General features: G+C 70.5%; 47 protein-coding genes and 2 pseudogenes (1 of these 49 cut by a window edge). 31 read left to right on the forward strand and 18 right to left on the reverse strand.

Annotation, left to right across the window (positions count from 1 at the left end; genetic code table 11):
- A protein-coding gene (locus ACZ68L_RS03825; protein ID WP_469573917.1) for an ATP-binding protein crosses the window boundary here: on the forward strand, positions 1–280 show its final stretch. Its footprint begins 986 nt before the window's first position; only the last 280 of its 1,266 coding nucleotides appear in the window; its start codon lies off the left edge, out of view; it ends in the stop codon at positions 278–280.
- Positions 281–285: 5 nt separating this feature from the next.
- On the opposite strand, the gene ACZ68L_RS03830 is transcribed toward ACZ68L_RS03825, so the two are convergent.
- Positions 286–810, reverse strand: a complete 525-nt coding sequence (locus ACZ68L_RS03830) for a GtrA family protein (RefSeq protein WP_469573918.1) — start codon at positions 808–810, stop codon at positions 286–288.
- An 86-nt stretch (positions 811–896) separates the two neighbouring features.
- On the opposite strand from ACZ68L_RS03830, the gene ACZ68L_RS03835 reads away from it, so the two are divergent.
- From ACZ68L_RS03835 to ACZ68L_RS03845, 3 genes are read left to right on the forward strand one after another with little or no spacing between them, the layout of a single operon-like run.
- Entirely contained in the window at positions 897–2,135 is a 1,239-nt protein-coding gene (locus ACZ68L_RS03835) for a 5-(carboxyamino)imidazole ribonucleotide synthase (protein ID WP_469574022.1), read from the forward strand.
- Complete coding sequence (gene purE, locus ACZ68L_RS03840) at positions 2,132–2,671, forward strand: 5-(carboxyamino)imidazole ribonucleotide mutase (protein WP_469573919.1); 540 nt, start codon at positions 2,132–2,134, stop codon at positions 2,669–2,671. The genes ACZ68L_RS03835 and purE overlap by 4 nt, the downstream gene beginning before the upstream one ends.
- 6 nt (positions 2,672–2,677) lie before the next feature.
- Entirely contained in the window at positions 2,678–3,898 is a 1,221-nt protein-coding gene (locus tag ACZ68L_RS03845; protein ID WP_469573921.1) for a dipeptidase, read from the forward strand.
- 60 nt (positions 3,899–3,958) lie between these two features.
- Here ACZ68L_RS03845 and ACZ68L_RS03850 read toward each other — a convergent pair whose 3' ends face one another.
- Positions 3,959–4,321, reverse strand: coding sequence for a VOC family protein (locus ACZ68L_RS03850; RefSeq protein ID WP_469573922.1), 363 nt, complete (start codon positions 4,319–4,321; stop codon positions 3,959–3,961).
- A 109-nt stretch (positions 4,322–4,430) separates the two neighbouring features.
- Between ACZ68L_RS03850 and ACZ68L_RS03855 the strand changes: the two genes are divergently transcribed.
- A complete protein-coding gene (locus ACZ68L_RS03855) occupies positions 4,431–4,943 on the forward strand; it encodes a CGNR zinc finger domain-containing protein (RefSeq protein ID WP_469573924.1) in 513 nt (170 codons plus the stop codon).
- A gap of 73 nt (positions 4,944–5,016) precedes the next feature.
- Here the strand turns inward: ACZ68L_RS03855 and ACZ68L_RS03860 are convergent, their stop codons facing one another.
- Positions 5,017–6,360 (reverse strand): UDP-glucose dehydrogenase family protein, encoded by a 1,344-nt coding sequence (locus ACZ68L_RS03860; RefSeq protein WP_469573925.1) that lies wholly within the window; start codon positions 6,358–6,360, stop codon positions 5,017–5,019.
- A gap of 198 nt (positions 6,361–6,558) precedes the next feature.
- On the opposite strand from ACZ68L_RS03860, the gene ACZ68L_RS03865 reads away from it, so the two are divergent.
- Complete coding sequence (locus tag ACZ68L_RS03865) at positions 6,559–7,716, forward strand: acyl-CoA dehydrogenase family protein (protein WP_469574023.1); 1,158 nt, start codon at positions 6,559–6,561, stop codon at positions 7,714–7,716.
- 371 nt (positions 7,717–8,087) lie between these two features.
- Here ACZ68L_RS03865 and ACZ68L_RS03870 read toward each other — a convergent pair whose 3' ends face one another.
- Positions 8,088–8,420, reverse strand: a complete 333-nt coding sequence (locus tag ACZ68L_RS03870; RefSeq protein ID WP_469573927.1) for a DUF6204 family protein — start codon at positions 8,418–8,420, stop codon at positions 8,088–8,090.
- Positions 8,413–9,153, reverse strand: coding sequence for a TetR/AcrR family transcriptional regulator (locus tag ACZ68L_RS03875; RefSeq protein WP_469573928.1), 741 nt, complete (start codon positions 9,151–9,153; stop codon positions 8,413–8,415). The genes ACZ68L_RS03870 and ACZ68L_RS03875 overlap by 8 nt, the downstream gene beginning before the upstream one ends.
- Before the next feature lie 95 nt (positions 9,154–9,248).
- Between ACZ68L_RS03875 and ACZ68L_RS03880 the strand changes: the two genes are divergently transcribed.
- Positions 9,249–10,799: an MFS transporter gene (locus ACZ68L_RS03880; protein WP_469573930.1), complete on the forward strand. Its 1,551-nt coding sequence runs from the start codon at positions 9,249–9,251 to the stop codon at positions 10,797–10,799.
- A gap of 113 nt (positions 10,800–10,912) precedes the next feature.
- Entirely contained in the window at positions 10,913–11,095 is a 183-nt protein-coding gene (locus ACZ68L_RS03885) for a hypothetical protein (protein WP_469573932.1), read from the forward strand.
- Between the two features lie 170 nt (positions 11,096–11,265).
- Here the strand turns inward: ACZ68L_RS03885 and ACZ68L_RS03890 are convergent, their stop codons facing one another.
- On the reverse strand, positions 11,266–12,162 hold the full coding sequence (locus ACZ68L_RS03890; RefSeq protein WP_469573934.1) for a hypothetical protein: 897 nt from the start codon (positions 12,160–12,162) through the stop codon (positions 11,266–11,268).
- 30 nt (positions 12,163–12,192) lie between these two features.
- Entirely contained in the window at positions 12,193–13,149 is a 957-nt protein-coding gene (locus tag ACZ68L_RS03895; protein ID WP_469573936.1) for a helix-turn-helix domain-containing protein, read from the reverse strand.
- Positions 13,150–13,675: 526 nt separating this feature from the next.
- On the opposite strand from ACZ68L_RS03895, the pseudogene ACZ68L_RS03900 reads away from it, so the two are divergent.
- The 5 genes and pseudogenes from ACZ68L_RS03900 to ACZ68L_RS03920 all read left to right on the forward strand — a co-directional run.
- A pseudogene (locus ACZ68L_RS03900) lies at positions 13,676–14,041 on the forward strand (helix-turn-helix domain-containing protein); the annotation flags it as partial.
- A 439-nt stretch (positions 14,042–14,480) separates the two neighbouring features.
- Positions 14,481–18,581 carry a carboxypeptidase regulatory-like domain-containing protein gene (locus tag ACZ68L_RS03905; RefSeq protein ID WP_469573937.1) on the forward strand — a complete coding sequence of 1,367 codons (4,101 nt, stop codon included), beginning with the start codon at positions 14,481–14,483 and terminating at the stop codon, positions 18,579–18,581.
- Between the two features lie 62 nt (positions 18,582–18,643).
- Positions 18,644–18,892 carry a DUF5954 family protein gene (locus ACZ68L_RS03910; protein WP_469573938.1) on the forward strand — a complete coding sequence of 83 codons (249 nt, stop codon included), beginning with the start codon at positions 18,644–18,646 and terminating at the stop codon, positions 18,890–18,892.
- Positions 18,893–18,919: 27 nt separating this feature from the next.
- On the forward strand, positions 18,920–19,396 hold the full coding sequence (locus ACZ68L_RS03915) for a hypothetical protein (protein WP_469573940.1): 477 nt from the start codon (positions 18,920–18,922) through the stop codon (positions 19,394–19,396).
- Positions 19,393–20,205 carry a class I SAM-dependent methyltransferase gene (locus ACZ68L_RS03920; protein ID WP_469573941.1) on the forward strand — a complete coding sequence of 271 codons (813 nt, stop codon included), beginning with the start codon at positions 19,393–19,395 and terminating at the stop codon, positions 20,203–20,205. Before ACZ68L_RS03915 ends, ACZ68L_RS03920 begins: the two co-directional genes overlap by 4 nt.
- Before the next feature lie 98 nt (positions 20,206–20,303).
- Here ACZ68L_RS03920 and ACZ68L_RS03925 read toward each other — a convergent pair whose 3' ends face one another.
- The gene (locus ACZ68L_RS03925) at positions 20,304–21,593 is read right to left on the reverse strand and encodes an LCP family protein (protein ID WP_469573943.1); all 1,290 of its coding nucleotides are present in this window, start codon (positions 21,591–21,593) and stop codon (positions 20,304–20,306) included.
- 119 nt (positions 21,594–21,712) lie between these two features.
- On the opposite strand from ACZ68L_RS03925, the gene ACZ68L_RS03930 reads away from it, so the two are divergent.
- The gene (locus tag ACZ68L_RS03930; protein ID WP_469573944.1) at positions 21,713–22,261 is read left to right on the forward strand and encodes an acyl-CoA thioesterase; all 549 of its coding nucleotides are present in this window, start codon (positions 21,713–21,715) and stop codon (positions 22,259–22,261) included.
- Positions 22,262–22,327: 66 nt separating this feature from the next.
- On the opposite strand, the gene ACZ68L_RS03935 is transcribed toward ACZ68L_RS03930, so the two are convergent.
- Entirely contained in the window at positions 22,328–23,788 is a 1,461-nt protein-coding gene (locus ACZ68L_RS03935; RefSeq protein WP_469573946.1) for an LCP family protein, read from the reverse strand.
- A gap of 182 nt (positions 23,789–23,970) precedes the next feature.
- Here ACZ68L_RS03935 and ACZ68L_RS03940 point away from each other — a divergent pair, with 182 nt between their 5' ends.
- Entirely contained in the window at positions 23,971–24,984 is a 1,014-nt protein-coding gene (locus ACZ68L_RS03940; RefSeq protein ID WP_469573947.1) for a glycosyltransferase family 2 protein, read from the forward strand.
- A 107-nt stretch (positions 24,985–25,091) separates the two neighbouring features.
- Here ACZ68L_RS03940 and ACZ68L_RS03945 read toward each other — a convergent pair whose 3' ends face one another.
- The 4 genes from ACZ68L_RS03945 to ACZ68L_RS03960 all read right to left on the reverse strand — a co-directional run bounded on the left by ACZ68L_RS03945 (position 25,092) and on the right by ACZ68L_RS03960 (position 31,019).
- Positions 25,092–26,762: an LCP family protein gene (locus tag ACZ68L_RS03945; RefSeq protein ID WP_469573948.1), complete on the reverse strand. Its 1,671-nt coding sequence runs from the start codon at positions 26,760–26,762 to the stop codon at positions 25,092–25,094.
- A 49-nt stretch (positions 26,763–26,811) separates the two neighbouring features.
- Positions 26,812–28,620: an LCP family protein gene (locus ACZ68L_RS03950; RefSeq protein WP_469573949.1), complete on the reverse strand. Its 1,809-nt coding sequence runs from the start codon at positions 28,618–28,620 to the stop codon at positions 26,812–26,814.
- Between the two features lie 223 nt (positions 28,621–28,843).
- On the reverse strand, positions 28,844–30,097 hold the full coding sequence (locus ACZ68L_RS03955; protein ID WP_469573950.1) for an LCP family protein: 1,254 nt from the start codon (positions 30,095–30,097) through the stop codon (positions 28,844–28,846).
- 169 nt (positions 30,098–30,266) lie between these two features.
- On the reverse strand, positions 30,267–31,019 hold the full coding sequence (locus tag ACZ68L_RS03960) for a TIGR03089 family protein (RefSeq protein WP_469573951.1): 753 nt from the start codon (positions 31,017–31,019) through the stop codon (positions 30,267–30,269).
- A 137-nt stretch (positions 31,020–31,156) separates the two neighbouring features.
- Between ACZ68L_RS03960 and ACZ68L_RS03965 the strand changes: the two genes are divergently transcribed.
- From ACZ68L_RS03965 to ACZ68L_RS03975, 3 genes are all read left to right on the forward strand, one after another.
- Positions 31,157–32,500, forward strand: a complete 1,344-nt coding sequence (locus tag ACZ68L_RS03965) for a peptidoglycan recognition protein family protein (protein ID WP_469573953.1) — start codon at positions 31,157–31,159, stop codon at positions 32,498–32,500.
- Positions 32,501–32,623: 123 nt separating this feature from the next.
- Positions 32,624–33,715 (forward strand): mannose-1-phosphate guanylyltransferase, encoded by a 1,092-nt coding sequence (gene manB, locus ACZ68L_RS03970; RefSeq protein ID WP_469573954.1) that lies wholly within the window; start codon positions 32,624–32,626, stop codon positions 33,713–33,715.
- 109 nt (positions 33,716–33,824) lie between these two features.
- The gene (locus tag ACZ68L_RS03975) at positions 33,825–34,823 is read left to right on the forward strand and encodes a DNA-3-methyladenine glycosylase family protein (protein ID WP_469573955.1); all 999 of its coding nucleotides are present in this window, start codon (positions 33,825–33,827) and stop codon (positions 34,821–34,823) included.
- Positions 34,824–34,847: 24 nt separating this feature from the next.
- On the opposite strand, the gene ACZ68L_RS03980 is transcribed toward ACZ68L_RS03975, so the two are convergent.
- The 3 genes from ACZ68L_RS03980 to ACZ68L_RS03990 all read right to left on the reverse strand — a co-directional run bounded on the left by ACZ68L_RS03980 (position 34,848) and on the right by ACZ68L_RS03990 (position 37,776).
- Positions 34,848–36,113, reverse strand: a complete 1,266-nt coding sequence (locus tag ACZ68L_RS03980; protein WP_469574024.1) for a coenzyme F420-0:L-glutamate ligase — start codon at positions 36,111–36,113, stop codon at positions 34,848–34,850.
- Between the two features lie 59 nt (positions 36,114–36,172).
- Positions 36,173–37,129 (reverse strand): 2-phospho-L-lactate transferase, encoded by a 957-nt coding sequence (gene cofD / locus ACZ68L_RS03985; RefSeq protein WP_469573957.1) that lies wholly within the window; start codon positions 37,127–37,129, stop codon positions 36,173–36,175.
- Between the two features lie 146 nt (positions 37,130–37,275).
- Complete coding sequence (locus ACZ68L_RS03990) at positions 37,276–37,776, reverse strand: cysteine dioxygenase (RefSeq protein ID WP_469573958.1); 501 nt, start codon at positions 37,774–37,776, stop codon at positions 37,276–37,278.
- Positions 37,777–38,474: 698 nt separating this feature from the next.
- On the opposite strand from ACZ68L_RS03990, the gene ACZ68L_RS03995 reads away from it, so the two are divergent.
- The 3 genes from ACZ68L_RS03995 (at position 38,475) to ACZ68L_RS04005 (ending at position 44,562) form a co-directional block, all read left to right on the forward strand.
- The gene (locus tag ACZ68L_RS03995) at positions 38,475–38,738 is read left to right on the forward strand and encodes a WhiB family transcriptional regulator (protein ID WP_003968728.1); all 264 of its coding nucleotides are present in this window, start codon (positions 38,475–38,477) and stop codon (positions 38,736–38,738) included.
- Positions 38,739–39,181: 443 nt separating this feature from the next.
- Positions 39,182–43,039, forward strand: coding sequence for a glycosyltransferase (locus ACZ68L_RS04000; protein WP_469573960.1), 3,858 nt, complete (start codon positions 39,182–39,184; stop codon positions 43,037–43,039).
- Entirely contained in the window at positions 43,036–44,562 is a 1,527-nt protein-coding gene (locus ACZ68L_RS04005) for a DUF5719 family protein (RefSeq protein ID WP_469573962.1), read from the forward strand. Before ACZ68L_RS04000 ends, ACZ68L_RS04005 begins: the two co-directional genes overlap by 4 nt.
- A gap of 46 nt (positions 44,563–44,608) precedes the next feature.
- Here the strand turns inward: ACZ68L_RS04005 and ACZ68L_RS04010 are convergent, their stop codons facing one another.
- Positions 44,609–45,037: a metallopeptidase family protein gene (locus tag ACZ68L_RS04010; protein ID WP_469573963.1), complete on the reverse strand. Its 429-nt coding sequence runs from the start codon at positions 45,035–45,037 to the stop codon at positions 44,609–44,611.
- 323 nt (positions 45,038–45,360) lie between these two features.
- Here ACZ68L_RS04010 and ACZ68L_RS04015 point away from each other — a divergent pair, with 323 nt between their 5' ends.
- The 9 genes and pseudogenes from ACZ68L_RS04015 (at position 45,361) to ACZ68L_RS04055 (ending at position 54,963) form a co-directional block, all read left to right on the forward strand.
- On the forward strand, positions 45,361–45,738 hold the full coding sequence (locus tag ACZ68L_RS04015; RefSeq protein ID WP_469573965.1) for a DUF3499 domain-containing protein: 378 nt from the start codon (positions 45,361–45,363) through the stop codon (positions 45,736–45,738).
- Between the two features lie 359 nt (positions 45,739–46,097).
- A pseudogene (locus tag ACZ68L_RS04020) lies at positions 46,098–46,412 on the forward strand (L-lactate permease); the annotation flags it as partial.
- Positions 46,413–46,632: 220 nt separating this feature from the next.
- Positions 46,633–48,006 carry a phosphomannomutase/phosphoglucomutase gene (locus ACZ68L_RS04025; RefSeq protein ID WP_469573967.1) on the forward strand — a complete coding sequence of 458 codons (1,374 nt, stop codon included), beginning with the start codon at positions 46,633–46,635 and terminating at the stop codon, positions 48,004–48,006.
- Positions 48,007–48,660: 654 nt separating this feature from the next.
- On the forward strand, positions 48,661–48,843 hold the full coding sequence (locus ACZ68L_RS04030) for a Trm112 family protein (RefSeq protein WP_328894320.1): 183 nt from the start codon (positions 48,661–48,663) through the stop codon (positions 48,841–48,843).
- Between the two features lie 56 nt (positions 48,844–48,899).
- Positions 48,900–50,036: an SIS domain-containing protein gene (locus tag ACZ68L_RS04035; RefSeq protein WP_469573968.1), complete on the forward strand. Its 1,137-nt coding sequence runs from the start codon at positions 48,900–48,902 to the stop codon at positions 50,034–50,036.
- Positions 50,037–50,130: 94 nt separating this feature from the next.
- Complete coding sequence (gene manA / locus ACZ68L_RS04040) at positions 50,131–51,312, forward strand: mannose-6-phosphate isomerase, class I (RefSeq protein ID WP_469573970.1); 1,182 nt, start codon at positions 50,131–50,133, stop codon at positions 51,310–51,312.
- Positions 51,313–51,399: 87 nt separating this feature from the next.
- Positions 51,400–52,410 carry a cation diffusion facilitator family transporter gene (locus ACZ68L_RS04045; protein WP_469573972.1) on the forward strand — a complete coding sequence of 337 codons (1,011 nt, stop codon included), beginning with the start codon at positions 51,400–51,402 and terminating at the stop codon, positions 52,408–52,410.
- Positions 52,411–52,729: 319 nt separating this feature from the next.
- Positions 52,730–54,187: an adenosylhomocysteinase gene (ahcY, locus tag ACZ68L_RS04050; protein WP_469573974.1), complete on the forward strand. Its 1,458-nt coding sequence runs from the start codon at positions 52,730–52,732 to the stop codon at positions 54,185–54,187.
- Between the two features lie 164 nt (positions 54,188–54,351).
- Positions 54,352–54,963 (forward strand): hypothetical protein, encoded by a 612-nt coding sequence (locus ACZ68L_RS04055; protein WP_469573975.1) that lies wholly within the window; start codon positions 54,352–54,354, stop codon positions 54,961–54,963.
- Between the two features lie 197 nt (positions 54,964–55,160).
- Here the strand turns inward: ACZ68L_RS04055 and ACZ68L_RS04060 are convergent, their stop codons facing one another.
- Entirely contained in the window at positions 55,161–56,147 is a 987-nt protein-coding gene (locus ACZ68L_RS04060; RefSeq protein WP_469573977.1) for an RDD family protein, read from the reverse strand.
- Between the two features lie 120 nt (positions 56,148–56,267).
- Here ACZ68L_RS04060 and ACZ68L_RS04065 point away from each other — a divergent pair, with 120 nt between their 5' ends.
- The gene (locus tag ACZ68L_RS04065; RefSeq protein WP_469573978.1) at positions 56,268–57,275 is read left to right on the forward strand and encodes a stage II sporulation protein M; all 1,008 of its coding nucleotides are present in this window, start codon (positions 56,268–56,270) and stop codon (positions 57,273–57,275) included.
- The last annotated feature ends 396 nt before the right edge of the window (positions 57,276–57,671 follow it).

Below are 57,671 nucleotides of genomic sequence, written 5' to 3' on the forward strand. Positions count from 1 at the left end.
CGGCGGTACGGTCGCGCTGCGCACCCGGGTCACCGGCAACCAGGCGGTCATCGAGGTCACGGACGAGGGTCCGGGCGTGTCCCCCGACCTCGGCGCCAGGATCTTCGAGCGGACGATCAGCGGCCGCAACTCCACCGGCATCGGCCTCGCGGTGGCCAGGGACCTCGCGGAGGCGGACGGCGGACGGCTCGAACTGCTCCAGCAGCAGCCGGCGGTCTTCGCGCTCTTTCTCAGCCGGGTCGCCCTGAACAGACAGGAACCGGAACGCCCGGTGCGGTGAATCGGCTAACGCCGGGCCGAATCCGCCTCGACCCGCCGCGCCCGCTCCGTACGCGCCTGCTTGAGGAACCCCTCCGCATTCAGCACGGTCTCCTTGGCGGGCAGCGCCTTGAACACCCACGTCCGGTAGGACCAGAAGCGGAACAGCGTCGCGATGCCGATCCCGAGGATCTTGAAGGCATTGCTCTGGACCGGGCTGTCCCACCCGAACCCGTACGTCGCCGTGTACAGCACACCGTTCTCGATGACCGCACCCACCGCGCTGAACAGCAGGAACAGCGTCAGCTCCCGGGTCCGCCCGCTCTTGTCGCGGTCCCGGTACGTCCAGTAGCGGAAGCCGATGTAATTGAAGAGGATGGCGACGAACGTCCCCAGCAGACCTGCCCGTACCACCTGAAGGTCAGTGGTGCGCCAGAGCAGGTTGGACACCGCGATGTTGACGACCAGGCCGAGGGCGCCGACCGCGCCGAACTTGGCGATCTCGCGGGCCAGCAGATCCAGCCGGGCCCGCAGTGCGCCCCGTTCGCTCATGGTGATCGCTCAGCCTGTCTGTCGGTTACGTCGGCCCAGCCATGCTAGCGGCCTCCCCCACGGGGTGCCCGGGGATGTTCGGACAGGTGCGGGCCGGGCTCGGCGTACCCGCCCGGCGGGGGTGGCGCAGGGCGTCGTCGGACGCCCCCCGGGGCGGCGGATACCCTGGAGGAGTGACGTTCCCGGTAGTCGGCATGGTCGGCGGCGGTCAGCTCGCCCGTATGACCCACGAGGCGGGCATCCCCCTCGGCATCAAGTTCAAGCTCCTCAGTGACACCCTCCAGGACTCGGCGGCCCAGGTGGTGAACGAAGTCGTCGTCGGCGACTATCGCGACCTGGACACGCTGCGTGCCTTCGCGCGCGGCTGTGACGTGATCACCTTCGATCACGAGCACGTACCGACCGAACACCTGCGGGCCCTGGAGGCGGACGGCATCCCCGTGCGCCCCGGCCCGGACGCGCTGGTGCACGCCCAGGACAAGGGGGTGATGCGCGCAAAGCTCACCGAGATCGGCGCGCCCTGCCCCCGCCACCGCATCGTGACGGACCCGGCGGACGTCGCGGCCTTCGCGCAGGAGGTCGGGGGCTTCCCCGTCGTCCTCAAGACGGTCCGCGGCGGCTACGACGGCAAGGGCGTGTGGGTGGTCCGCTCCGAGGCGGACGCGGCCGATCCCTTCCGCGCCGGTGTCCCGGTCCTCGCCGAGGAGAAGGTCGACTTCATACGGGAGCTGGCGGCCGACATCGTCCGCTCGCCGCACGGCCAGGCCGTCGCCTACCCGGTCGTCGAGTCGATCCAGGTCGACGGGGTCTGCGACACGGTGATCGCCCCGGCCCCGGAGCTGGACGAGCGGCTCGCCGGCGAGGCCCAGCGGCTCGCTCTCCGGATCGCCTCCGAGCTCGGTGTCGTCGGCCACCTCGCCGTCGAACTCTTCGAGACCCGGGGACCCGACGGGAAGCCCGGCATCCTGGTCAACGAGCTCGCCATGCGTCCGCACAACTCCGGGCACTGGACCCAGGACGGCGCGATCACCTCGCAGTTCGCCAACCATGTCCGGGCCGTCCTCGACCTGCCGCTCGGCGACCCGCGTCCGCGCGCCACCTGGACGGTCATGTCCAACGTCCTCGGCGGCGACTACCCGGACATGTACCAGGCGTACCTGCACTGCATGGCCCGCGACCCGCAGCTCAAGATCCACATGTACGGCAAGGACGTGAAGCCCGGCCGCAAGGTCGGACACGTCAACACCTACGGCGACGACCTGGCGGACGTGCGTGAGCGCGCCCGGCACGCGGCCGACTACCTGCGAGGAACGATCACCGAATGACTTCCCCCGCCTCCGCCGCGCCGGTCGTCGGCATCGTCATGGGCTCGGACTCCGACTGGCCCGTCATGGAAGCAGCGGCCAAGGCCCTCGACGAGTTCGAGATTCCCTACGAGGTCGACGTCGTCTCCGCCCACCGCATGCCGCGCGAGATGATCGCGTACGGCGAGCAGGCGGCGGAGCGCGGTCTCAAGGTGATCGTCGCGGGCGCGGGCGGTGCCGCCCACCTGCCCGGCATGCTCGCCTCCGTCACCCCGCTGCCGGTCATCGGCGTGCCGGTCCCGCTGAAGTACCTGGACGGCATGGACAGCCTGCTCTCCATCGTGCAGATGCCCGCCGGTGTCCCCGTGGCGACCGTCTCGGTCGGCGGCGCGCGCAACGCGGGCCTGCTGGCCGCCCGAATCCTCGCCGCCCACGACAGCGAGCTGCTGGCCCGCATGGCCGAGTTCCAGCAGGAGCTGAACGACCAGGCGACGGAGAAGGGCAAGCGGCTGCGCGCCAAGGTCGAGGGCGCCGACTCCTTCGGCTTCGGGAAGTAGGCCCCGGTGGAGAAGGCCGAACAGGTGGAGAAGGCCGGACAACTGGAGCGGGCGGCGGAACTCCTCGCCGAGTACCCCGTCGTCGACGGGCACAACGATCTGCCGTGGGCGCTGCGCGAACAGGTCGGCTACGACCTGGACGCCCGCGACATCGCCACGGACCAGTCCGCCCATCTGCACACCGACATCCCGCGGCTGCGCGCCGGCGGCGTCGGCGCCCAGTTCTGGTCCGTCTACGTGCAGTCCGACATGGCGGGCGACGAAGCCGTCAGCGCCACGCTCGAACAGATCGACGTGGTCGCCGAGCTGCTGGAGCGCCACCCGGCGGACCTGCGGCGCGCCCTGACCGCCGACGACATGGAGGCGGCCCGCGCCGAGGGCCGCATCGCCTCCCTGATGGGTGCCGAGGGCGGCCACTCCATCAACAACTCACTGGGCACCCTGCGCGCCCTGCACGCCCTGGGCGTCCGCTACATGACGCTCACCCACAACGACAACATCGCGTGGGCGGACTCGGCGACCGACGAGCCGGGCGTCGGCGGTCTCTCGCCCTTCGGCCACGAGGTCGTACGGGAGATGAACCGCACGGGCATGCTGGTCGACCTCTCCCATGTGGCGGCCACCACCATGCGCGACGCGCTCGACACCTCCTCGGCGCCGGTGATCTTCTCGCACTCCTCGTCGCGCGCGGTCTGCGACCACCCGCGCAACATCCCCGACGACATCCTCGGCCGCCTTCCGGCCAACGGCGGCATCGCCATGGCGACCTTCGTACCGAAGTTCGTCCTTCCGGCGGCCGTCGACTGGACCCGTGCCGCGGACGAGAACCTGCGGGCCCACGGCCTGCACCACCTCGACACCACCGCGCGGGCCATGGAGATCCACGCCGCCTTCGAGGCGGCCAACCCGCGCCCGATGGCGACCGTGGCGACGATCGCCGACCACCTCGACCACATGCGCGAGGTCGCCGGGATCGACCACATCGGCATCGGCGGCGACTACGACGGCACCGCCTTCCTCCCGGAGGGTCTCCAGGACGTCGCGGGCTACCCGAACCTGATCGCGGAGCTGTTCGGCCGCGGCTGGTCGAGCGCCGATCTCGCCAAGCTCACCTGGCGGAACGCGGTACGGGTGCTGCGCGACGCCGAGGACGTCGCGCGCGAGCTGCGCACGCGCCGGGCCCCGTCGCACGCCACGATCGAGCAGTTGGACGCGCAGGCCGGCTGAGCCGGAGTTCCTGAGTGCGGGGCGCCCCCAGGGGCGCCCCGCACGTTTTTCTGCCCGCTTCTAACACGCACACAGACAGAACGGGTGCCCCGCGGGATCCGCGTACACCCGGAAGGTCCGCTCCCGGTCCGCCGCGTCCAGCACGGTCGCGCCCAGGGCGAGCACCTCCTTCTCCGCCGCGTCCAGATCGGGCACGGACAGATCCAGATGGAACTGCTGCGAACCGTCCGGGCGCGGCCACTGCGGCGGTACGTGACCGGGCGCGCCCTGGAACGCGAGCCGCGTGCCCCCGGCCCCGGTCAGCTCCACCCAGCCCTCACCGTCCGGCACGACCTCGCCGCCGAGCAGCCCGGCGTAGAAGCCGGCGAGCGCGGCGGGGTCGGGGCAGTCCAGAACGACAGCACCCAGTGTCGCGACAGCCATGGCACTTCCTCCTCAGAACGGGGACAGTCTTCGCGCAGGGGTTACCTCTAAATCGCCTCAACAGGTAACCGTTACTACATGCTGCCGCACTGGAGGTAACGTCGCAACCATGAATGAGAAGGATTCCGCGCCCGGTGGACTCGCCCTGATCGAGGCCCTGGTCAACACACTGGACGTCGAGACCGGTGCGGACACCCTCGACACCGCGGACGGGCGCGCCGCCTTCTCTCTCACCGAGTCCGAGGTCCCGGACGCGCGCGTACTGCGCGAGGCGCTCCGTGCCGCCTGCCTCGCCCACGCCGGCCACCGCCCGCCGGACGGCGCCGCCGCGCCCCCGCTCGACCGGCTGCTCGCCGAAGCGCCGCTGCGCGTCACCGTGGACGCGGCGGGCGCCGCCTCACTGCGCCCCGTCGCGGAACCGGCCGGCCTGACCGCCCGGGTCGCGGCGGCCATCGCCACCGCGGCGGCCGACGGCACCTGGGCCCGGCTCAAGGCGTGCGAGGCCGAGGACTGTCAGTGGGCGTACTACGACCGCAGCCCGGCGGGGCGCCGCCGCTGGTGCTCCATGTCGGTGTGCGGCGCCCGCGCCAAGATGCGCACCTACCGCGCGAAACACAACTGAGGGACTCCGGGCATGGGACCAGGCCGAGCCCCGGGCCGGTACCGGGCCGAAGGGTCCGATCCCGGCCGAGGCGTCAGGCCTTCGGCCGCCCCATCGCCCGGTACGTCCAGCCGGCCCCGCGCCACAGCTCGCTGTCGAGCGCGTTGCGGCCGTCCAGGATGATCCGGCGGGACGCGACCTCGCCGAGTGCCGCCGGGTCCAGCTCGCGGAACTCCCGCCACTCCGTCAGATGCAGCACCACATCCGCGCCGCGCACCGCGTCCAGCGCCGAGTCCGCGTAACCGAGCGTGGGGAAGAGCCTGCGGGCGTTGTCCATGCCCTTCGGGTCGAAGACCGTGACCTGGCCGCCCTGCAGATGGATCTGCCCGGCCACGTTCAGCGCGGGCGAGTCCCGTACGTCGTCCGAGTCCGGCTTGAACGCCGCGCCCAGGACCGCCACCCGCTTGCCGAGGAACGAATCGCCGCCCACGGCCTCGCGGGCCAGCTCCACCATGTGACCGCGGCGCCGCATGTTGATCGAGTCGACCTCGCGCAGGAAGGTCAGCGCCTGGTCCGCGCCCAGCTCGCCGGCGCGCGCCATGAAGGCCCGGATGTCCTTCGGCAGACAGCCGCCGCCGAAGCCGATGCCGGCCCGCAGGAACTTGGAGCCGATCCGCTCGTCGTGCCCGATCGCCTCGGCCAGCTTCTTCACGTCGCCGTCGGCGGCCTCGCAGACCTCCGCCATGGCGTTGATGAACGAGATCTTCGTGGCCAGGAAGGAGTTGGCCGCGGTCTTCACCAGCTCGGCGGTCGGGAAGTCCGTCACCACGAACGGCGAACCCTCGGCGACCGGCACCGCGTACACCTCGCGCAGCAGCTTCTCGGCCCGCTCGCTCGCCACACCGACGACGATCCGGTCCGGGTGCAGGGTGTCCTTCACGGCGAAGCCCTCGCGCAGGAACTCCGGGTTCCAGGCCAGCTCCGCGTCCGCGCCCACCGGCGCCAGCTCCGCCAGCCGCGCCGCGAGCCGGGCCGCCGAGCCCACCGGGACGGTCGACTTCCCGACGACCAGGGCGGGCCGGCTCAGATGCGGCGCCAGCGACTCGAAGGCGCTGTCGACGTAGCTCATGTCGCAGGCGTACTCGCCGTGCTTCTGCGGAGTGTTCACGCAGACGAAGTGGACGTCGCCGAAGTCCGCCACCTCTTCCCACGAGGTGGTGAACCGCAGTCGCCCGGTCGATCCCTCGATGCCCTCGACGTGCTTGCCGAGCAGCTCCTCCAGGCCCGGCTCGTACATCGGGACCCGGCCGGTGCTCAGCATCTCGATCTTCTCGGGCACGACGTCGAGGCCGAGCACCTCGAAGCCCAGTTCCGCCATGGCCGCGGCGTGGGTGGCGCCGAGGTAGCCGGTGCCGATCACAGTGATCCTGAGGGCCATGAAGTGCTCCTGTGAGATGCGGACAGACGTGCGGTGAACGAGCATAGTCGTGCCCCCGAAGACCCGGTTTCCGGCTGCCCGTGTGGGTTCTGCCACCCCTGTCGTGAAGCTCACGCGCGCATTCCATAGGCCATGACGGGAGCCGGGCCCTAAAATTGGGTTACTTAACGGTAGTTAGCTTCATGGGGAGTGAGCGTCTTGGCGGGTTCGACCGATTTCGACCTGTACCGTCCGGCCGAGGAGCACGAGATGCTCCGCGAGACGGTGCGTGCGCTCGCCGAGGCGAAGATCGCCCCGTACGCGGCGGCGGTCGACGAGGAGGCGCGCTTCCCGCAGGAGGCGCTGGACGCCCTGACGGCCGCGGACCTGCACGCGGTGCACGTACCCGAGGAGTACGGCGGCGCGGGCGCCGACGCCCTCGCCACCGTCATCGTGATCGAGGAGGTGGCCCGCGCCTGCGCCTCCTCCTCCCTCATCCCAGCCGTGAACAAGCTCGGCTCGCTCCCGGTGATCCTCTCCGGTTCCGAGGACCTGAAGAAGAAGTACCTGGGCCCGCTGGCCAAGGGCGACGGCATGTTCTCGTACTGCCTCTCCGAGCCCGACGCGGGTTCCGACGCGGCGGGCATGAAGACCAAGGCCGTGCGCGACGGCGACTTCTGGGTGCTCAACGGCGTGAAGCGCTGGATCACCAACGCGGGCGTCTCCGAGTACTACACGGTGATGGCCGTCACCGACCCGACCAAGCGCTCCAAGGGCATCTCGGCCTTCGTCGTCGAGAAGTCGGACGCGGGCGTCTCCTTCGGCGCCCCGGAGAAGAAGCTCGGCATCAAGGGCTCCCCGACCCGCGAGGTCTACTTCGACAACGTCCGCATCCCCGCCGACCGCATGATCGGCGAGGAGGGCACCGGCTTCGCCACCGCGATGAAGACCCTGGACCACACCCGCATCACCATCGCGGCCCAGGCCCTCGGCATCGCCCAAGGCGCCCTCGACTACGCCAAGGGCTACGTCCAGGAGCGCAAGCAGTTCGGCAAGCCGATCGCCGACTTCCAGGGCATCCAGTTCATGCTCGCCGACATGGCCATGAAGCTGGAGGCGGCCCGCCAGCTCACCTACTCGGCCGCCGCCAAGTCCGAGCGCCTCGACGGCGACCTCACCTTCTTCGGCGCGGCGGCCAAGTGCTTCGCCTCCGACGTCGCGATGGAGATCACCACGGACGCGGTCCAGCTGCTGGGCGGCTACGGCTACACGCGGGACTACCCGGTGGAGCGGATGATGCGCGACGCGAAGATCACGCAGATCTACGAAGGCACGAACCAGGTCCAGCGGATCGTGATGGCGCGGAACCTGCCGTAAAGCGGTTTTCACAGGTCGGCGGCTGTTCCTGATGGCCGGTGAGCTGTGATCGACTTCCGGTCCGTTCGGGCCGGTTCGAGCTGATCACGGGCGTCGTGCTGGCGGAAATCCTGGACTGACGCCGGCCACCGCACCGCTCCTGACCTGCCTGAACACCACGGCCCCCGGCTTGATGCCGGGGGCCGTTCGTGTGGCTCCGTCAGGCCACTTCTGTCCGTTCTTCGGTGGGTTCGTCCGCGCCGGGCGCCGGCATCGTGGTGATGGCCGCGCGCCCGCGCTGTTCGGCTCCTTCAAAGGCTCAGGAGATGGTGTGGCAGGGGTGGAAGCCGGACCCCAGGACTCAGGCGGAGTGTGGGGGAACCAGCTGTCGGTCAGCGTCGGGGGCGCCGGATTTTCATGTCGTCGAGGCTGGTGGCGGTGGCGCGCAGCGCGCTGTGGCGGATTCCGCGGTCGGCCAGGTCGGCAGCTGCCCTGTCGCAGGCCCGTTGGGCCGCGGCGTCGTCATCGGCGTCGGCGGGTTGCCGGACGACGCAGCGGAAGGTGAAAGTACGTGGCGGCAGCTCGTAGATGAGGGTTCCCTCGTCGGTCAACGTGGCGTTGAGGAGGTCGTGTTCGGCGGCGTTCTCGATCAGCGCGGCACGCTGGGCCTCGTCGAGGTCGGCAAACGTGCCGCGGACAATGACGCGGTAGGTACGGTCACTCATGGATCGAGGACTTCCCTTCGAGGGGGACGGGTTCGGCCGTCGGATGTGCGTGGTTCTCGGTGCGCAGGGCCGCCAGTCCGTCGAGGAGACGTTCGAGGCCGAAGGCGAAGCGGTCCTCCATGGACGGGGCGGTGAGGTCGTCGGCCAGCGCGACGAGGTTCGGGAAGGTCGTTTCCGGCAGTCCGCGCAGTCGGTCGGCCGCCGCCTGCGCGACTTCGGAACGGCTGGCGCCCTCGGTCTCGGATGCGGAGAGGGGCGACTGTTCCTGGAGCACGAAGCCCTGGACGAAGGCGCCGAGAAGGTAGTTGGCCAGGGCGGCGTCGGCGTCGGAGAATCCGGCTTCACGTAGCCGGTCCAATTGCTCCTCCATGAGACGCAGCAGGTTCGGGCCGAGTGTGAGCCGCCCTGCGACGACCTTGGCGGAGTCGCGTTTGGCCAGCAGGTGCCGTCGGTAGCGCAGCGAGTACTCGCGAAGCTGCTCCCGCCAGTCGCCCTGCCTGGGTGGTGGCTCGGCATCGGCCATGAGCGCGTCGGTGAGCAGGTCCAGTAGCTGTTCCTTGTTGCGGACGTGCCAGTACAGGGAGGCTGCCTTCACTCCCAGTTCGGCGGCGACCTTGCGCATCGACAGCCCGCTGATGCCTTCACGTTCCAGCACGCGCAGGGCCGCCGCCACGAGCGCCTGGCGGGTCAGTCCTGGCTGTGCAGCGCCCTCGGCCGCGCTGTCTCGTGCCACCGGCCACCTCCGTCGAAAGAAAACCGGTTTGCAATCTAACACCGTTAGGGGCAGTCTCTGGTCCGAATGACCGACTAACACTGTTAGGGAATGTGATGGAGGAGTTCACCTCCCAGCGCAAGAGACTCGTGCTTGCCGCCTTGTGCGCCACGATGTTCATGGCGATGCTCGACAACGTCATCGTCAACAACGCCCTGCCCCGCATCGGGCAGCAGCTGCACGCCGGTGTCAGCGGACTGCAGTGGGTGGTCGAGGGCTACAGCCTCGTCTACGCCGCCCTCCTGCTCACCGGCGGCACACTCGGCGACCGATACGGCCGCAAACGGATCTTCCTCACCGGACTGGCTCTGTTCACGGCAGGATCAGCGGCGGCAGCGCTGTCCGGGTCGATCGGCCTGCTGATCGCCGCACGCATGCTGCAAGGACTCGGCGCGGCACTGCTCACGCCGGGCAGCCTGTCGATTCTGCGGCACGTCTTCACCGACGAGAAGGAGCGGGCGCGGGCTGTCGGGCTCTGGTCCGGTGTCTCCGCCCTGGGCCTGGCGATCGGCCCGGTCCTGGGCGGGCCGATGGTGGACGCGTTCGGATGGGCCAGCGTGTTCTGGATCAACGTCCCGATCGGAGTGGCAGGGCTGCTGCTCGCCGCCCGAGCGCTCCCGGAGTTCGCAGGCCGGGCCAGGCGGGTGGATCTTCCGGGCCAGTTGCTCTCGGTGCTCGGGTTCGGCGCCCTGGTCTACGCACTCATCGAAGGACCGGCCCGCGGCTGGACCGACACCCGTGTCGTGACCCTCGCAGCGGTGGCGGCAGTAGCCCTGCCGGCCTTCGTCGCGGTCGAACTCCGCACCACCGACCCCATGCTCGACCTGCACTTCTTCCGGGACCCGGTGCTCAGCGGAGCCGCGGTGACCGGATTCATGATCAGCTTCGGCATGTTCGGTGCGTCGTTCTTCCTGCCGTTGCTCATGCAGGATGTGATGGGCTGGGCGCCGTCGAGCGCGGGCCTGGCGGGGCTGCCCATGACCGCGATGATCGTCGTCGCCGCGCCGCTGTCCGGCACACTCACCGCGCGCTGCGGCCCCCGGATTCCTCTGGTGACCGGTCTGACCCTGTGCGCGACGGCTCTCGGCGGCCTCTCGCTCTACGGTCAGCACGCCCGCTACCTGGAGTATCTGTGGGTGTTGCTCGCCATGGGAATCGGCATGGGGATGACCTTCACACCGGTGTCCCTCACGGTCATGAAGCGTGTCCCTCTCGCCCAGGCCGGTATGGCCTCTGCGACCCTCAACATGCTGCGCGAGATCGGCGGCGTCGTCGGCGTCGCCGCCCTGGGAGCCGTCCTCACCAGCCGCCTGGCCGCCACGTTGACCGGATCGCTCGATCGGCTCGGCGTTCCCCCCGAAACCCGCCACGGTATCGCGGACTCGATCGCCGGCTCGGGAGCAGACAGAACCCAGGTCCTGCCCGCACCCGTCCAAGACGCCGTGAACACCGCCTTCATCGAAGGGCTCCATCTGGCACTGCGCTGCGGCGGCGCGGCCATGGCCGTGGCGGCCGTGCTCGTGGCCGTCCTCCTCCGCTCGGCATCGCGCCAGGCCACCGCGCCCGCCGACGAACCGACACAGCAGGACGAACCGGCTTACCAGTAGGAGGAGGACGAACGGCGGACGGGGCGGGCGACGGCGGCGGTCGTGGTGCTGGACGGGCCACCCGCAGGCGGTTGGAGCGGACCGTCGCGTCCGCATCCGGGCAGGTCCGGCAGATGCTACGGCCCAGGATCGTGTGGGGCGCGAAGGAGCTGACCCGGCTCACCCGTCCCGGCGGCCGGGTCGCCGTCACCATCTGGCGGGCGCCGGGCGCCGGGCGCCCCGGTCAGGAGCTGATCGGGCGGGCCGCCGAGGAGGCGGGGCTGACCCGACCCGACCCGAGTGGCTGGCCACCGTAGACCCCGAGCACAACATTCCGCGCACGGGCGGCCGTTCCCGCAGGCGCGTTGATCAGGGGAGTTCAGCCGCGGTCGGAAGGACCTCCCAGTCGCCCTCCGTCACGACCGACCGGTTTGCGCAGCACCTTGAGGTCCGCCACCGCGCGCACGCCCGTGGCGCCGGGGCGGGGCTACTCCTCGGCGAAGACTTCCTCGGCGGAGGCGGCGGTGGCGGCGCGGTTGAGCCACTGATGCAGGAGCTGAGGGTCGTCGCAGCCGCTGATTTTCTCGCGGATCTCGTCGGTGATGGCGATGCCCCGCACGTCGAGGATGAGTAGGAGTCCTTCTGTGCGGCCTTCTGCACGGCCTTCTGCACGGCCTTCGTCTCGGCCTTCGTCCCGGAGTTCTTCCGAGAGGGGTGACTTGTAGAAAGAGAGGTCCACGGCCACCAGATTCCTCCACTGTTGTGCGGCCGGGCGGTTGCCCAGGCCCTGTGCGGTGAGTTCGACGATGGGGTCGGCGATTGCTTCCGGTGTGTCCCGCAGTGCGGCGGACAGGGTTTTCAGTATGGCACCGACGTCCGGATTGTCGGCGTGTGTGATGGCGGCCAGGGTGGCGAGTGCGAGGTCTTTGCGGGCTTCGGCCACATCGGTGATGACGGGCATGTTGTGCGGGCCCGCGACAAGGGGGTTCAGGGCGAGTGTCTGCCATTGGCGGACGCCGATGGAGATGGGGCGTGCGGCCCATTCGGCGGTGACGTGGTCCTGGCAGACGACCAGCAGCAGGACGGGCAGCCCGTATCTGTTGTTGAGGTAGGAGACGTAGTACGGCCAACTGGCGGTCTTGCGCGGGTCCTTCTTGCCCTGGGCTTCGATGGCGAGGAGGAAGGGCCCGTCGTGCTCTGTGTCGATGCGCAGGAGGGTGTCCACCCGGCGCTCGACGGGACGGGCCTCGGTGAGGTCGGTGGGCAGAGCGGTGGCCGAGGTGGGCGGTGGGATGTCGACTCCGAGTACTTCGGAGACGCGGGAGAAGAGGCCCGGGTACTCCTGGAAGATGCGGTGCATTGCCTCGTGGGGCGAGCTGACCATGCAGGTCCGTTCGGGTAGGGGACGTTTCCGTCAGGCGGCTGTGTGGAGGTCTGACCGGCAGTCGTGGCAGTGGCCGGGGTGGTGGGAGCGGAAGGCGCGTTCGCAGCGGTCGCAGTTCTGGAATGGGGTGACGATGACGCCGGGGCGTGCGAGTGCGACGTCCTGGGCTCCCGGTAGCGGCGGTGGCAGGAGCGCTGTGATCCGGTGGCGCAGAAGCTTGGCCGGGTGCTTCAGGGGACTCGGGAGGTCGGTGGTGAGGGCGTGACGGATGGTGTCGGGGTGGGCGTCGCGTTCGAGCCAGGTGGCGACACCGGGGGCGAGGGCGCGGATGTCGTGCTCGGAGAGGACGAGTTGAGGCGCGTGGCGGCGCAGGTCGGCGAGGAGCGCGGTGGCCACACGCTGCATCTCCGGCGTGAGCTCCTGCGGCTGGGGCAGCGGCGGAGGTGGCGTCGTGCGCGGGGTGGGGGCCGGTACGAGGACGGGCTGCGGCGCGGGCGGTTGCGGTGTGGGTGCCGGGGGTGGCTCGGGAGCGGCTACGCGTGGCCGCGGTGGTGTGGGCAGCCGGGCCGGCTTGCCGGGACTCGTCCGGGGTCGATGGGCCGGGGCGGGGTGTGCGACCGCGCCGGGCCGGTTGTACGAGACGGTGCGGGTGACGATGCGGCCGTCGGTGAGGCGTACGTGGCTGCGGTGGAGGTAGCCGTGGGCTTCGAGTTCGCGCAGGGCGGCGGCGATGCGGGTTTCGCTGTCGGGGAAGCGTTCGGCGAGGTGCTTGATGCCGATTCTGGCTCCGGCGGGGAGCGACTGGATGTGGGCGGCGAGCCCGATCGCCGCGAGGGAGAGCCCGCGGTGCTGGGCGAGGTGATTGCCGATGACGGTGAAGCCTGCGGCATGCCGGACGTTGACGTGGATGACACCGGATGACGGTGTGGTGTCTCCGGGTACGGGGGACGGGGCGCGCGGGGGCGCGGTAACCTGCGGGGTATCCATCAGGAAGCTCCGAACTTCCTCGGTGGTCAGGCCCTCGGTCGAGATTGGCGTCTCGCCGGGGGCCGTCGCATGTCTGGAGTTGTCGCGGCGAGCATATGCCTGCCAACCTGTATGAAATCCAGCCCAGTTGCCCTATGTCACCCGTGCGAGTGACGCGGCCGGACGGGGTCGGGTTTGGGTGGGGAGGGTGATTTCCCCAGGTTCTTCAAAGCTTTATGCGTCGTGGAACACGGGGACGTGGCTCGCCGGGTCGTGGGTTTCCGCGACCCGGTGGAGCGGTCGCGGTACGAGGCCGAATGCGGCCCGGACGGTCTTGCGCGGGCCGTTGCTCGCGCCGGGTGTCGACCCCCCCCCCCGGTGAACTGCCGGGCGGGAGCGGAATGTTCGGTTCGGGCGATGTGTTGGTTCACGTCGCTCAGCGTGGTCGTACCTGCGTACCGTGAAGAGCAACGAGCCCCGTACGTACGGTGATTGTCCCGTGCTTGTCCGGTGCTGTCCCGGCTGTCCCACCGGAAGTGGGGCACGGATGAGCCTGGATGAGACCGGTACGGAACGCGGCGACCCCGGGGCGGACGAGCCGGGCTGGGACGTCGATCCCGATGACGAGTCGGGGGTGGCCGTGGTCGCAGCGGTGGGCCGCCAGATCAAGGCATGGCGGGAGGCGGCGGGGCTGCGGGCCGGCGAGTTCGGGGCCGCGATCGAGTACGGGGAAGACCTGATCTACAAGGTGGAGGGCGGCCGTCGCATCCCCCGGCCGGAGCTCCTGGACAGGGCGGACGAGGTGCTCGGGGCGGGCGGGAAGCTCGCGATGCTGAAGGGGGATGTGGCGGAGGTCCGGTACCCGAAGAAGATCCGGGAGCTTGCGAAGCTGGAGGCCCGAGCGGTGGAGCTGTTGGTGGCCTTCCCCTCGTAGCGTAGAGGCCGCGGCTGAAGGGGAAGTTGAGGGACCGCGCAACTCCCCAGCCGGGCCAGGTCGACCCTGCCGTTCGATGGCCGGCCGAGCCACGCTCGACCCGTCGCGGAGCGCCTCGGGATCACCCGCCGGCGACATCGCCCGGGTGCGCGACCAACGGCTGAGGGTGGGTCATGGATTGCCGAGGTCGTGTCGTGTCGCGTATCCGCCGCGAAGGCCTTCTTGTCGAGAACATGGCAACAATGTTTAGTTGTCGCGGCGGATGAATCCATCCGCTGTCGACCGAGAACCAGCGCACGGGTCGACCCCAGCTCAGCAGCATGGGAGTCACACATTGCGCACTTCGAGGTATTCCAGACCGGCCGCGCGGAGGACCTCCGCGCGGCTGGCCGCTTTCACCGCGGCGGCCGTTGCCGTCATGGCAGCGGGACTACCCGCAGCCCAGGCTGCCACCGGCACCGCGGCCGCTTCGGGCACCGCCGCCACCGCGGCGCATCCCGGGGTGGAACAGGTCTGCAGCACGCCCAAGAAGGGCGAGTTCAGCTGCTTGGCGCTGCGTCGCACCGACATCAAGGGTGTCAAGGGCGTCCAGCCGACGGCCGGTACACCGAACGGCTTCGGCCCCACTGACCTGCAGGGCGCGTACAACCTGCCGGCGAACGGCGGAGCGGGCCAGACGATAGCCATCGTCGACGCCTACGACGACCCGAGCGCCGAGGCCGACCTGGCCGTCTACCGCCAGCAGTACGGCCTGCCCGCCTGCACCACCGACAACGGCTGCTTCAAGAAGATCGACCAGCGCGGTGGCACGAACTACCCGGCTCCGAACGCCGGTTGGGCGGGCGAGATATCGCTCGACCTCGACATGGTTTCCGCGGCCGCGCCCAACGCCGACATCCTGCTGGTCGAGTCCGACAGCGCCAACTTCGAGGACATGGGCGCGGCCGTCGACCAGGCCGTCGCGCAGGGCGCCAAGTACGTGTCCAACTCCTACGGAACCGGCTACGACTCCACGCCGGGCAGTGGTGAGGACCCGTCCGAGACCACGGAGTTGGACGCCCACTACAACCACCCGGGCGTGGCCATGGTCGCCTCCTCCGGCGACAGCGACTACGGAGTCTCCTACCCGGCCGCCTCGCAGTACGTGACCTCGGTCGGTGGTACCGCCCTGGCGCGGGACACCACCACCAGCCGCGGCTGGTCCGAGTCGGTATGGCACAACAGCTACGGCGGTCCGGGCTCGGGCTGTTCGCTGTACGAGCCCAAGCCGGCCTTCCAGACCGACACGGGTTGTGACAAGCGGGCCGTCGCCGACGTCGCCGCGGTCGCCGACCCGGTCACCGGCGTCTCGGTGTACCAGACCTACGGCGGATCCGGCTGGTCCGTGTACGGCGGCACCAGTGCCTCGTCGCCGATCATCGCGGGTGCGTACGCCGCGGCCGGCACTCCGGCCGAGGGCAGCTACCCGAACTCGTACCCGTACAAGAACCCGTCCGCGCTCAATGACGTGAAGCAGGGTTCCAACGGCAGCTGCAACCCGTCGTACCTCTGCACCGCGGGTGAGGGCTATGACGGCCCGACCGGTCTGGGCACCCCCAACGGTCTCGCCGCCTTCCGCGTCGGCCCGCACGGCGAGGTCTCCGGCACCGTCACCGACAGTTCCGGCAAGGCGCTTTCCGGCGCCTCCGTCGTAACCGGTGTCTACCGGGCGACCACCGACGCCCAGGGGCACTACAACCTGACGGTGCCGCCCGGCACCTACAACATGGCCGCGTACGCCTACGGGTACGCGCCCAAGAAGGCCCACGGCGTCGTCGTCGACGGCGGTACCGTCACGGCCGACTTCGCGCTGGACGCGGTGGCCCGGCAGACCGTGACCGGTAAGGTGACCGACGGCTCCGGCCACGGCTGGCCGCTCTACACGAAGATCACCATCGATGACGTACCCGGCGCCCCGGTCTTCACCGACCCGTACACCGGCGCGTACAGCGTCGACCTGCCGCAGGGCGTTGACTACACCCTGCACTTCACCTCCGCGTACCCCGGCTACAAGGCGGTCACCAAGCAGGTGACCGTGGATGACGCGGCGCAGACCGTGAACGTCGCGGTCCCGGTGGACGCCCAGGCGGCCACGGCGCCCGGGTACGAGGTCAAGCGGTCCGGCCCGACCGAGCCCTTCGACTCCACCGCCGGCGCCCCCGAGGGCTGGAGCGTGGTCAACGCCGACGGCACCACCGGCGGCTGGGCCTTCGACGACTTCGGTAACCGGGGTAACAAGACCGGTGGTTCCGGCGCCTTCGCCGTGGTCGACAGTGACAAGATCGGCAGCGGCAAAAAGCAGGACAGCTCGCTGATCACGCCGGTCTTCGACCTGACCGGCAACGACAGCCCGCAACTGGAGTTCGACACCGACTACAAGAGCTACACCAACCAGACCGGCGACATCGACGTCAGCACTGACGGCGGTGCGACCTGGACCAACATCTGGAACCGCACCACCACCCTGACCGGCCCTGCCCATGTCGAGCTTCCGCTGACCGACTACGCCGGGAAGCCCGGCGTGCAGCTGCGGTTCCACTTCACTGGCAGCTACGGCTACTGGTGGGAGCTCGACAACGTGTTCGTGGGCAAGCGGACCTACGAGCCTGTCAACGGTGGTCTGGTGGCCGGTACCGTGAAGGACGCCAACACCGACGACGGCGTCGTCGGCGCCACGGTCGTCAACACCGACGCCTCGCAGGACAAGGCCATCACCGCGGCCACCCCTGACGACCCGGCGCTCGGCGGCGGCTTCTACTGGATGTTCACCTCCAAGACCGGCAGCCACACGTACACCGCCTCCAAGTCGCACTACGCCGACCTGGCCAAGACGGTGGACGTGGCGGCGGACAGCGCCAACAAGGCGAATTTCAGCCTGAAGGCCGGCAAGCTGACGTTCGCCCCCGGCTCGATCGCCAAGACGGTCGACTGGGGCAAGAAGGCCACCCAGGACCTGACGGTGAAGAACACCGGCGGTGCGCCTGCCGACCTCACCCTGGGCGAGCAGCCGGGCGGCTTCACCCAGCAGGCCAAGGGCGGCGCGCCGCTCAACCTGGTGAAGGGCAACTACTCCCCGCTGGCCCTCAGCAAGGGCAAGACCTCGGATGCGGCTCCGGCGGCCAACGCGGCCGGTGACGCCTGGCAGCCGGTGGCCAACCTGCCGACCGCTGTGCAGGACAACGCGGTCGCCGTCCACGACGGCAAGGTCTATTCCGCCTTCGGCTACACGGGCAGCGCGGACACCAACGCGCTGTACGCCTACGACCCCGACAGCGGCTCCTGGACCAAGCTGGCCTCCGCGGCCGACACCCGAGAGGGCAACCCGGCCCACGGCTTCATCGGCGGCAAGCTGTACGTGGTCGGCGGCTGGGGTGCCGACGGCGACCCCGACGCCAAGCTGGAGGTCTACGACCCGGCGTCGAACAGCTGGTCCACCAAGGCGTCCTCGCCCAAGCCGTACGCCGGTGCGGGCAGCGCGGTGCTCGGCGGCAAGCTGTACGTCGTCGGCGGCTGCACCAGCAGCTGTGGCACCACGGACGCCACGGTCTACGACCCGTCGTCGGACAGCTGGTCCCAGATCGCCTCCTACCCGGAGCCGATCTCCTGGCAGTCCTGCGGCGGCATCGACGGCAAGCTCTACTGCGCCGGTGGCAGCAGCGGCAGCAGTACGACCAAGCACGCCTACGTCTACGACCCGGGCGCCGACAGCTGGTCGCCCGTCGCCGACATGCCCGCCGACCTGTGGGGTTCGGCGTACAGCGTGGGCAACGGCATGCTGCTGGTCTCCAGCGGTGTCGTCAACAACAGCGCCGCCATCACCAACCAGGGCTACGCCTTCGACCCGGGCACCGGCAGCTGGACCGCCCTGCCCAACGCCAACACCAGCGTCTACCGTGTGGGAGCTGCCTCCGGCTTCTACAAGGTCGGCGGCAACCCCGGTGGCAGCACTACGCCGCCGGTGTCCACCGTCGAGGTGCTGCCCGGCTACGACCAGGGCGGCGAGTCCTCGGACGTCAGCTGGCTGTCCACGAGCAAGGACAAGGTGACACTCCAGCCCGGGGAGAGCACCACGATCACCGTCGGCCTGGACGCCACGGTCCCCGAGGTCACCCAGCCCGGCGACTACACCGCGGCGCTGACCGTCCAGACCGACACCCCGTACGCCGGCGTCCCGGTCGACGTGAAGATGCACGTCAGCCCGCCGAAGAACTGGGGCAAGTACGCCGGCACCGTGCTGGGCGCCGACGGCAAGGGCGGCACCGCGCCACTCGCCGGGGCGACCGTCCAGATCAACGCCTCGACGACGAGCTACACCCTGCGGACCGCCAAGGACGGCACCTTCGCCCTGTGGTTCGACACCCGCAACAACCCGGTCACCGTGATCGTGGCCAAGGACGGCTACCAGCCGGTGGTCACCACGGTGAAGCTCAAGAAGGGGGAGACGACGACCGGCAACTTCACGCTGAAGAAGGCGTCGTGACCCTGTTCCCGTGAAACAGCGCGGGCCGGCCCCTCGGGACCGGCCCGCGCGCCGCGGCCGCCGTGTACGCGCGGGCGGCGGAGGCGTTCACCCGGCGACTGCGGCCCAACGCGCCGCACGTACGGGGGTGTTGCTTCGAGATCGCTCGGATCGGACGGATGATGCGCGTCGGCCAGCCGGTCCGGAAGGTCCACGGCGCTCGGACATCGACGTCCAGGAGCCCACGCAGATTCACCCCGCGATGGATGAGTCGGGCCACATCAATCACAACGAGTAGCGGTGGATCGGGGTCACTCCTGATCGCTGCATGACAGCCCCGTGGCGTACGTTCCATGTCCATGACCGACATCGACAAGCTCACCGGCCTGTTCACCGCGCTCGGTGCCGACGACGCCGAGGGATGGGCCGACTCCGAGGCCGAGGAGAACATTCCGCAGCTCGCCCGCTACCGCTTCCTGCGGATGGTCTGGCAGGACATCGACGGCTGGAGCGCGGCGGCGCCGGACTGGGTCGAGGCCTACCGGAAGGACGGGCTCGCCGGTGGCGCCGTCGAGCGGGCGCTGGCCCTCGGCCTGAGCCCCGGCGACCTGGGGGAGATAGCCCGCGAGGTGGCGAAGGAGACCGCGTTCGGTCTTCTCTACGGGCTGGCCGACCCGGCCGACGGCGACCTCCCGCCCGAGGTGGAGCGACAACTGCCCGGCTGGTGTCTGGCCGAGCTGTCGCCGCAGGGCGAGCCCACGGGGCGGATCCTGGACGCGCTGTACGAGGACCTGGACGAGACAGAGCCGCAGGGGCCCGTGGGAGGCATGGGATGACCGCGTTCGACGTGAGCGAGCAGCGGATCTGGGAGGGGCGGGCCGAGAGCTACGCCCGGACCTTCGCGCGGCTCTGCGCCCATACGGTGCCCGCGCTGCTGGATGCCGCCGGAGTCGGCCCCGGAACGCGGGTGCTCGACGTGGGGTGCGGTAGCGGCGGCGTGACCGTGGCGGCCGTCGCGCGCGGGGCGGCCGTACGGGCTGTGGACGCCGATCCCGGAATGGTGGAGCTGACCCGGCGGGCCGCACCCGGGGCCGATGTCCGGTGCGGGACGCTTCCGCAACTGCACGAGGACGGCGGGTTCGACGCCGTCGTGGCGAACTTCGTGCTCAATCACGTGGGCCGTCCGCTGGACGCCCTGGCCGAGTTGACCCGGCTCACCCGTCCCGGTGGCCGGGTCGCCGTCACCATCTGGCGGGCGCCGGGCGCCCCCGGTCAGGAGTTGATCGGGCGGGCCGCCGAGGCGGCGGGACTGACCCGGCCGAAGTGGCTGGCCACCGTCGACCCCGAGCACAACTTTCCGCGCACCCGGGAAGGGCTGGCCGCGCTTCTGCAGTCGGCCGGTCTCGGGGACGTACGGAGCGAGTCGCTGACCTGGGACCATCGGGTCGGGGCCGAGGAATGGTGGGCCGGGCCGGCCGCCGGTGTGGCAGCGATCGGGCAGCTGGTCAACAGCCGTGGGCCGACCGGAGTGGCCGCGGCCAAGCGGGAGTACGACGTGCTGTGCACCGAATTCACGGCGGACGACGGCCGGTTGGCGCTCCCGCACGCGGCCCTGCTGGCCCAGGGGTGCAGGCCGGGAGAGTGACCGCGCGGACGGGCCGGGTTTCCCGGGGCCGCCGCACATGCAACAGGGCCCGGACGGTTCGCCGTCCGGGCCCTGCTCGTGCCTGCTGCCGCCTGCCGTCAGTTGCCGGAGACGGTGACCTTCTCGTCGTTGTTGAGCTGCTCCACGAGCTGCTTCACCTTGGCCTTGTCCCAGACCAGATTGCCGCCGGTGGAGCCCGAGATCGGCATGTTCATCGACGTGCCGTCGCCGCCCGTGACGCCCTTCATGGCGAAGAACATCTGCCCCAGATCCCAGAGCGACATGTCCTTGTCCACGATCAGGGTGTCCAGGCCGGCGCCCATCGTCGGGTAGAACTTGAACGGGTTGAGGATCGTGGACGGCGTCGCCGTCTGGCTCGCCAGCGCCGCGAGGAACTTCTGCTGGTTCTTCGTACGGGCCAGGTCCGACTCGGCGAACGCGTACCGGGTGCGGACGAAGGCCAGCGACTGCTCGCCGTTCAGTGTCTGCTTGCCCGCCTTGAAGTCGGCGCCGGACTTCTTGTCCTTGAACCCCTTGGGGATGTCCAGCTCCACCCCGCCGATCGCGTCCACGATCTTGGCGAAGCCGCCGAAGCCGATCTCGACGTAGTGGTCGATGTGCAGCCCGGTGTTGAACTCGACGGTACGGACGAGGAGTTCGGGACCGTCCTCGGCGTACGCGGCGTTCAGCTTGGTGAAGCGGCCCCTGGCCGGGTAGAGCTTGCCGGAGTCGGAGCCCTTGTACGAGGGGATCTCGACGTTCGAGTCACGCGGCAGGGAGACCAGCGTCGGACCGTTCGACCCGTCGTGCAGGATCATCATCGAGTCGGTGCGCTTGCCCTCGGCGGAGCCGGTGTGCAGCCGCTTCTTGTCCTCGGCCGTCATGCCCGCGCGGCTGTCGGAACCGACGATCAGGTAGTTGGTGCCGTCGCCGCCCTTCGGACGCTCGATGACCTTGGAGAGGTCCACCTCGCGCTTGAGCTTGGAGTCGGCCCAGAAGTACGTGCCTATGGAGACCGCGAGCACCACGACGACCAGGGACAGCGCGCCTATCTTGATCCGGCGGCGCCAGTCCGGCGCGGGACGTCCCTGGACGTAACCGCCGCCACCGGGGCCGTTGCCCCGGCCGCCGCCGTTGCCCCCGCCGCCGTAGACCTGGCCCGTGTTGTAACCGCTGTCGTGCCCCGCTCTGTCGTCGTAGCCGCCGGAGTACTGCTGCTGCTCCGCCTGGCGCGGCCGAGGCGGCGAGGGGCGCCGCTGCGGCGGCGCGGGACGCCGCTGGACGTGCGGCATCACGCGGGCGCTCTCGGGCCGGTCGCTGCCGCTGCCCTGCCCGTAGCGGTTGCCGCTGCGGTTGTCGTCGGTCCAGCCCTCGGGCCTATCGTTCATGCGATCCAGTGTGCAGGCCGGACACCTTGCTATTACAGGGTGTAAGGGAAATCGCATCAGGGCTGTTGCGAAGCTGATGCATTGTCGTCGGCCGGAAGCCCCCGCATAAGGTGGACGGTATGACAGATCAGGCCCCGCGCCCGGAGGGCGACATTCCAGGCAAGTCGACCGCCGCTTCCCGGACCACCCTCAGCCACATCATGACCGGCAGCGACACCAATCTGCTGGGCACGGTGCACGGTGGCGTGATCATGAAGCTGGTCGACGACGCGGCGGGCGCCGTGGCCGGCCGGCACTCCGGCGGGCCCGCGGTGACGGCCTCGATGGACGAGATGGTCTTCCTGGAGCCGGTCCGCGTGGGTGACCTTGTTCACGTCCGCGCCCAGGTGAACTGGACCGGCCGCTCCTCGATGGAGGTCGGCGTCCGCGTCATGGCCGAGCGGTGGAACGAATCCACCCCCGCCCAGCAGGTCGGCAGCGCGTATCTGGTGTTCGCCGCGGTCGACGCGGACGGCAAGCCCCGCCCCGTACCGCAGGTGATACCGGAGACGGAGCGCGACAAGCGGCGCTACCAGGAGGCACAGATCCGGCGCACCCACCGCCTCGCCCGGCGCCGCGCGATCAAGGAACTGCGTGAGAAGCGCGTGGCGGACGGGATCGACACCTGAGCCGGACCGGCACCCGCGAGAGGGCCGTCCCCGGGCGGGCCGGCCCCGAGCCCGGCCCGCCCGAGGTCAGGGGCACGCCACCTGGTCGCCCGTGACCGTGCCGAACTCGCCCCGGTTCGTCTCCGCGCCCCGTACCGTCCGCACCTTCTCGAAGTCCGCGCCCGCCGTCACCTTCAGCATGGCGCCCTGCCCGTTCACCGCCCGCAGCTCGGCCCCGGGCAACGCGACGGCCAGGGACTTCGCGGACCGGTCCCAGCGCGGGTCGTAGGTGATCAGGGTGCGCTTGAGAGCACTCGGTTCGCCGTTCAGCGGGGCTCGCGTGGTGTCGAAGCCGGTGGCGCGCAGTGCGTCGTCGACCGTCTTGCCGAGCCCGTCCTTCGGGGTCCCGTTGTAGACCTGGACCCTGATCCGCTGCGGGGCGACATCGACCTGCACGGACTTCGGCTGCCCGGAGCGTTGCGGGGCGAGCGGCTTGTCGTCGCGCAGCGCCTGGAAGAGCTTCTTCGACTTCGGCTCGTCCCACCTGACCGTGGAGCCGATGCCCTTGACCGGGAAGGCGACGTTCCCCAGCGGTACGGAGGTGAACTCGGAGGAGGCGGGGGAGAAGCCGCGCATCGCCTGGCCGAGCTCCAGCATCTGCTCCGTTCCGAAGCCCTTGTCGGCCCGGACCGAGCGGAGCATCGTCGAGGCCACGTCCCGGAACTTCACCGGGTTCAGCAGCACGCCGCTGCTGGTCGCCTGTTTGATCAGTGAGGCGAGGAACTTCTGCTGGCGCTGCATCCGGCCCAGGTCGGCGGCCCCGTCGACGTGCCGGGAGCGGACGTACTGGAGCGCCTGCCCGCCGTTCAGTTCGTGGGTGCCCGCGGCGAGATCGAGACCGGTGTACGAGTCCTTCATCGGCCGGGCCGTGCAGATCCGCACCCCGCCCAGGGTGTCCACCGTCTTCATGAAGCTGGTGAAGTCGACCTCCAGATAGTGGTCGATCTTGATGCCCGTCATCTGCTCGACGGTCCGCACGGTCAGACCGGGCCCGCCCTCGGCGTACGCGGCGTTCAGCTTCAACGGATGGGCCGCGTGCGTCTCGCCGGTGTTCTGGTCCTTGTGCTCCGCGATCTCCGCGTAGCTGTCGCGCGGCAACGAGACGACGCTCGCTCGCTCCTTGTCCGCCGACAGGTGCACCAGCATGACCGTGTCGGTGCAGTTGCAGGGCGCACCGCCCAGCCGGTACTTCCGCTTCTCCTCCGCGGTGATCCGGTCGCGACCGTCGGTGCCCACGAGCAGCAGATTCATGCCGTGACCGGCCCGGGGCCGGTTCTTCATGTCCTTGAACGGGTCGATCCGGTCGATCCCGGTCTCCAGGCTCGTCACCACCGCGTGGCCGATCCCTCCGGCGCCGAGGACCAGCACGGAAATACCGGTCACCACCCGCATGCCCCAGCGCGGCCGCTCGTCCTGCTTTCTGGACCTGCGCTGCGGCGGAACTCCGCGGTGGCGCGGCGGACGGGGGGAGGGGTGCGGCGTGGGCACGGGGGGAACCTCCGCGGTACAGGGGGGACCGTTCGCACAGTAGGTCCATATGATCTGCACTCCGCCGGAGCGACCCGGCGGCGCGCGCCCGTGTCCCCCATTCGCGGTAACGTGGCGGCCGAATAACGCCGCCTGGTGGGGTGCGAACCCCCGGCGCCCCCGAGGACCACCCGAGGACCACCATGTCTGCCGCGCAGCACCCCGCCGTCTCCGTGATCATGCCGGTGCTCAATGAGGAACGTCATCTCAGGAACTCCGTCCGGCACATCCTGGAGCAGGAGTACGCAGGTGAGATGGAGGTGGTGATCGCGCTGGGCCCCTCCACGGACCGTACGGACGAGATCGCCGCGGAGCTGGTACGCGAGGACCCCCGCGTCCACACCGTCCCGAATCCGACCGGCCGCACCCCGGCCGCCCTCAACGCCGCGATCAAGGCTTCCCGCCATCCCATAGTCGTGCGGGTCGACGGCCACGGCATGCTCTCGCCGAACTACATCGCGACGGCCGTCCGCCTCCTGGAGGAGACGGGTGCGCAGAACGTGGGCGGCATCATGCACGCCGAGGGCGAGAACGCCTGGGAGGACGCCGTGGCCGCGGCCATGACGTCGAAGATCGGCGTCGGCAACGCGGCCTTCCACACCGGCGGCCAGGCGGGCCCGGCGGAGACCGTGTATCTCGGTGTCTTCCGCCGCGAGGCCCTGGAGAAGGCGGACGGCTACAACGTGGAGTTCATCCGCGCCCAGGACTGGGAGCTGAACTTCCGCATCCGCGAGGCGGGTGGACTGATCTGGTTCTCGCCCGAGCTGAAGGTGCAGTACCGGCCGCGGCCCTCCATTCGGGCGCTCGCCAAGCAGTACAAGGACTACGGCCGCTGGCGGCACGTCGTCGCCCGCTACCACTCCGGCTCGATCAACCTGCGCTATCTGGCGCCGCCCACCGCCGTCTGTGCCATCGCGGCGGGCATCGTGGTCGGCGCGGCCGTCACCCCGTGGGCCTTCGTCGTCCCCGCCGGGTACGTCGCGGCGATCGTCGCCGGGTCCGTACCGGCGGGCAAGGGCCTGTCGCTGAAGGCACGGGCCCGGATCCCGGTGGCCCTCGCGACCATGCACATGTCGTGGGGGTACGGCTTCCTGACCAGCCCGCGCTCGCTGGCCAGGAAGGTCATCGCCAGCCGGCGCCCGGCCGTCACCGTATGACCGTCGGCCGGCACCCGGCCGTCACCGTATGACCGCTGGCCGCCGACACGGTGTGGGGGCCTTCCGATGCGTCGGAAGGCCCCCACCGTGCGTTCCCCGGTCCGGCGCTACCAGCCGAAGCCCGGCTGGATGTCCATGCAGGCTCCCTCGTCGTCGCCGTTCAGGGCGCGGGCGCTCTCCGGGGTCTTCTCCTCGGCGCTGGGCGCGGGATAGTCACCGTTGTCGCGCCAGTCGGCCCCCACGGTCAGGGTGATGCCGGAGACGGCGGTCGACTTCTTCACCGCCGAGAGCGGGATACCGAGTGCCTTGGCGACGGCCTGGGCATTTCCCTGCATGTCCACGCTGGGGAAGAGCACCCCGGTTCGCGCCGCCGCGTCGGTGTTCTGCGAGTCGATCGCGGCCTGGGTGAAGCCCTTGCCGACCAGCAGTTCCTTGACCGTCGAGGCGCGGCCCTTGACCGGGTACGCGGTGTCGGTGCGCGTTCCGTTGCGGACGCTGACCGGGATCTCGGCGACGGGGGCGGTGGGCTTCTTGGCGGTCGGGGCCTTGCGCTTGGACGCCTTGCCGTCCAGCGGGACGTCGTCGCGGACCATCTGGAACAGCTGATCGGCGTCGCCGGGCTTCGGGAGGACCCGCTCCTTGTTCACACCCGTCCCGTAGACGTTCGGCATGGTCGTCATGGTGATGCGCTTGGTGGGCGCCTTCTTGAGCTCTTCCGCGAGGTCGTACAGCCTCTTGACCGTGTCGAGGCCCTTGTCGACCGTCAGTGCGTCGGTCGCCGCCTCGGCGAGGCCCATCAGCTTGCCCGGGTCGGTGAGCTTGGTGCCCTTGCGCAGCTCACGGACCATCGAGTTCATGTACATGTGCTGGGCGTGGGTGCGGCCGAGGTCGGTGCCGTCCTCGAAGCCGTAGCGGGTCCGCAGCCACTGCAGGGCCTGCTTGCCCTTGATCTTCGTGGTGCCCTTCTCCAGCTTCAGCCCGGAACCGTGGCCCTCTCTGTTGTGGGAGTAGACGTTGCCCTTGACACAGACCGGCACACCGCCGATCGCGTCGGCCATCGAGACCACGCCGGAGAAGTCGATCATCATGAAGTGGTCGATGGTGATGCCGGTGAGCTCGTACCAAGCGGCCACCGTGCATCCGGGACCGCCGCGGCCGAGCGTCTCGTTGGTCATCGCCAGGCCCGTGGTCGCCGGGTAGACGTGCTTCGTCTTCGGGTCGGTGCACTTCGGGATCTTCAGCAGCGTGTCGCGCGGCATGCTGATCACCGACATGTTGCTGCGGTCCGCGGAGAGATGGAGCAGCATCTGTACATCGGCCAGCGGCGGGGCCCCGAAGGTGTCCTTGGCCCCGCCGAGCTTCTGGTTTTCCTTGGAGTCCCGCGCGTCCGAGCCGATGAGCAGGATGTTCAGCGGCGTCTGACCGGCGGCATTGGCCTTGTGGTCGGCCATCTTCTTGTCGCCGAGCGTCAGGTCGGCCTTCTTCAGGTTGCCGTTGAGGTGCTGGTAGTAGAGGTATCCGGCCCCCGCGCCGCCGACTATGAACAGCGCGAGAACCGAGGCGACCCAGCGCAGCACCCGGCGCTTGCGCTTCCTGCCGTGCCGTTTCTGCCCGCCGCGCCGGTGACCGTCGTCCGCCGCGGCGGTCGGCGGGCCGTCGTCGGCGGAGTCCGGGGACTTCGCCGACGCGTCTTCGTAGAGCCCGTCGTCCCAACCGAGTTGACCGGCGTGCCGGACGCGTGGTCGCGTCTCCTCTCCGGGTGTACCGCTCCGTCCCACCAGGACCCCCCTGCTGCTCAGACTCGTGGTTTGGCGCAGTGACCCGGTGTCACTTGGCGCACTCTGCCTTGTCGGCGTTTGCCTGCTGAATACCGTCCGGCACCTTTGCCGGTCCTGCGATGGGGATGCCCGCGCCCTTGAAGTCGGCTCCCAGGGTCAGCACCATCGCCTGGAGCCCCTCGGCATCCGTGGTGCCCTTCTTCAGGGCCGAGCCGGGCAGGCCCATCATGGCGGCCAGCGCACGGGCCTGGTCCGCCTGGTTCGGCGCGTACTCCAGCGTCGTCTTCTTGATCTTCGCCGGGGCGTTGGCCTTGTTCGTGGACTTCAGCACGCCCTCGTTGTTCTGCAGCCAGACGACGGTCTTCTGCGCGCCGCCGTCGACCTCGCCGCCGTTGTACACATCGACCCGTACGTCGGCCGCGGCGGCCTTGGGGCCCTTGAGGAGAGCGTCCTGCTGGCTCTTCGCCTTCTTCTTCTGCGCCTTCACCTCGGTCAGGGAGGTGTCCTCGCGCATCATGGCGAACAGCGGGTCGGCCTTGGCCGTGTCGAGCACGACGGTGGCACGGACCTTCTCGGCCGGGTTGTCCAGCACCGGCACCGTCGTGAAGGTGATGTTCTTGGTGTTGACCTTGCCGAGCTCCTGGGCCAGCGAGGTCAGCTTCGTCACCGAGCCGATGCCGGAGTCGACGGTGAGCGCCTTGGTCGCCGCGTCCGCCAGCTTGTACAGCTTGGTGGGGCTGGTCAGGGTGTCGTCCGACTGCATCTGCCGGATCATCGAGGCGATGAACTGTTGCTGGACCTTGATCCGGTCCAGGTCGCTCTCGTTGCCGAAGCTGTGCCGGGTCCGCACGAACGCCAGGGCGTCCTCGCCCTGGATCTTGTGCTCACCCGCCGACAGGTTCAGATGCGAGTCCTTGTCCTTGACCGGCTTGGCCAGACAGATCTTGACGCCGCCGACCGCGGTGGACAGCTCCTTCACCGCGTTGAAGTCGACCATCATGAAGTGGTCGACCTTCAGACCGGTGATCGCCTTGACCGTATCCATGGTGCAGCCGGGGTTGCGGCCTTCCTGGCCCAGGCTCCCGTTGAAGCGGACGTTCTGCGTCCCCGGAATGACCTTCTCCGAGCCGTCCGGCTGCTTGGCGGTGCAGTCCGGGATGTCGGTGATCATGTCGCGCGGGATGCTGAGCGCCGTCGCGTTGGTGCGGTCCTTGGAGACGTGGAAGAGGATGTTGGTGTCGGCGTGGCCCACGCTGCCCTTGTCGCCGTATCCCTCGTTGCCCTTACCGGTGCGCTTGTCGGTACCGATGATCAGGATGTTGACCGGGGCGTTGTTGTCGAAGACGTTCTTGTTGCCGGCACTGCCGACGTCGACGGTGTTCAGGTTGCCGTTGAAGTGCTGGTACAGCGCGTATCCGCCCACCGACAGGCCGACCAGTACGAACGCCATCGTGCCGCCCGTCCACAGCAGCGCCTTCTTGCGGCGCGCCTTCGGGGCCTTGCGGCTGCGGCGGCCCGCCGTCTCGCCGTGACCGGAACGCTCCTGGCCGCGCGGGCCATTGGCCGAACGGCGGCCACGCTGTCCCGGCACCTCGCCGCGCGGACCCGACCCCTGCCTGTCACGGGCCGGCCCCCGGCGCTCACCGCCGCCGTCACGAGTCGTGGCTCCGCGCTCGCCGTCACCGTCGCGGACCGGTTCTCTGCGACGGGGGATTCGCGGGGCCGACGGCTGTGAAGTGCCGGCCGAATCCCCTCCGGAATGATTCAGTCGCAGTTCGTAATCACCGGTGTGCGGGTTGAGGACCCACTGGTCTGCGGGGTCGAATTCGTCCGCCCGCCCACGGCTTTGCGCATCCACGGTTGCTTGAGTCCTCCGTCGGTGCCACGCGAGGCGCCTCCCCCGTTCAGGCGCTCGATCTTTCGCTCCGGAAGTGCGCGGCCCGAAGGCCGGAAGCACCGGATCGCGTCACACTATCGGCCCAGTTCGACGTCGAGCGACGAGCGTGACAAATTCCACGGTTCTTACAACTGGTCATTCTGCTCATTGCACGCCGATCACCGGCATCTGCTTGGGAATTGCTTTACCGCTTGCACAGGTCGGCCGCCGCGTTGTTGCCCGAATAGGTCGGCGTGGGGTTCGGGCCCGAGGCGTCCGGCGTTTCGGTCGCGGCATTGTTTTTCCCGGTGTTCTTCCCGTTGTCGTTCTTGAGCCGGTCCGCCGGGACCACCGTGACCGGAGCGTCCTCGCGCAGCCGCTTGAAAAGCCGGTTCGCATCGGGCTGGACGAGTTCGTCCCGGTTCGGGTCGGCGGCGTAGGGCTGCCGGGGCACGGTCAGGAACTGCACCCTGTCGGTCGGGACGTCGCGCAGGCCGCGCACCAGGTCGTACAGGTCCTTGAGGCTGTCCAGTCCCGGATCCGTGGTCAGCGACTTGGTGGCGGCGTCCAGCACCGGGTAGAGCCGGGTCGGATTGAGCAGGACACCGTTGCTCTGCACCTTGTTCACCAGCGCGCCCAGGAACTGTTGCTGGCGGTCCATGCGTTCGGTGTCGCTGCCGTTGCCGATCGACTTACGGGCCCGTACGTACCCCAGGGCTTGTTCGCCGTCGAGCTTCTGGCGTCCGGCGGGGAGCTTGAGGTGGGCGTCGGGGTCGTCCACCGGCTTCTTGAGGCAGACCTCGACGCCGCCCACGGCGTCGACCATGTCCTTGAAGCCGTTGAAGTCGACGACCATCTGGTGGTCGATCCGGATGCCGGTCAGCATCTCGACCGTACGGATCGTGCAGGCGGTGCCGCCGAACTCGAAGGCCCAGTTGAACTGGGCGAATTGTTTCTTCGTGGCCGTACCGTCCGCCTTGTGGCAGACCGGGATCCACACCATCAGATCGCGCGGCAGGGAGATCGCGGTGGCGCTCTTCCGGTCCGCGGCCAGGTGCAGCAGGATCGTGGTGTCCGAGCGCTGGCTGCCGCCGTCGTCACGACCGTACTCGCGGTTGTCACCGGCCCGGCTGTCGGAGCCGATGAGCAGGATGTTCTCCGCGTCGTGCACCACGGTGGCGGGCCGCTCCCGCTCGTACGTCTTGAGTTCGGCGGCCGCCGAGGTGTCGGTCCTGATGTTGCCGTCGAGCTTCCGGTACAGCCACCAGCCGCCGCCCGCCGCGACCAGGACGACGAGCGAGACGCCGAGCGCGGTCCAGCGCAGCCAATGGTGCCGGTGTCCGGCGGGAGCCTCGGGGGAGACGCCGGAGTCGTCCCCGGCCTGCGATCTGCCCTCGCCCGCGGCCGAGTCGTCGGAGTCCTCCGGCGGGCCGGCGCTTTCGCTCACGTCTGCGTCCATCCTTCACGTTCGGCGGCGCGCTGGGCCGCCGGTCGCAGGAGTAGACGGCTGAACCTCACGCTTGGTTGTGTCCCGAGTGGTCTGTACCGCCGATCATGTACCGGAGTTGACGCGCAGCCCCGAGGACTCGGCCCGCTATGGGCCGGACGAGTGGTCCTCAGGGCGCTTGTCATACCGCGGTGTTGGTGACCCGTTCACTCTCGACGCGCTTCGCCAGACCGTCCTCACCCAGCTGCCCCAGGTGCCGGCACAGGACCACGGACCCCCCGGCGGCCAGTGGCGCGAACAGCCCCGCGCTCAGGCCTTCCCAGGTGTCGTACGTACGTCCCGTCAGCAGCCGCGACCCGGCGGCCAGCCCGAGACCGGCCGCGTCCTCGCGGGCCCGCGCCACCAGTTCCGCCGCCGTCAGCTCGCCCCCGCCCACCGCCAGCGCGGAAGCGTCCGGGTCCACCGGCGCGAACGGGGCGAACCGGTCGCCCTGGCTCGGCACCTCGACCGCGTAGTCCGCGAAGCCCTCGGGCGCCTGCGGGAACCTGCCGCCCAGCGGGCGCAGCGCCAGGGCGACCCGCTCGCCGCGGCAGGCGCGCGCGGCCTCCAGCGTGTCCGGACCGCTGACGACGAGATCGGCGCCGGCCGGGTCGCCCTGCACATCGGCGATCACACCGACCGAGGAACACGCCAGCAGCCAGACCGCGGACTGCCAGTGCGCGGGCAGCAGAAGGGCCAGCCGGTCGCCGGGTTCCGCGGCGAGATCGCCCTGCAGGAGATTGGCGGTCTTGGCCACCCAATTGGCGAAGGTGGCCACCGACAGTTCGACGCGTTCTCCGGTGGCGTCGTCGTAGAAAGTGACCAAGGGGCGGGCCGGGTCCGTGGCGAGCGCGGAACGCAGCAGGTCGGCGGGGGTGCGGTCGGTGGCGTTCATCCGCGCAAGGGTACGCGGCGGCGCCGGGCCGGGCGGGATCGACGGGCACCGGGTACACCGGTTCGGCAGACGGCCCGTCAAGTGTGCGGGGACACCCCGGTCGCCGGAGTTGTAGGAGTGTGCCCAGGATCGTTCGTATGCGTTCCTTCCTTGCATCTTCGATCGGTGTCACCTGCGCGGCGGTACTCGTACTGCCGTCGGCCGCGCCCGCGAGCGCCGCCCCGGACACCTTCACCGCCCCCGCCGGGTCCGCCGAGCCCTCCGACATCGCGGGCTCGACGCAGTCCCTGCCGTTGTCGCCCCTGCCGGCACCGTCCGACGAATCCACCGGCGAACCCACCCGGACCACCGCGGCCGCCGAACAGGGGCTGCTCGAACGTGACGTCCGCCCCTTCTCCCTGGTGGGCGTCGTCTGGGACGACCCGGACACCGAGCTCCACGGCACCGTCCAGGTCCGTACCCGAGCCCTCGGCACCACCCGCTGGTCCGACTGGCAGGACCTGGAGACGCACAACGCCGAGCACGCCGCCGACCCCGGGACCGCCGAGCGCGAATCCGGCACCGTCCGCGGCTCCACCGCTCCGCTCTGGGTCGGCGACTCGGACGGCGTCTCGGTCCGCGTACGCCCAATGACGCCCGATCCGCAGGACCGGACCGAGTCCGCCGTACCGCTGCCCCCCGGTCTGCGCCTCGAACTCGTCGACCCAGGCAAGGACCCGCAGCAGCAGGTCCCCGCGGCGGGTTCCGAGTCCTCCGGCGACGCCGAGGACAGCCGCACCACCGTGCTCGACGGCCGCGTGCTCCCCGCCCTGAGCAAGGCGGAGTCCGAGGCGCGCGGCGAGGCGGAGGCCGGGCTCGCCCTCGGTGCCCAGCCGTACATCGGACCCCGGCCGCGCATCATCACCCGCAAGGGCTGGGGCGCCGACGAGAAGCTCAGGGAACACGCCTTCGTGTACACCAAGACCGTCAAGGCCGCGTTCATCCACCACAGCGCCACGGGCAACAACTACACGTGCTCCCAGGCGCCCTCGGTCCTGCGCGGCATCTACCGCTACCACGTGAAGAGCAGCGGCTGGCGGGACATCGGCTACAACTTCGCCGTCGACAAGTGCGGAAACATCTACGAAGGGCGTGCGGGCGGCGTGACGAAGGCCGTCCTCGGAGCGCACACGCTCGGCTTCAACTCCAACAGCACGGGCATCGCGGTGCTCGGCACCTTCACCGGGTCGAACCCGTCGGCCGCCGCGGTGGACGCCCTCGCGAAGCTCACCGCCTGGAAACTCGGCCTGTCCGGAGCCGATCCGAAGGGCAGGACCACGCTCGTCTCCGGCGGCGGGAACAAGTTCAAGAAGGGCCAGAAGGCCGAACTCAACGTCATCTCCGGCCATCGGGACGGCTTCGCAACCGAATGCCCCGGAGCGCGTCTCTACAAGAAGCTCGGCTCGGTCCGGACCAGTTCCGCCCGTCTGCAGGGCCGCTGACCGGATCACCGTGAGAGACCGCCGCGGGCCGCTGACCGGGGACGGCCGAACCGGGCCGAACCGGACTGCATACACTGGCCAGCCGAAACCGGCCGGGCCCCACCAGGAAGCAGAGTCAGCGCTGTGACAGAGGCAAGAGAAGCGATCCTCCTGGTCGGTGGCAAGGGAACGCGGCTGCGCCCGCTCACGGTGCACACCCCCAAGCCCATGGTTCCGGCGGCGGGCGTCCCGTTCCTCACGCACCAGCTGGCGCGTGCCCGAGCCGCCGGGGTCGAGCACATCGTGCTCGCGACGTCGTATCTGGCGGAGGTCTTCGAACCGTACTTCGGGGACGGTTCGTCGCTCGGCCTGCACATCGAGTACGTCACCGAACGCGAACCGCTCGGCACCGGCGGAGCGATACGCAACGTCGCCTCCCGGCTCACCTCCGGGCCCGACGAACCGGTGCTCATCTTCAACGGCGACATCCTCACCGGCCTCGACATCCGGGCGCTGGTCGCCTCGCACACCGTCTCCGGAGCGGATGTCTCCCTCCACCTCACCCGGGTCGAGGACCCGCGCGCCTTCGGTCTCGTACCGACGAACGCCGACGGCAGGGTCACCGCGTTCCTGGAGAAGCCCGAGACGCCCGAGGAGATCGTCACCGACCAGATCAACGCGGGGGCGTACATCTTCCGCCGTCGGATCATCGACACCATCCCGGCCGGCCGGCCGGTCTCCGTCGAGCGCGAGACCTTCCCCGGACTGCTCGCCTCCGGCGCACACCTCCAGGGCATGGTCGACTCCACGTACTGGTTGGACCTCGGCACTCCGCAGGCATTCGTGCGCGGCTCCGCCGACCTGGTCCTGGGCCGCGCGCCGTCGCCTGCCGTCCCCGGACGCTGCGGCGACCGGCTCGTCCTGCCGACGGCCTCCGTGGCGGCCGACGCCAAACTCGGCGGCGGTACGGTCATCGGCGAGGGCGCGCTGATCGGCGCGGGGGCCCGGATCGAGGGTTCGGCGGTCCTGGCCGGCGCGGTCGTCGAACCGGGGGCCGTGATCACGGACTCGCTGGTCGGAGCCGGCGCCAGGATCGGCAGCCGTACGGTGGTGGAGGGCGCGGTCATCGGGGACGGGGCCCGGATCGGCGCCGACAACGAACTCCGAGCCGGCATCCGCGTCTGGTGCGGGGCGGTCCTGCCGGACACGGCGGTTCGCTTCTCGTCCGACGAGTAGTGCGGCGAACGGTCCGACGCACTGCCGCGCACCCGCGGGTGCGCTCACGGCCTCCCCCACGGGAAGCCGTTACCCTCGACAGGCACCCCTGACGACCGAGGACCTCACCGTGGCAGGACGATTCGCACCCCGCAGCGCCTCTCGCGCGGCCGTCCCGCACCAGGCGGCGGCTCCGGCGACGGACGCGCTGACCCGCGACTGGACCCCGCCCGGCCCGCTCGACCTGCGCCTGGTCCTCGGGCCGCTGCGCCGGGGCCCCGCCGACCCCACGTTCCGGATGACCCGGGACGGCGCGGTCTGGCGGGCCGGCCGCACACCCGCCGGCCCCGGCACCCTCCGCGTCACGGCCCGGGGCGGCCGGATCGAGGCGACGGCCTGGGGACCGGGCGCGTCCTGGCTGCTGGACCAGCTCCCCACGCTGCTGGGCGCCACGGACGACCCGGACGCCTTCCGCCCGCGCCACCGGCTGCTCGCCCTGACCCGGCACAGCCGCCCCGGCCTGCGCCTGCTGCGCACCGGGCTGGTCATGGAGTCCCTGATCCCGTCGATCCTCGAACAGAAGGTCACCACGGACGAGGCGTACCGGGCCTGGCGCCACCTGGTCCGTGAGCACGGCACCCCGGCGCCCGGTCCCACGGACCACGCCGCGTTCACCGCTCTCGGCCTGCATGTCATGCCGGACGCCCGCACCTGGTCGCTGATCCCGTCCTGGGAATGGCACCGCGCGGGCGTCGACTCCAAACGCTCGGCCACGATTCTGCGCGCGGTACGGGTGGCCCGCCGCATGGAGGAGGCGGCGGCCATGGAACTCCCTCAGGCCATGGCCCGCCTGGAACTGATCCCCGGCATCGGTCCCTGGACCTCGGCCGAGACCCTCCAGCGGTCGAACGGCGCGGCCGACGCGGTGACGGTCGGCGATCTCCACCTCCCCGGCATCGTCGGCCACGCGCTGGCGGGCGACCGGGACGCCGGAGACGAGGAGATGCTGGCCCTGCTCGCCCCTTACGAGGGCCAGCGCCACCGGGCGACCCGACTCATCCTGCTCTCGGGCCGCACCCCGCCCCGCCGGGCCCCGCGCATGACCCGGGGCGACATCGCCCGCCTGTGACGGGCAGACGCCCCCGCCCCCGCCTCACCGCACCGTGACGAACCCCTCCGGATCCCGCCCCGCCCGCGGGACAGGCGCGCTCGCCGGACGCCCCACGGCGACCGCCCCCAGCGGATCCCACGACTCCGGCAGCTCCAGCACCTCGCGCACCACCTCGCGGCAGAACATCGTCGATGACACCCACGCCGAGCCGAGCCCCTCGCCCGCCAGCGCCACCAGGAAGTTCTGGATGCCGGCCCCCGCGGCGACGACGAACATCTCGCGCTCCGCGGTGTCCCGCCGCGTGTCCCCGTACGTGTGGGAGCCGTCCATCACCAGGCACGGCACCACCAGATACGGCGCCCGGCGCAGCACGTCGCCCCGCCGCACCCGCTTCGCGACCGACTCCTCGTTCCGGCCGTCCCGGCGCAGATCCGCGATCCACGCCTCCCGCATCGCGTCGAGCAGCCGGGTCCGCGCCTCCTCGGACTCCAGCAGGACGAACCGCCACGGCGTCGTGTGATGCGGCGCGGGCGCCGTCACCGCCGCGGCCACGGCCCGCCGCACCGCCCCGGGATCCACCGGCTCGTCGGTGAACTCGCGCACCGTGCGCCGCTGGGTCACCGCTTCCCGTACCGCCTCCGACGTGCCGAGCCGGAACATGTCGTCGGACGCGACCCGCACCATCGCACGGGCCCCGCCCGTGGAATCCGTCGGGTCCACGACATGGCCGAGGCCCCGGACCACGGCGACGGGCAGTCCCGAGGCCTTGCCCTTGACCAGGTCACCGGCCGAGGCCAGCTCATCGGCCGTGGCGACCACCGTCGTGCTGAGCGGATTGCCGTACGTGTCCGTACCACCGCGCAGATCGTCCAGCGCCAGGACCCCGGCCGCGCCGATCGCGACATCGGTCAGCCCGTTGCGCCACGGGCGCCCGAAGGTGTCCGTGACGACGACCCCGACCTCGACGCCCAGGGTGTCCCGCAGCCCGTTCCGGATCGCACGCGCCGATCCGTCCGGGTCCTCGGGCAGCAACAGCACTGTTCCGGCGGGGGTGTTCGAGGCGTCGACACCGGCAGCGGCCATGACCAGACCCTGCCGGTTCTCGACGATCCGGAGCGCGCCGCGCCGCGCCACCACCCGTACCGTCTCGGCGTCGATCGCGGCCTCCCGGTCGGTGGCCTCGACGATCCGGCCCTCCGCCTTGGAGACGATCTTCGAGGTGACCAGCAGGACGTCGCCGTCGGCCAGCCCCGGTTCGGTCGCGGCGATCAGCTTCGCCAGGTCGTCCCCGGCCCGCACCTCGGGCATCCCGGGCAGGGCCCAGACGCGGTAAGAAGGTGCGGGAGCGGAACCGGAGGGCTCGGCGCTCACGCCCGTACCTCCTCGGCCAGCGCCAGCGCGCGCCGGGCCATCTCCGCCGTCGCGTCGAGATCCGTCATCATCAGCGGCACCGCCCGGCAGCGGATGCCGGCGGCCTCGACCTCGTCGACGGCCCCGGCGTCCACGGTGTCGACGAGCCATCCGTCGAGCAGCCCGGAGCCGTAGTGCCGGGCCACGGCCGACGCCGTCGACTCGACGCCCACCGCGGCGAGCACCTTGTCCGCCATGCCGCGCACGGGCGCGTCCCCGACGATGGGGGAGAGGCCGACGACCGGCACCCCGGCCTCGGCGATCGCCTCCCGGATCCCGGGCACGGCCAGGATGGTCCCCACCGACACGACGGGGTTGGACGGCGGGAAGAGGATGACGTCGGCCTCGGCGACGGCCTCCAGCACACCGGGCGCCGGCTTGGCCTGCTCGGCGCCGACCGGCACGACCGCCTGCGCCTCGACCGAGGCGCGCAGCTTCACCCAGTACTCCTGGAAGTGGATCGCCCTGCGCTCGCCGTCGATGTCGACCGCGACATGCGTCTCGACCCGGTCGTCGGACATCGGCAGCAGCCGGACTCCCGGCTTCCAGCGCGCGCACAGCGCCTCGGTGACGGCGCTCAGTGGATAGCCCGCGCCCAGCATCTGGGTACGGACGATGTGCGTCGCGAAGTCACGGTCGCCGAGCCCGAACCATTCGGGTCCCACCCCGTACGCCGCGAGCTCGTCCTTGACCTGGAAGCTCTCGTCCGTACGCCCCCAGCCCTGTTCCTCGTTGATGCCACCGCCGAGGGTGTACATCACGGTGTCGAGGTCGGGGCAGACCTTCAGCCCGAACAGATGGATGTCGTCGCCGGTGTTGCCGATGACCGTGATGTCCGCGTCGGGCGCGGCCTGTTTGAGGCCACGCAGAAAACGAGCACCACCGATACCGCCGGCCAGAACCACAATGCGCATGCCCAACAGTCTGTCAGGCGGAGCCTGATCCTTGTGGGGGTGGTGGTGGGCGACGGGTGGGACTGTCAGGCGGAGCCCGGTCCTTGTGGGGGTGGTGGTGGGCGACGGGTGGGACTGTCAGGCGGAGCCCGGTCCTTGGTGGGGTCTCAGGCGGGTACGGCATCCACGGCCGTCGGGGCGCATTGCGCGGCGTGCATCGGCATCTCGGTCAGGCCCGGGTAGTAGACATGCAGACTGACGGCCGGTTCGAGGGAGTCGTTGACCACTTCGTGCACATAGCCGGGTGCGAAGACGCGCTGGGCGCCGGGTTCCCGCGTCCGCGCGCCGCGTTCGGTGTGCTCGGTCAACCGGCCTTCCAGGACGGTCAGTACACCGGAGGACAGGCCGTGGTCATGACGGCCGGTGCCCTGGCCGGGCACCCAGCTGAGCAGCCAGACCTCGTATCCGGGTCCCGTGCGCAGCCGGTGGTACCAGCGGGTGGTGGTGTCGTAGCGGACGAGCGGCGCCCACTGCGCGCGGTCGGCGGCGATGGAGCGGGCGAGTCCGACGAACTCGGCCACGGTGGCGGGGTGCTCGCGGGCCGGCTGGAGCAGGTGCTGGACCTCAAGGATGTCGCCGGCGATCTGAAGGTCGCTGTCGCTGTTCATGGAAGCGGTGGTTCCTCGGCATGGGGGGTGCATGTGCGGCGTGTCGCGGAGATCCGGAGAGCCGGGGAAGCGCAGAGGGAAAGGTCTGAGGAGACGCTCTGCGAAGGGCTCGGCGGAGAGGAGCTGGGTCAGAGCCGGTGCCCTGGGGCATCAACAGCTGTGACAGCTGGAACAGCAACAGCGGGTCTGGACAGCGCTGCCGAACCCACGGACGTGGGTGGCGTACATCGCTGCGGTCGCTGGCATGCAGTCAAGGAGACCGGCTCGATCCTGTGCTGTCAACTCAATGCCCGATTTGGGGGTAATGTTTCACCTCATCCGGTTATTGAACCGTGGGAAAGGTTTGTGCGGTCATCGTGGCGGAGATGTGGCGCATCGACCGCGGCCGCAAACGTCGTTGGCGTCCCGTGACCTGACTGTGATCTCGGTCGCTTCGGTGATCGAACCGAAACATGAAGGCGGTCCCGGTCGTCTCACTCGGTGAGAGGGGCACGGTGGGGCGCAATGGCATATGTCAGGTTTTTGGTGATTTGCACACTTTCCGCATACCCTTGGTTCCGCAGAGTGAATACCGGGGCCAATAGCAGATCTTCGCTTGACTGGCCCGGAGCTACACACTTGTAATTTCACTCGTGTCGTTCGGCCGCAATCAGTAACGGCTGCATCACGGGGACGCAAGAGACAGACGAGGGGCGCACATGACCGAGCTGTTCCAGCAACTGCTGGTCGAGGACGCGGACGAGGAACTCGGCTGGCAGGAGCGCGCGCTGTGCGCCCAGACCGATCCCGAGTCCTTCTTCCCCGAGAAGGGCGGATCCACCCGCGAGGCCAAGAAGGTCTGTCTCGCCTGTGAAGTCCGGTCCGAATGCCTTGAGTACGCCCTTTCCAATGACGAGCGGTTCGGAATCTGGGGCGGCCTTTCCGAGCGTGAACGGCGCCGTCTGAAGAAGGCCGCCATCTGACCGCGAACCGCTCGACAGCGGACCACCACGACAGCGGACCACAACGACAGCGAACCGCCGCGGCAGGCGGAACACCGCGACTGCGGACCACCGTGACAGCAGAACAACAGAACACGTGACAGCAGAACAACAGGACAAAGGAAGGTCCGGACCACGCACCGGATCATCACGACCCACTCGCCCACAGCGCGTGGGAACGCGTACCGGACCGTCGATCGACCATGGCCCGCCGCCTGCACCCCGCCCGCAGACGACGGGCCATCGCCGTGCCAGCGACCCCTCGTCGTCGCGCCCGTTCAACCGCTCGGCGCCCTCGTGGTTATCCGTACCGTTAGTGTGGGGCTCCGTCCGAGACGCGCCAACGCCCCGACGGAGCGCGCGTGTACACCGATGCAGCCCCCGGGGGGACGCCCCCCGGACCCGGCCGGAGGGCCCGTACCTCGATGTCCGTGCACAGCCAACCGACGGCGCCGTACGCGGCCGCCGCCGCCCCAGAGTTCCCCCGGCATGTCGTCACCGCCGTGCTCGTCTCCCATGACGGCGCACGCTGGCTGCCCGACGCGCTCGCGGGACTGCTCGGGCAGGAACGCCCCGTACAGAACGTCGTTGCCGCCGACACCGGCAGCGCCGACGACTCCGCGCGGCTGGTCACCGAGGCGCTCGGCGCCGAACGCGTCCTGCACCTCGCGCGCCGTACGAGCTTCGGCACCGCCGTCGACGAGGCGACCCGCACGGCCGGCCCCCTCACCCCCGAGGACCTGCCGTACCTCAAGCGTCCCAGCAGCTGGGACCCCGTCAGCAGGACTTGGCGCGACGACGCGTACGACCTGCCCGAACTGCCGCACGGCGAGCCCGTGCAGTGGCTCTGGCTGCTCCACGACGACTGCGCACCGGAACCCGACGCGCTCGCCGAGCTGCTGCGCGTCGTCGACACCGACCCGCACGCCGCGATCGTCGGCCCCAAACTCCATGGCTGGTACGACCGCAAGCAACTGCTCGAAGTCGGCGTCTCCATCGCCAACAGCGGTCGCCGCTGGACCGGACTCGACCGGCGCGAGCAGGACCAGGGCCAGCACGACCAGGTCCGCACCGTGCTCTCCGTCTCCACCGCGGGCATGCTGATCCGCCGTGACATCTGGGAGGAGCTCGGCGGGTTCGACCGCAGGCTTCCGCTGATGCGTGACGACGTCGACCTGTGCTGGCGTGCCCACACCGCGGGACACCGGGTGCTCGTCGCCCCCGACGCCGTCCTCAGGCACGCCGAGGCGTCCGCCCGTGAGCGCCGCCCCATCGACTGCGCGGGCCGCTCGGTCGCCTCCCCGCACCGCGTCGACAAGGCCGGTGCCGTCTACACGATGCTTGCCAACGCACGCGCCAAGGTCCTGCCCTGGGTGCTGCTCCGGCTCGTCGTCGGCACGCTGCTGCGTACCCTCGCCTATCTCGTCGGCAAGGTGCCCGGCCAGGCCCTCGACGAGGTCGCCGGGCTCTTCGGCACCCTGCTGCGCCCCGGACGGATCCTCTCGGCCCGGCGCGGTCGCGGCAAGGGCGCGGTCGACCAGGCCGAACTGCGCGGACTCTTCCCGCCGCCCGGCGCCACCGTCCGCGCCACCGTCGACCAGGTCGCCGGAAACTTCGGCGGCGGTTCCGACGCCGACTCGGGCGGCTCCCGGCACGGTGCCGTGGAGTCCGGCCCCGGCGGTGACGACGCCGACTTCCTGGAGATCGAGCAGTTCGCGCGGCTGAAGCGGATCGGGCGCAAGCCGGGCCCGGTGCTCTTCGTCGTGCTGCTGTTCGTCTCGCTCGTCGCCTGTCGCGGCCTGCTCGGCGGCGGTGCGCTCGCGGGCGGTGCGCTGCTGCCGGCCCCCGCTGACGTCTCCGACCTGTGGGGCAGGTACGCGGACGGCTGGCACACGGTCGGTACGGGCGGCACCCAGACCGCACCGCCCTACCTCGCCGTGCTCTCCGCGCTGTCCGCGCTGTTCCTCGGATCGACCGGCTTCGCGCTCACGCTGCTGCTGGTCTGCTCGGTCCCGCTCGCCGGACTCACCGCGTACTTCGTCTCCCGGCCGCTGCTCGAATCGAGGCTGCTGCGGGCCTGGGCGAGCGTCGCGTACGCCTTCCTGCCCGCGGCGACCGGCGCCCTGGCGACGGGCCGCCTCGGCACCGCCGTACTGGCCGTCCTGCTGCCGCTGATCGCCCGTGCCGCCGTCTCCGCGCACGGCATGCGCGCCGGCGGCGACGCCCGCGGCAGTTGGCGCGCCACCTGGGTGTACACCCTGCTCCTCACCTTCGCGATGGCCTTCACCCCCATCGTCTGGCCGCTCGCCGTGGTCCTCGGCATCGGCGTGCTCGCGCTGCGCCGCGACGACATCGCGGCGTACGGGCTCCGCTTCCTCGCGACGATCGGCACACCGCTGCTGGTTCTCGCGCCCTGGTCGCTCTCGCTCCTCGCCGGCCCGTCCGCGTTCCTGAAGGAGGCGGGCCTGGACATCGGTACGGGCACGGCCTCCGCCCTCGATCTGCTCGGCATCAGCCCCGGCGGCCCCAAGGCCGCGGGCAGCGTGCTGCTGCTCGGCATCGTGTGCGCCGCGCTGGCCGCGCTGCTGCGCGGGGAGCGGCAGTTCGCGGTACGCGCCGCGTGGACCGTCGCGCTCGTGGGGCTGGTCTTCGCCGCTCTCGCCAATGGCTCGGGCTGGGCGGGTCCCGCCACCCTCGTCTACGGCATCGCGCTGATCGCCGCCGCGCTGGTCGGCGCGGACGGCGCCCGGGTCCGTGTGGCCGAGCTCAGCTTCGGCTGGCGCCAGCCGGTCGCCGCGCTGATCGCCGTCGCCGCGGGCCTCGCCCCGGTGCTGGCCGCCGCGGGCTGGATGATCGGTGGCGCCGCGGGCCCGCTGGAGCGCCGCGACCCGGTGCAGGTGCCCGCTTTCGTCGCGGAGGAGAGCACCACCCGCGACCAGCCGCGCACCCTGGTCCTCGGCGGCACCTCGCCCGCCAGCGTGTCGTACACCCTGGTCCGCGGCTCCGGTGCGCGGCTCGGCGACGCCGAGCTGGTCGAAGCGGGCGGCAGCAACAGCCACCTCGACAAGGTCGTCGCCAATCTGGTCGCGGGTTCCGGTGCCGACCAGGGCAGCCAGCTCAGCGGCTTCGCGATCCGTTACGTACTGGTGCGGGACGGCGCTCCGAAGGAGATGAGCCGGGTCCTCGACGCCACCCCGGGGCTCAGCCGGCTCAGTCAGCTGGACGGCAGTGCGCTGTGGCGGGTCGACCGGCAGGTCGCCCGGATCATGATCGTCCCCTCCGGCACCGACGGCGAACAGCTGCCTGTCGGCTCCCTTCCCGTCGAGGCGCACACCAAGATCCCGGCAGGCGGCTCCGGCCGGGTGCTGCGGATCGCCGACGCCGCCGACCCCGGCTGGGAGGCCACGCTCAACGGGCGCGCCCTGACCCGGAAGACCGTCGACGGCTGGGCCCAGGGCTTCGAGCTCCCCACCGAGGGCGGCACGCTGGACCTCACCTACAACGCCCCGCTCACCCACACCGCCTGGGTCTGGACCCAGACCGCGCTGGCCGTGGTCCTGCTGGTCCTCGCCCTGCCGGGCCGCCGCCGGGAGATCGACGACGACCTGCCCGAGGAGGCCACGACGGTTCCGGCGGAGCCGGTCGCGGGCGAGGGGCGCCGGGCGCGCAGGCTCCGGGCGGCCGCCCAGGCCGAGGCCGAGGCCGCGTCGGAGCCGGCCGGGAGCGGACATGCCGAGGAGGCAGCGGAGACGACGGGGGAGTACGTCCCGGCGGAGCAGGCGGGTGAGCACATTCCCGCACAGCAGACGGCCGAGCCCCAGCCGCCGCGGACCGACGGCCAGGACGTCTTCGCCGCGCAGTCCGACAGCGGCCAGGATGCCTTCGCCGCAGCCGACAGCGGTCAGTACGCGGCGGTGCCGCAGCAGCAGTACGGCGAATGGGACGCGCAGCAGTACCAGGGCGCCGACTACCAGCAGTACCAGGGCGAGCAGCAGTACCAGGACGGCCAGTACGGCACGCAGCAGGACCACCCGGCGACCGCCGACCCGTACCAGCACCAGGCCTACGACCCGTACGGCTACGCACAACAGCAACAGCAGCAGTCGTACGACCCGCAGTCCCCGTACGCCGCGCAGGCCCAGCAGTACACCCCGCAGGTCCCGTACGACCCCCAGGCCCCTTACGGCCGGCAGAACCAGTACGACCCGCAGAACCCCGACGAGAACCCCCCGGGCCAGAACCCGTGGCCGACCGGTAACGCATCGCGAGGCGAGTCCGAGTGAAGTCCACCAGCCTGTCCCTCATCGCGGGCACCGTCGCCCTCGCCGCCGTCACCGGATTCGCCGCGGTCACCGTCCCCGGTGACGGGGGCACGACGGAGGCGAAGACCGCCACGCGACTGCCTGTCGAGCGGTCCAGTCTGCTCTGCCCGGCGCCCGGTCTCTCGGACCTCGCGGAGACGACGTACACGTCCTTCACCCCGGCGGGCAGCGGTGGCGGTGAAGCCGGTACGGCCGAACTGAAGCAGTCCACGGCCGCGGACGCCACGGGCAAGGACGCGAGCAAGGACAAGAAGGACAAGAAGGACAAGAAGGAGGCGGATTCCGGAAAGCCGGTCGTCTCCCTCAAGGAACCCGGCAAACCCGCCACCGCCGACGCGTCCGGTGCCGGCGCCCCCGCGCTGGTCGGTACCGCCACCGGCCGTCTGGCCCCCGGCTGGACCGCTCAGCAGACCACCACCGTCGAGGCGGGCGGCGGCCGCGGTCTGCTCGGCGTCAGCTGCACCGGGCCCGACACCGACTTCTGGTTCCCGGCCGCGAGCACCGCGAAGTCCCGCGAGGACTACGTCCACCTCACCAACCCCGACGACACCGCGGCCGTCGCCGACATCGAGCTGTACGGTCCGGACGGCAGCCTCAAGTCCGACGTGGGCGAGGGCATCACGGTGCCCGCCCGGTCCAGTGTCCCGGTCCTGATCTCCACGCTGACCAGCGAGGTGGCCGAGGACGTGACCGTCCACGTCACCACCCGTACCGGGCGTGTCGGCGCGGTCGTCAGGACCGCGGACGAGGAGACCGGCAGCGACTGGCTGGCCGCCTCCACCGACCCCTCGGGCACCCTGGTGCTCCCCGGCATCCCCGCGGACGCCACCTCGGTCCGCCTGGTGGCCTTCGCACCCAGCGACGACGACGCCGATCTGAACGTGAAGCTGCTCGGCAAGAACGGCGCGATCTCTCCGGTCGGGCACCCGGACCTCCACGTCAAGTCGAGGATGACCGCGGGCGTCGACCTGAAGGACATCACCAAGGGCGAGGCCGGCTCCCTGCTGCTGACTCCGGTCCAGCGCGGGAAGGCGACCCCGGTGGTGGCCGCGTTGCGCGTGGTCCGCGGCAAGGGATCCGGGCAGGAGGTCGGCTACATCCCGGCGACCGGCCCGGTGGGCGCTCAGGCGACCGTGGCCGACAACCGGGCCACGGGGTCCACGCTCTCGCTCGCCGCACCGGGCGCCACCGCCACCGTGAAGGTCACCGCCTCCGCGGGCAGCGAGGGCGGCGAACAGGTCGTCAAGACGTACACGGTCAAGGGCGGTACGACGCTCGCGGTCACCCCGCCCGTCCCGTCCGGGCTCAAGGGCGGCTACGCGCTGACGGTCCGGACGGAGTCGGGCGGCCCGGTGTACGCCGCCCGCACGCTGAGCCTTCCGCGAAACGGCGTCCAGATGTTCACCGTGCAGACCCTGCCGGACGACGAGGCAACGGTGGAGGTGCCCGCGGCCGTCCAGGACCTGGCCGTCCTGGACGACTGAGCGGATGGCCCCGGCAGAACCGGTCGCCCTGCCCGGGCGGCCGGTTCTACTCCTGCCCGTACCGCGGATCCACCGACTCCGGTGAAAGCCCGAGCAGCTCCGCGACCTGCTCCACCACGACCTCGTGCACCAGCAGGGCGCGCTCGTCGCGGTTCTTGGTACGGATCTCGACGGGCCGCCGGTAGACGACGATCTGCGCGGGCCGGCCCTTCTCCGCGGAGACCGCGCGCCCCAGCGGCACGGTCTCCTCCTGCGTCCCCGGCACATCGAGCACCATGAAGTCGACATCGGCCAGCTGCGGCCAGCGCCGCTCCAGCCGCTCCACCGAGTCCTGCACGAGATCACGGAAGTTCTCCGCCCGGCTGACCGAGAGCGGCACCTGGGGCGGGGCGACGGGTCCGCGCATGCCGCGGCCATGGCGGTCACGACGACGCGGGCGCGGCTCGGACGGGTGGGGCGGTACGGGACTGTCCATCACTGACGCAGGGTAACCCTCCACGGGGGCGGCGGGATCGCCGCTGCCTGACAGGGCGTCGGCCTGTCCAATCCTGAACAATCCGGCCAATCGGGAGCTCGTTTCCGGCCCGGCTCCTGACCGCTGATCTCCTGCTGAATGACAGCTTTTGTGCCGAGTGGTGACCGGAACCGTTGCCGGTGCGACCTGAGCTTCCGTGTTCCGTCGCAGGTCAGGAGGACTGTCCGGAGGACGCTTGTGCCGGAGGTGACGGGGCGACACGGAGGGGTGAGCTGAGGGAGAGTCGTCGCAGCCCGCTCAAGAGTGCGGTACCGTCCAACATCGTGAGCCCTGTACGTCGCTGTTCGCGCACCGCGTGCGGCCGCCCTGCCGTCGCGACACTGACGTACGTCTATGCCGACTCGACTGCGGTCCTCGGCCCGCTCGCCACCTACGCCGAGCCCCACTGCTACGACCTCTGTGCCGAGCACAGTGAGCGGCTGACCGCACCACGCGGCTGGGAAGTCGTCAGGCTCTCCGACCCCTCCGCTCCCACGCGCCCCAGCGGCGACGACCTCGAAGCGCTCGCCAACGCCGTACGGGAAGCGGCGCGGCCGCACGACCGCGGCCCCGACGGCAGGGGCGACGGCCCGCAGACCGCGGATCCGATGGAGGTGGCACGCCGCGGCCATCTGCGGGTGCTGCGCTCACCGGACTCCTGAGTGCGGCGTGCCGCCGCACGCCTCGCACAAGACTCCCCACCCCTCGACGCGGCGCGCGAGTGGAACGGTGCGTGAACTGCGGTACGCGATCCTCACGGTCACCTCCGTACTGGCACTCGCGTACGTCATGAACCTCTCCGGCCAGGCCGCCACGATCGGCCTGTTCGTGGCGGCGGCGAGCGCCGGTCCGGCCTTACGACCTCGCCCGCGATTGTCAGCGGCGTCGCGGTATCCGGGACCTCCGCCTCCGGCGTTGTCGTCAGTCGCCGACGCTCCGCGTCGACTCCCTCCTCCGCCTTGGATTCGAAGGCCCCGGACGCCGCTCCTTCTCCCACTGCCAATCGTGGGCGAGGCCGTTACTCTCCCCGGTGCTCGGCTGGTTCGGCGTCGCGGTCTCCGGCTCCGACACCTCCGCGAACGCCCTCTTCGGCGCGCTCCAGGTTTCGGCGGCAGGCGAATCGGGCCTACCGCCGGAACCGCTCGCCGCGGCGAACAGCTCCGGCGGGGTGCTCGGCAAGATGATCTCCCCGCAGAACCTGACGATCGCGTGCGCGTCGGTCGGCCTGGCCGGACGCGAGGGGCACCTGCTGCGCAAGGTGCTGCCGTGGAGCCTGGGACTGCTGCTTGTGATGTGCTTGATCGTCCTGGCACAGAGCACGACGGTGCTGCCCTGAGCGACCCGGCTCCTGCTCTGCCGCCGAACGGGACGGAGCGGCAACGGCGTGCTTCCCGAACGAAGGACCCCAGGTCTCCGGGGGAGCGGCAACCGCCGGCCCCGGTCGCCAGGAGCGCGGCGAGGCCACCGCACGGTCGCTCAGCCACAAGGCCCCGAGGCCCCCCGATCGGCCGCCGGGTAGTTTGGGCGGTCCGAAGAAATATCAGGAGGACCGGCCCGTGACTGCTGATCTGTCGCAGATCGTGAAGGCGTACGACGTGCGCGGGGTGGTGCCCGACCAGTGGGACGAGTCACTGGCCGAGCACTTCGGGGCCGCGTTCGTCGAGGTGACGGACGCTGACGCGATCGTGATCGGCCACGACATGCGGCCCTCGTCGCCCGGCCTCGCGGCAGCCTTCGCGCGCGGCGCGGCGGGGCGCGGCGCGGACGTCACCATGATCGGCCTCTGCTCGACCGACCAGCTGTACTTCGCCTCGGGCAGCCTCGGCCTCCCCGGCGCCATGTTCACCGCTTCACACAACCCGGCGCGGTACAACGGCATCAAGCTCTGCCGGGCCGGCGCCGCACCCGTGGGCCAGGACACCGGGCTCGCCGAGATCCGCGCCCTGGTCGAGAAGTGGTCCGAGGCCGGCGTGCCGCAGCCCGCCGTCACCCCGGGCACCCTCACCGAGCGCGAGACACTCCCCGACTACGCCGCGCACCTGCTGTCCCTGGTCGACCTCGCATCGATCCGCCCGCTGAAGGTGGTCGTCGACGCGGGCAACGGCATGGGCGGCCACACCGTCCCCACCGTCTTCGCGAACCTTCCCGTGGACCTCGTACCGATGTACTTCGAGCTCGACGGCACGTTCCCCAACCATGAGGCCAACCCCCTCGACCCGAAGAACCTCGTCGACCTCCAGGCCCGGGTCGTGGCCGAGGGGGCGGACCTGGGCCTCGCCTTCGACGGCGACGCCGACCGCTGCTTCGTCGTCGACGAGCGGGGCGCGGGCGTCTCCCCGTCCGCGATCACGGCCCTGGTAGCGGCCCGCGAACTCGCCCGCAACGGCGGTAGGGGCATCGTCATCCACAACCTGATCACCTCGCTCTCCGTCCCCGAGGTCGTCCGCGAGAACGGCGGAACGCCGGTCCGCACCCGCGTGGGCCACTCCTTCATCAAGGCGGAGATGGCCGAGCACGGCGCGATCTTCGGCGGCGAGCACTCCGCGCACTACTACTTCCGCGACTTCTGGAACGCCGATACGGGCATGCTCGCCGCGCTCCACGTCCTGGCCGCGCTCGGGGGCCAGCCGGGCACCCTTTCGGAACTGGTCGCCCAGTACGACCGTTACACCGGTTCCGGCGAGATCAACTCCACGGTCGCCGACCAGCCGGGCCGCACGGCGGCGGTGCGCGAATCCTTCGCACCCCGCGACGGCGTGACGACCGACGACCTGGACGGCCTGACGGTCACGGGCCCGGACTGGTGGTTCAACCTGCGCGCCTCCAACACGGAACCCCTGCTGCGCCTGAACGTCGAGGCCCGCGACGAGCGGACGATGACGGCGATCCGGGACGAGGTTCTGGCACTGGTCCGGGCACGGGCTGTGTAGGAGGGGACCGGGCTGGACGTGGGCGGGCTGTGTAGGAGGGGACCGGGCTGGACGTGGGCGGGCTGTGTAGGAGGAGACCGGCCGGACGGGGACGGGCCCTGTCCGGTGAGTCCGAGAGGCCGGGCATTCGGCCCGGTCGAGCGATTCCGACCTGCTGGGCGGCACAGATCGGCCTGCCCTGCGGCCCCACCGGGGCCATGCCGGTCCACCCGGGCATTACCAGCCCGTTCGGCGTTTCAGAGGGGTCCGGGCGGAGTGCCGGTTCCGGGAAGGCGGGGGCGGGGGAAGAGGCCTGCCGCAGAGCCCACCTTCCCGGATCCGTCGACGAGGCCTCGCCCACCTCCTCACGCCCCCGCCGCACTTCCTCACGCTCCGCCGCACTTCCTCACGCCCCCGCTACCCCGACAACCGGTCGACGCCACACCGGCGCGTCCCGAGCGCCCGGAGCCCCCTGCGTCGGACGCCGAGACGCCGAGCGGACACCTCCCCGCCCGCAGATCGCCGCCCCACCCGGCCAAGCCGCACCGAGCCCCCACGCTCCCGGCGACGCCGCCTCGCCCCGGCCCGCGGCCCCCGTACCCCGGCGGTAGGCTGACGTCGCTTGATCCGTGTGAACCCGAACCGCTTGTTCGAATGCTTGAAGGGACTCACCCCATGCCGCTCGAAGCCGGCCTTCTGGAGATCCTCGCCTGCCCGGCCTGTCACTCTCCGCTCGACGACCGGTCGGCAGCCGACAGCCCCGAGCTGATCTGCACCGGCAAGGACTGCGGTCTGGCCTACCCGGTACGGGACGGCATCCCCGTCCTCCTCGTCGACGAGGCCCGCCGCCCCGCGTAACGGCATCCGTGCCCGAACCCGCACGGTGATCAGCATGTGATCGGAGGACCGTCCCCATGCTCGACGAGTCGCTGCTCGACGCCCCGGAAGCCCTGGCCCGAGCCGACCGCCGCGACCTGCTCCGCGGCGCCGCCGAGGCCGGGGCCCGGGTCCGCACCGCCGCCCGGCACGCGGCGGAGGCCGGGATCGCCGCGCTGAACCCGGAAGGCCGCCCCCGCGCCGTACTCATCGCGGGCTCCGGCACCGCCGCGTCCGGCGTGGCCGACCTGATCACCGCCCTGGCGGGAGCCTCCGCGCCCGTCACCCGCATCCACCCCACCGGGGTCGCACCCGCCGCGGGCGCGCTGCGCTGGACGCTTCCCGGCTGGGCCGGTTCCGTGGACCTGTTGTTGATCGTCACGGCCGACGGTTCCGAGCCCGGCCTCTCCCTCCTCGCCGAACAGGCGTACCGCCGCGGCTGCAGCGTCGTCGCCGTCACCCCCCGTCAGTCACCATTGCGCGAGGCGATCGACGGGGCGCACGGACTCGTCGTACCGATGGCCACCGCCCCGCACGGCGAGTACGACGCCGAGACGTCCGCGGCGGGACCCGGCACGCTCTGGGCCCTGTTCACCCCGCTGCTCGCGCTGCTCGACCGGGTGGGCCTGGTCACCGCGTCCGCCGAGGCACTGCAGAGTGTCGCCGACCGCCTGGACCGCACCGCGGAACTCTGTGGTCCGGCCATCGCCACGTACAGCAACCCGGCCAAGACCCTCGCCGCCGAACTCGCCGACAGCCTGCCCCTCATCTGGACGGAGGGCGACGCGGCGGCCCCGGTCGGCCGCAGATTCGCCGCGGTCCTGGCCGAGTTGTCCGGCCGCCCGGCCCTTGCCGCCGAACTCCCCGAGGCGCTTCCCGCCCACGGCGCGCTGCTGGCGGGCACCTTCGCAGCCGGTGCCGACCCCGACGACTTCTTCCGCGACCGGGTCGAGGAGCCGGAGGCGCTGCACGCCCGCGTCGTACTGCTCCGCGACCGCCCCACCGGCGGCCTGAGCGCCGGCCCAGCCGCCCGCGAACTGGCCCTCGGCCACGACACGGCGATCAGCGAACTCGAACCGGACGAGGGCACCGAGCTCGAAGCCCTGGCCGAACTCCTCGCGGTCACCGACTTCGCCGCCGTCTACCTGGCACTCGCGTCGGCAGCCCGCGCCTGAACACCCGAGCCGGTCCCGCACCACAGACCACACCCCTTGCACCAAGCCCGCCTGCACCACCACCCCGATCCACGCATCTCACAAGGACGAACCCATGGACCGGCTCTCCAACACCGTGCGCCCTTACGCCTGGGGCTCCACCACCGCCATCCCCGAGCTGCTCGGCATCGCCCCCACCGGGGAACCCCAGGCCGAGATGTGGATGGGCGCCCACCCCGGAGCCCCCTCCCGCCTCACCCGCACAACCGGCACCGGAGAGGCCGGCCACGAACAGGCCCTCACCGAGGTCATCGCCGCAGACCCCGAGCGCGAACTGGGCCGGGCCGCCGTCGAGAAATTCGGCCCCCGCCTGCCCTTCCTCCTCAAACTGCTCGCCGCCGGTGCCCCCCTCTCCCTCCAGGTCCACCCCGACCTCGCACAGGCCGGGCGAGGTTACGAGGACGAGGAGCGCCGGTCCGTCCCGATCGACGCATCCCACCGCACGTACAAGGACGCCAACCACAAGCCCGAGCTGATCTGCGCGCTCACCCCCTTCGCCGGTCTGTGCGGCTTCCGCAGGCCCACCGAGGCGGCCGAGGCGATGGCGGCACTCGGCGTCGACTCCCTCAAGCCCTACGTCGACCTCCTCGGCGCCCACCCCGAAGAGGCGGCCCTGCGCGAGGTCCTCACCGCGATCCTCAGCGCCGACCCGACGGAAATGGCCGAAACGGTGAACCGGGCAGCCGCCGCCGCCGAACGCCTCGGCGGTGCCCACGCCCCGTACGCCCGGATCGCCCACCACTTCCCCGGCGACCCCGGTGTCCTCGCGGCGATGCTGCTGAACCATGTGGAACTCCAGCCCGGCGAAGCACTCTTCCTCGGCGCCGGTGTCCCGCACGCCTACCTGGATGGCCTCGGCGTCGAGATCATGGCCAATTCGGACAACGTGCTGCGCTGCGGACTCACGCCCAAACACATCGACGTCCCCGAGCTCCTGCGCATCGTCCGCTTCGAGGCGACCGACCCCGGTGTCCTGCGTCCCGAGGCGTCCCCGTCCGGCGAGGAGCTGTACGAGACGCCCGTGGACGAATTCCGGCTCTCGCGCTTCGACCTGTCGCCCGGCGCGGACCCCGTCGAACTGACCAGGGACACCCCGCAGATCCTGCTCTGCACCGCGGGCGCCCCGAAGGCGGGCACGCTCGGTCTCACCCCCGGCGCCTCGGTGTTCGTACCCTCCGGCGAGAAGGTCGAAGTGTCCGGTACGGGAACTCTGTTCCGCGCGACAGTGGTGGTCTGACGTACCGTCCGCACCAACGGCTGCAACAATGTCCGGCCGTACCGCGGCGCCAGGGCCGCAGCACCGAAGAAGGGACACCAGGCACCCATGAGTGCGTCAGGCGGAACCAAGGCGATCGTGGCGGCACTCGGCGCCAACCTCGCGATCGCAGTGGCCAAATTCGTGGCGTTCCTGTTCAGTGGCTCGTCGTCGATGCTTGCGGAGAGCGTCCACTCGGTCGCCGACTCGGGCAACCAGGGACTGCTGCTCCTCGGCGGCAAGAAGGCCCAGCGCGAGGCGACCCCCCAGCACCCCTTCGGCTACGGCCGCGAGCGCTACATCTACGCCTTCCTCGTCTCCATCGTGCTGTTCTCGGTCGGTGGCATGTTCGCGGTGTACGAGGGCTACGAGAAGATCAAGCACCCGCACGAGATCGAGGCCTGGTACTGGCCGGTCGGCGTACTGGTCTTCGCGGTCATCGCCGAGGGCTTCTCCTTCCGTACGGCCATCAAGGAGTCCAACGAGACCCGCGGGTCGCTCTCCTGGAAGGAGTTCATCCGCCGCGCGAAGGCCCCCGAACTCCCCGTCGTGCTCCTGGAGGACTTCGGAGCACTGATCGGCCTGGTGCTCGCCCTCGCGGGCGTCGGCCTGGCCCTCGCGACCGGCAACGGTGTCTGGGACGGTATCGGCACCCTCTGCATCGGCGTCCTGCTGATCGCCATCGCGATCGTCCTCGCCGCCGAGACGAAGTCCTTGCTGCTCGGCGAGGCCGCCGGAGCCGACCAGGTCGAGAAGATCAAGGCCGCGGTCGTCGACGATGACACGGTCACCGGCATCATCCACATGCGTACGCTCCACCTCGGCCCGGAAGAACTGCTGGTCGCCGCCAAGATCGCGGTGCAGCACGACGACACGGCCGCCGAAGTGGCCAACGCCATCAACGCCGCCGAGACCCGTATCCGCGCAGCCGTCCCGATCGCCCGGGTCATCTACCTGGAACCGGACATCTACAGCGAGGCGGCCGCCGCAGCCGGCACCAACCCCGGCAAGGCCCCGGGCGGATCTCCCGCCCCGAATCCCGACGGGCCCTCGGACTCCCCGACGCATTCCGGCCACTGAACGCACCCACGCACATCCTCCGACCCCCCTCCCGTCAGCTCCCCCACCAGCCTTTCGGCCCGCCCTCCCGCCCGCTCCGGTATGCGGCTCCTCATCCCGCCCCTCCGGGCGGGCTGGGAGCGACTGGGCCGATCGGTGTAGATTCGATGCCAGTGTCAGACGTCGCTGCTGATGGCGGTCGATCGGTCCGTACGCGCGGACCGGCCGAGGGAGAGAGGGCCTCCGACGGACTGTGCTGCGAGCACCCGGGCATTGGTATGTCCGGTGTCGCAGAGCCAGCCGTGCCCACCTCGACACCCATCACGAGGAGCAGCCCGTTATGACAACGGTCGCCAATCGCCAGGACTTCAAGGTCGCCGACCTCTCCCTCGCGGCGTTCGGTCGCAAGGAGATCACCCTCGCCGAGCACGAGATGCCCGGCCTGATGTCGATCCGCAAGGAGTACGCCGCCGCGCAGCCGCTGGCCGGCGCACGCGTCACCGGTTCGCTGCACATGACCGTGCAGACGGCCGTGCTGATCGAGACCCTGGTGGCCCTCGGCGCCGAGGTCCGCTGGGCCTCCTGCAACATCTTCTCCACTCAGGACCACGCCGCCGCGGCCATCGCGGTGGGCCCGAACGGCACCCCGGACGCCCCTGCGGGCGTCCCGGTCTTCGCCTGGAAGGGCGAGACGCTCGAAGAGTACTGGTGGTGCACGGAGCAGGCTCTGACCTGGCCGAACACCCCCACGGGCGGCCCGAACATGATCCTCGACGACGGTGGTGACGCCACGCTCCTCGTCCACAAGGGCGTCGAGTTCGAGAAGGCCGGTGCGGCCCCGGACCCGTCGACCGCGGACAGCGAGGAGTACGGCCACATCCTCACCCTGCTGAACCGCACCCTCGGCGAGTCCCCGCAGAAGTGGACCCAGCTGGCGTCCGAGATCCGCGGTGTCACCGAAGAGACCACGACCGGTGTGCACCGGCTCTACGAGATGCACCGCGACGGCACCCTCCTCTTCCCGGCGATCAACGTCAACGACGCCGTCACCAAGTCCAAGTTCGACAACAAGTACGGCTGCCGCCACTCCCTGATCGATGGCATCAACCGCGCCACCGACACCCTCATCGGCGGTAAGACCGCGGTCGTCTGCGGCTACGGCGACGTCGGCAAGGGCTGCGCGGAATCGCTGCGCGGCCAGGGCGCCCGCGTGATCATCACCGAGGTCGACCCGATCTGCGCGCTGCAGGCTGCGATGGACGGCTACCAGGTGACCACGCTCGACGAGGTCGTCGACAAGGCCGACATCTTCGTCACCACCACGGGCAACAAGGACATCATCATGGCCGCCGACATGGCCAAGATGAAGCACCAGGCCATCGTCGGAAACATCGGTCACTTCGACAACGAGATCGACATGGCCGGCCTGGCGAAGACCGACGGCATCGTCAAGGACGAGGTCAAGCCGCAGGTCCACACCTGGACGTTCCCCGATGGCAAGGTCCTCATCGTGCTGTCCGAGGGCCGCCTGCTGAACCTGGGCAACGCCACCGGCCACCCGTCGTTCGTGATGTCCAACTCGTTCGCGGACCAGACCCTGGCCCAGATCGAGCTGTACACCAAGCCCGAGGAGTACCCGACCGATGTCTACGTGCTGCCCAAGCACCTGGACGAGAAGGTCGCCCGTCTCCACCTCGACGCGCTCGGCGTGAAGCTGACGACGCTCCGCCCCGAGCAGGCCGCCTACATCGGTGTCGAGGTCGAAGGCCCGTACAAGCCCGACCATTACCGCTACTGATCCCGCCCGTCGGCGACCGCGCACGTCACCACCGGTCAGTGACGACCGGCCGCTGACAGACGGAACAGCCTCAGCAGCAGCTACCAGCGCAGGCCCCCGCACCCCCGTGTCGGGGGCCTGCGCCGTACCGCACCCGCTCAGCCCGAGGAACCTCGAAGGACCCCATGCCCCGCGGCCGATATTCGCTCCACGATCTCCACGATCACTCCCTCCTCGGCGAAGAACACTTCCAATGCGCCCCCGGCCCCTCCGGCTGGCGCTACGTCTCCCGGACCACCACCCCTTCCGGCGACCACCTCGGTTCCGTCGACCTCACCCTCGACGAACTGGGCCGCCCCATCCGCCTCGAACTCCACGCCGCGAGCTGGCAGGTCCGCGGCGCCGCCCTGGAAGGTGTCACCTGGGTCCGTACCGACCCGACCGGCACTCACGCCACCGAAGGCAATGCGCGCGCGCACGCCTTCGCCGGCACATCCCCCGCATTCCTCATCGCGACCGCACGGCTGTTGCGCCTCACCTCCGCTTCCCCCGTGGCCCGCGTCCGCCTGGTCGCCTTCACGGACCCGGTCCTGGCCCCCCGTACCGTCGACCAGTCCTGGGCCCTGGTGAACAGTGAAGCGCACGCCACTGACAACGGCCCTCTGACGGTGGACGAATACCAGGTCAGCGCCCTGGACACCGGCGAACAGCACACCGTGCACATCGTCGGCGACGTGGTCCTCTCGGCGCCCGGCATCGAGCTCGAAGACCTGGAATCCCCACCATCACCGACCTAGGGTCTTCTGTTCGGATCCTGCCGGGCTCGCGTGCTCCGGCGCCGCGCCTCGGCGCGTTGTCGTCGGTCGCCATGGCTCTTTCCCCGAGCTCTCGGCTCCGTTCGAGCAGGGGAGACCCCATCCGCCTCCCTCCTCCGCCTTGCGATCCACGGCACCGGACCTCGCTCGCTGATCCGGCCTGATCCGAACGAAAAACCCTAGGCAGGCGGCGCGAACCCCGTCGCTGCGGGCGCCGCCCCGCCCTCCTCCACCACCGGCCCCACGGGAGCGGATGCCCCCGCAACCTCCACCGCCGACAGAGACTCCACCGGCAGGGACTTCACCGACGGGGAAGCAACGGCCCCACCGTCCCGTACCCCGCTCCCCACCTGCCCGCCCGCACCGGCGCGCGCACCCTCGGCCTGCCCAGACCCCACGTGCGCGGCGCTGTCTCGACCAGCGGCGAGCACCCGCCGCGCATCCCGCGCCTGCCGTTCGTTCACCACTGCCGCCAGATACGCCCCGGCCGGCACCCCCTCGGGCATCGGAACCCCGGTCCGCGTCGCCAACTCCCCGGCCAGCCGTTCCGCCATGGACCAGCCCACCTGCGCGTCGAGCTGATGCATCCGCGTCAGGTACTGCCGTATCGCCAGCCAGAGATCGTCCGGCACCGCCGACAGATCCAGTCCCGCGAACCGCCCGACCAACCACGGCGGCGGAGGCGGCACGGCAGCCGACCGTCCTGCCGGCATCCGCTCACGTACGACGAGCGTCCCCGCGAACACATCACCGAGCCGTCGCCCCCGCACCGACACCAGCGACGCGATACAGGCGACGACCCCGAGCGTCATCAGAACCTCGACGATCCCCATGGCCCCGCGCACCAGAGCATGCCGGAAACGGATCGGCCCGCCGTCGTCCCGGACGACCCGCAGCCCGCACGCCAGCTTCCCGAGCGAACGCCCATGGCTGAGCGTCTCCACCGCGATCGGCCCACCCACCAGCACCAGCAGGAAGGAGGCGACGGATATCGCCGCGAGTGCCGCGTCATCCAGCGTCGCTGTCGCCAAGGCCAGCCCGATAGAGACAAGGACGAACGCCACCCCCACCACGGCAAGATCGATGGCCAGCGCCAGAGCCCGACTCGGCAGTTTCGCCGGTCGCAGCCCCAGCACGACCGCGTCCCCTGTCACGAGCTCACTCATCGCCACCCCATCCTTCGCCGGTCTTCCCTGCCCGTCGGGGCCTCAGTCTGCCAAGCTGACCCGCAGCGCGCCGCCGTAGTACGAACCCGTACGCACCCATGCCTGGAGCAGCAGCCGACCATGGACCTCGACGTCTTCGTGACCGCCCACCGCACCGAGTGGGACCGCTTGGACCACCTCCTGCGCCGCGGGCGCCGACTCACCGGGGCGGAAGCAGATGAACTCGTCGAGCTCTATCAGCGCACGGCCACTCACCTCTCTCTTCTCCAGTCCAGTACCCCGGACCCGATGCTCACCGCGCGCCTCACCCAGCTCGTGGCCCGTGCCCGGTCCGCGGTGACAGGCACTCGCCGAGCCACCTGGCGCGACGCCACTCGCTTCCTGACCAGTGGTTTCCCCGCCGCGGTCTACCAATCCAGACACTGGTGGATACCTACGGCTGTGCTGTCGACCTTGCTGGCCGCAGTCATCGGCTGGTGGATCGGCACGCATCCGGAAGTCCAGTCGGCCATCGCGGCACCGGACGACCTCCGCCGCCTGACCAGTCCCGGCGGGGAGTACGAGACCTACTACTCCAGCCACCCGGCCGCGTCGTTCGCCGCCCAGGTTTGGACGAACAATGCCCAGGCCGCAGCGATGTGCCTGGTCCTGGGAGCGTTCCTCGGTATCCCGGTGATCTGGATCCTCTTCGTCAACGTGCTCAACCTCGGGGTCGGCATCGGTCTGATGTCCTCGGCCGGCCGACTCGACACATTCCTGGGGCTGATCCTCCCGCACGGCCTGCTTGAACTCACCGCTGTCTTTGTCGCAGCGGGTACGGGCCTACGCCTCGGCTGGACGGTCATCGACCCGGGCCCGCAGAGCCGCCGCTCGGCCCTCGCCCAACAGGGCAGAGCGGCGATAGGCATGGCCATCGGCCTCGCCCTGGTCCTGTTCGTCTCGGGCGTCATCGAAGGCTTCGTCACCCCCTCCGGTCTTCCGACCTGGGCGAGAATCGCCCTTGGCATCACAGCCGAGCTGGCCTTCGTCGGGTACGTCTGCATCCTGGGAGGCCGAGCCACACGAGCAGGCGAACAGGGCGACCTGGATCCCACGGAACGCAGCGCCGAGCTCCCGGTCGCCGCCTGATGTGCGTACGACCCTGCTGACCTGCTAGTCTCCTCTTCGCCCCAAGAGACTGTTGACACGGTCGACCTGGGGAGGTAGATTTTAACGGTTGCGTCGGACTGGACAGGTCCGATCCCAACAGTTAACGTCTTCCTCGCTCTCACCGGAAACACATTTCCGCAGAGCCATTGATTCTCTCATTCCGAATCACGCAGTCGATCAGTTCGACTGAATGTTTCTGATAAAGTCGAGTCAGCCGAAAGGCAAGGCCGCTCCAATCGGCCACCGGAATTCATATTCGAACCGGAAACGGTGAGAAAAGAGTCTGGTAGGGTTGGAATCGCTGGAAAGGGAAACGCGAAAGCGTGGAACTGGAAAGCGGCCCCGCTTCGACCGGGAATCGGACACGAAAGAGTC

This window comes from Streptomyces sp. NPDC104309 (assembly GCF_055584025.1).

Excerpts from the sequence above, each read along its gene's own strand:
- ACZ68L_RS03830 (WP_469573918.1), bottom strand. The coding sequence starts at position 810 with ATGAGCGAACGGGGCGCACTGCGGGCCCGGCTGGATCTGCTGGCCCGC.
- purE (WP_469573919.1), top strand. The coding sequence starts at position 2,132 with ATGACTTCCCCCGCCTCCGCCGCGCCGGTCGTCGGCATCGTCATGGGC.
- ACZ68L_RS03850 (WP_469573922.1), bottom strand. The coding sequence starts at position 4,321 with ATGGCTGTCGCGACACTGGGTGCTGTCGTTCTGGACTGCCCCGACCCC.
- ACZ68L_RS03855 (WP_469573924.1), top strand. The coding sequence starts at position 4,431 with ATGAATGAGAAGGATTCCGCGCCCGGTGGACTCGCCCTGATCGAGGCC.
- ACZ68L_RS03860 (WP_469573925.1), bottom strand. The coding sequence starts at position 6,360 with ATGGCCCTCAGGATCACTGTGATCGGCACCGGCTACCTCGGCGCCACC.
- ACZ68L_RS03870 (WP_469573927.1), bottom strand. The coding sequence starts at position 8,420 with ATGAGTGACCGTACCTACCGCGTCATTGTCCGCGGCACGTTTGCCGAC.
- ACZ68L_RS03880 (WP_469573930.1), top strand. The coding sequence starts at position 9,249 with ATGGAGGAGTTCACCTCCCAGCGCAAGAGACTCGTGCTTGCCGCCTTG.
- ACZ68L_RS03885 (WP_469573932.1), top strand. The coding sequence starts at position 10,913 with ATGCTACGGCCCAGGATCGTGTGGGGCGCGAAGGAGCTGACCCGGCTC.
- ACZ68L_RS03890 (WP_469573934.1), bottom strand. The coding sequence starts at position 12,162 with ATGGTCAGCTCGCCCCACGAGGCAATGCACCGCATCTTCCAGGAGTAC.
- ACZ68L_RS03895 (WP_469573936.1), bottom strand. The coding sequence starts at position 13,149 with ATGGATACCCCGCAGGTTACCGCGCCCCCGCGCGCCCCGTCCCCCGTA.
- ACZ68L_RS03905 (WP_469573937.1), top strand. The coding sequence starts at position 14,481 with ATGGCAGCGGGACTACCCGCAGCCCAGGCTGCCACCGGCACCGCGGCC.
- ACZ68L_RS03915 (WP_469573940.1), top strand. The coding sequence starts at position 18,920 with ATGACCGACATCGACAAGCTCACCGGCCTGTTCACCGCGCTCGGTGCC.
- ACZ68L_RS03920 (WP_469573941.1), top strand. The coding sequence starts at position 19,393 with ATGACCGCGTTCGACGTGAGCGAGCAGCGGATCTGGGAGGGGCGGGCC.
- ACZ68L_RS03925 (WP_469573943.1), bottom strand. The coding sequence starts at position 21,593 with ATGAACGATAGGCCCGAGGGCTGGACCGACGACAACCGCAGCGGCAAC.
- ACZ68L_RS03930 (WP_469573944.1), top strand. The coding sequence starts at position 21,713 with ATGACAGATCAGGCCCCGCGCCCGGAGGGCGACATTCCAGGCAAGTCG.
- ACZ68L_RS03940 (WP_469573947.1), top strand. The coding sequence starts at position 23,971 with ATGTCTGCCGCGCAGCACCCCGCCGTCTCCGTGATCATGCCGGTGCTC.
- ACZ68L_RS03955 (WP_469573950.1), bottom strand. The coding sequence starts at position 30,097 with ATGGACGCAGACGTGAGCGAAAGCGCCGGCCCGCCGGAGGACTCCGAC.
- ACZ68L_RS03960 (WP_469573951.1), bottom strand. The coding sequence starts at position 31,019 with ATGAACGCCACCGACCGCACCCCCGCCGACCTGCTGCGTTCCGCGCTC.
- ACZ68L_RS03965 (WP_469573953.1), top strand. The coding sequence starts at position 31,157 with ATGCGTTCCTTCCTTGCATCTTCGATCGGTGTCACCTGCGCGGCGGTA.
- ACZ68L_RS03980 (WP_469574024.1), bottom strand. The coding sequence starts at position 36,113 with ATGCCCGAGGTGCGGGCCGGGGACGACCTGGCGAAGCTGATCGCCGCG.
- cofD (WP_469573957.1), bottom strand. The coding sequence starts at position 37,129 with ATGCGCATTGTGGTTCTGGCCGGCGGTATCGGTGGTGCTCGTTTTCTG.
- ACZ68L_RS03990 (WP_469573958.1), bottom strand. The coding sequence starts at position 37,776 with ATGAACAGCGACAGCGACCTTCAGATCGCCGGCGACATCCTTGAGGTC.
- ACZ68L_RS03995 (WP_003968728.1), top strand. The coding sequence starts at position 38,475 with ATGACCGAGCTGTTCCAGCAACTGCTGGTCGAGGACGCGGACGAGGAA.
- ACZ68L_RS04000 (WP_469573960.1), top strand. The coding sequence starts at position 39,182 with ATGTCCGTGCACAGCCAACCGACGGCGCCGTACGCGGCCGCCGCCGCC.
- ACZ68L_RS04010 (WP_469573963.1), bottom strand. The coding sequence starts at position 45,037 with ATGGACAGTCCCGTACCGCCCCACCCGTCCGAGCCGCGCCCGCGTCGT.
- ACZ68L_RS04030 (WP_328894320.1), top strand. The coding sequence starts at position 48,661 with ATGCCGCTCGAAGCCGGCCTTCTGGAGATCCTCGCCTGCCCGGCCTGT.
- ACZ68L_RS04035 (WP_469573968.1), top strand. The coding sequence starts at position 48,900 with ATGCTCGACGAGTCGCTGCTCGACGCCCCGGAAGCCCTGGCCCGAGCC.
- manA (WP_469573970.1), top strand. The coding sequence starts at position 50,131 with ATGGACCGGCTCTCCAACACCGTGCGCCCTTACGCCTGGGGCTCCACC.
- ACZ68L_RS04045 (WP_469573972.1), top strand. The coding sequence starts at position 51,400 with ATGAGTGCGTCAGGCGGAACCAAGGCGATCGTGGCGGCACTCGGCGCC.
- ahcY (WP_469573974.1), top strand. The coding sequence starts at position 52,730 with ATGACAACGGTCGCCAATCGCCAGGACTTCAAGGTCGCCGACCTCTCC.
- ACZ68L_RS04055 (WP_469573975.1), top strand. The coding sequence starts at position 54,352 with ATGCCCCGCGGCCGATATTCGCTCCACGATCTCCACGATCACTCCCTC.
- ACZ68L_RS04060 (WP_469573977.1), bottom strand. The coding sequence starts at position 56,147 with ATGAGTGAGCTCGTGACAGGGGACGCGGTCGTGCTGGGGCTGCGACCG.
- ACZ68L_RS04065 (WP_469573978.1), top strand. The coding sequence starts at position 56,268 with ATGGACCTCGACGTCTTCGTGACCGCCCACCGCACCGAGTGGGACCGC.